This is a genomic window from Litoreibacter ascidiaceicola (assembly GCF_900129235.1).
GTDB lineage: Bacteria > Pseudomonadota > Alphaproteobacteria > Rhodobacterales > Rhodobacteraceae > Litoreibacter > Litoreibacter ascidiaceicola.
On the sequence record NZ_FQUV01000007.1, the window covers coordinates 168518 to 225348 of the forward strand.

Annotated in this window: 55 protein-coding genes and 1 riboswitch (2 of these 56 running past the window's edge); of the genes, 40 read left to right on the forward strand and 15 right to left on the reverse strand. The window is 60.0% G+C overall.

From position 1 onward, the window contains the following. Nucleotides 1–546: the 5' portion of a sulfotransferase family protein gene (locus BUB72_RS14900; protein WP_073145336.1), read on the reverse strand. Its footprint begins 273 nt before the window's first position; only the first 546 of its 819 coding nucleotides appear in the window; the start codon lies at nt 544–546; the stop codon falls past the left edge of the window. A 156-nt stretch (nt 547–702) separates the two neighbouring features. Between BUB72_RS14900 and BUB72_RS14905 the strand changes: the two genes are divergently transcribed. Both BUB72_RS14905 and BUB72_RS14910 read left to right on the forward strand, forming a co-directional pair. Continuing rightward, nucleotides 703–2280 (forward strand): DUF5928 domain-containing protein, encoded by a 1578-nt coding sequence (locus BUB72_RS14905; RefSeq protein WP_073145338.1) that lies wholly within the window; start codon nt 703–705, stop codon nt 2278–2280. 5 nt (nt 2281–2285) lie between these two features. Continuing rightward, complete coding sequence (locus BUB72_RS14910; protein WP_073145340.1) at nt 2286–2657, forward strand: histidine triad nucleotide-binding protein; 372 nt, start codon at nt 2286–2288, stop codon at nt 2655–2657. 24 nt (nt 2658–2681) lie between these two features. Here BUB72_RS14910 and BUB72_RS14915 read toward each other — a convergent pair whose 3' ends face one another. Then, nucleotides 2682–3623 (reverse strand): calcium-binding protein, encoded by a 942-nt coding sequence (locus BUB72_RS14915; protein WP_073145342.1) that lies wholly within the window; start codon nt 3621–3623, stop codon nt 2682–2684. Between the two features lie 327 nt (nt 3624–3950). Between BUB72_RS14915 and BUB72_RS14920 the strand changes: the two genes are divergently transcribed. Both BUB72_RS14920 and polA read left to right on the forward strand, forming a co-directional pair. Further along, nucleotides 3951–4130: a zinc-finger domain-containing protein gene (locus BUB72_RS14920; protein WP_073145345.1), complete on the forward strand. Its 180-nt coding sequence runs from the start codon at nt 3951–3953 to the stop codon at nt 4128–4130. Then, a complete protein-coding gene (gene polA, locus BUB72_RS14925) occupies nt 4130–6916 on the forward strand; it encodes a DNA polymerase I (RefSeq protein ID WP_073145346.1) in 2787 nt (928 codons plus the stop codon). Before BUB72_RS14920 ends, polA begins: the two co-directional genes overlap by 1 nt. A gap of 3 nt (nt 6917–6919) precedes the next feature. On the opposite strand, the gene BUB72_RS14930 is transcribed toward polA, so the two are convergent. Further along, nucleotides 6920–7507 (reverse strand): DUF1285 domain-containing protein, encoded by a 588-nt coding sequence (locus BUB72_RS14930; RefSeq protein ID WP_073145347.1) that lies wholly within the window; start codon nt 7505–7507, stop codon nt 6920–6922. A gap of 66 nt (nt 7508–7573) precedes the next feature. On the opposite strand from BUB72_RS14930, the gene BUB72_RS14935 reads away from it, so the two are divergent. Genes BUB72_RS14935 through BUB72_RS14950 form a run of 4 tightly spaced genes read left to right on the forward strand, consistent with a single transcriptional unit; the run spans nt 7574 to nt 14289 of the window. Beyond that, nucleotides 7574–8581: an AAA family ATPase gene (locus tag BUB72_RS14935; RefSeq protein ID WP_073145350.1), complete on the forward strand. Its 1008-nt coding sequence runs from the start codon at nt 7574–7576 to the stop codon at nt 8579–8581. Next, entirely contained in the window at nt 8578–9483 is a 906-nt protein-coding gene (locus BUB72_RS14940; protein WP_073145352.1) for a DUF58 domain-containing protein, read from the forward strand. Before BUB72_RS14935 ends, BUB72_RS14940 begins: the two co-directional genes overlap by 4 nt. Next, entirely contained in the window at nt 9480–12224 is a 2745-nt protein-coding gene (locus BUB72_RS14945; RefSeq protein WP_073145355.1) for a DUF4159 domain-containing protein, read from the forward strand. The genes BUB72_RS14940 and BUB72_RS14945 overlap by 4 nt, the downstream gene beginning before the upstream one ends. Before the next feature lies 1 nt (nt 12225). Continuing rightward, complete coding sequence (locus BUB72_RS14950; RefSeq protein WP_073145357.1) at nt 12226–14289, forward strand: hypothetical protein; 2064 nt, start codon at nt 12226–12228, stop codon at nt 14287–14289. Here the strand turns inward: BUB72_RS14950 and BUB72_RS14955 are convergent, their stop codons facing one another. Further along, nucleotides 14290–14649, reverse strand: coding sequence for a hypothetical protein (locus tag BUB72_RS14955; protein WP_073145359.1), 360 nt, complete (start codon nt 14647–14649; stop codon nt 14290–14292). Nucleotides 14650–14652: 3 nt separating this feature from the next. After that, nucleotides 14653–15375 carry a DUF599 domain-containing protein gene (locus tag BUB72_RS14960; RefSeq protein ID WP_073145361.1) on the reverse strand — a complete coding sequence of 241 codons (723 nt, stop codon included), beginning with the start codon at nt 15373–15375 and terminating at the stop codon, nt 14653–14655. Nucleotides 15376–15466: 91 nt separating this feature from the next. Between BUB72_RS14960 and BUB72_RS14965 the strand changes: the two genes are divergently transcribed. From BUB72_RS14965 to BUB72_RS14985, 5 genes are all read left to right on the forward strand, one after another. Continuing rightward, a complete protein-coding gene (locus tag BUB72_RS14965) occupies nt 15467–16900 on the forward strand; it encodes an FAD-linked oxidase C-terminal domain-containing protein (RefSeq protein ID WP_073145363.1) in 1434 nt (477 codons plus the stop codon). A 66-nt stretch (nt 16901–16966) separates the two neighbouring features. Beyond that, entirely contained in the window at nt 16967–18061 is a 1095-nt protein-coding gene (locus BUB72_RS14970; protein ID WP_073145499.1) for an FAD-binding protein, read from the forward strand. Nucleotides 18062–18064: 3 nt separating this feature from the next. After that, entirely contained in the window at nt 18065–19396 is a 1332-nt protein-coding gene (gene glcF / locus BUB72_RS14975; protein WP_073145365.1) for a glycolate oxidase subunit GlcF, read from the forward strand. Between the two features lie 266 nt (nt 19397–19662). After that, a complete protein-coding gene (locus BUB72_RS14980) occupies nt 19663–20469 on the forward strand; it encodes a trypsin-like serine peptidase (RefSeq protein ID WP_073145367.1) in 807 nt (268 codons plus the stop codon). Nucleotides 20470–20610: 141 nt separating this feature from the next. Then, the gene (locus tag BUB72_RS14985; protein WP_073145501.1) at nt 20611–21060 is read left to right on the forward strand and encodes an Hsp20 family protein; all 450 of its coding nucleotides are present in this window, start codon (nt 20611–20613) and stop codon (nt 21058–21060) included. Nucleotides 21061–21235: 175 nt separating this feature from the next. Here the strand turns inward: BUB72_RS14985 and BUB72_RS14990 are convergent, their stop codons facing one another. Beyond that, nucleotides 21236–22096 carry a hypothetical protein gene (locus BUB72_RS14990; protein WP_073145370.1) on the reverse strand — a complete coding sequence of 287 codons (861 nt, stop codon included), beginning with the start codon at nt 22094–22096 and terminating at the stop codon, nt 21236–21238. A 113-nt stretch (nt 22097–22209) separates the two neighbouring features. Here BUB72_RS14990 and miaB point away from each other — a divergent pair, with 113 nt between their 5' ends. From miaB to BUB72_RS15010, 4 genes are all read left to right on the forward strand, one after another. Next, the gene (gene miaB, locus BUB72_RS14995; protein WP_073145372.1) at nt 22210–23526 is read left to right on the forward strand and encodes a tRNA (N6-isopentenyl adenosine(37)-C2)-methylthiotransferase MiaB; all 1317 of its coding nucleotides are present in this window, start codon (nt 22210–22212) and stop codon (nt 23524–23526) included. A gap of 222 nt (nt 23527–23748) precedes the next feature. Beyond that, complete coding sequence (locus BUB72_RS15000; protein ID WP_425435175.1) at nt 23749–24387, forward strand: OmpA family protein; 639 nt, start codon at nt 23749–23751, stop codon at nt 24385–24387. A gap of 12 nt (nt 24388–24399) precedes the next feature. Then, on the forward strand, nt 24400–24726 hold the full coding sequence (locus BUB72_RS15005) for a hypothetical protein (RefSeq protein ID WP_073145374.1): 327 nt from the start codon (nt 24400–24402) through the stop codon (nt 24724–24726). 97 nt (nt 24727–24823) lie between these two features. Next, entirely contained in the window at nt 24824–25879 is a 1056-nt protein-coding gene (locus BUB72_RS15010) for a PhoH family protein (RefSeq protein ID WP_083588691.1), read from the forward strand. 104 nt (nt 25880–25983) lie between these two features. Here BUB72_RS15010 and BUB72_RS15015 read toward each other — a convergent pair whose 3' ends face one another. Further along, a complete protein-coding gene (locus tag BUB72_RS15015) occupies nt 25984–26910 on the reverse strand; it encodes a LysR family transcriptional regulator (RefSeq protein ID WP_073145378.1) in 927 nt (308 codons plus the stop codon). A gap of 103 nt (nt 26911–27013) precedes the next feature. Here BUB72_RS15015 and BUB72_RS15020 point away from each other — a divergent pair, with 103 nt between their 5' ends. The 11 genes from BUB72_RS15020 to rpiB all read left to right on the forward strand — a co-directional run bounded on the left by BUB72_RS15020 (nt 27014) and on the right by rpiB (nt 40819). Further along, entirely contained in the window at nt 27014–29449 is a 2436-nt protein-coding gene (locus BUB72_RS15020) for a GcvT family protein (protein ID WP_073145381.1), read from the forward strand. Between the two features lie 128 nt (nt 29450–29577). Further along, a complete protein-coding gene (xrtT, locus tag BUB72_RS15025; RefSeq protein WP_073145383.1) occupies nt 29578–30999 on the forward strand; it encodes an exosortase T in 1422 nt (473 codons plus the stop codon). 21 nt (nt 31000–31020) lie between these two features. Further along, entirely contained in the window at nt 31021–33042 is a 2022-nt protein-coding gene (locus tag BUB72_RS15030; RefSeq protein ID WP_073145385.1) for a VIT and vWA domain-containing protein, read from the forward strand. Nucleotides 33043–33090: 48 nt separating this feature from the next. After that, nucleotides 33091–33768: a response regulator transcription factor gene (locus tag BUB72_RS15035; RefSeq protein ID WP_073145506.1), complete on the forward strand. Its 678-nt coding sequence runs from the start codon at nt 33091–33093 to the stop codon at nt 33766–33768. Between the two features lie 35 nt (nt 33769–33803). After that, nucleotides 33804–35300: a histidine kinase dimerization/phospho-acceptor domain-containing protein gene (locus BUB72_RS15040; protein ID WP_175549177.1), complete on the forward strand. Its 1497-nt coding sequence runs from the start codon at nt 33804–33806 to the stop codon at nt 35298–35300. A gap of 30 nt (nt 35301–35330) precedes the next feature. Beyond that, on the forward strand, nt 35331–35828 hold the full coding sequence (gene ybeY, locus BUB72_RS15045; RefSeq protein WP_073145390.1) for an rRNA maturation RNase YbeY: 498 nt from the start codon (nt 35331–35333) through the stop codon (nt 35826–35828). A gap of 37 nt (nt 35829–35865) precedes the next feature. After that, the gene (locus tag BUB72_RS15050; protein ID WP_073145392.1) at nt 35866–36762 is read left to right on the forward strand and encodes a hemolysin family protein; all 897 of its coding nucleotides are present in this window, start codon (nt 35866–35868) and stop codon (nt 36760–36762) included. A 5-nt stretch (nt 36763–36767) separates the two neighbouring features. Continuing rightward, a complete protein-coding gene (gene lnt, locus BUB72_RS15055; RefSeq protein ID WP_073145395.1) occupies nt 36768–38279 on the forward strand; it encodes an apolipoprotein N-acyltransferase in 1512 nt (503 codons plus the stop codon). A 14-nt stretch (nt 38280–38293) separates the two neighbouring features. After that, a riboswitch (SAM-SAH riboswitch) is annotated at nt 38294–38342 on the forward strand. A 7-nt stretch (nt 38343–38349) separates the two neighbouring features. Continuing rightward, nucleotides 38350–39531 (forward strand): methionine adenosyltransferase, encoded by a 1182-nt coding sequence (metK, locus tag BUB72_RS15060; RefSeq protein WP_073145398.1) that lies wholly within the window; start codon nt 38350–38352, stop codon nt 39529–39531. A gap of 106 nt (nt 39532–39637) precedes the next feature. Further along, the gene (trmB, locus tag BUB72_RS15065; protein WP_073145400.1) at nt 39638–40348 is read left to right on the forward strand and encodes a tRNA (guanosine(46)-N7)-methyltransferase TrmB; all 711 of its coding nucleotides are present in this window, start codon (nt 39638–39640) and stop codon (nt 40346–40348) included. Nucleotides 40349–40369: 21 nt separating this feature from the next. After that, nucleotides 40370–40819, forward strand: a complete 450-nt coding sequence (gene rpiB / locus BUB72_RS15070; protein ID WP_073145402.1) for a ribose 5-phosphate isomerase B — start codon at nt 40370–40372, stop codon at nt 40817–40819. A 236-nt stretch (nt 40820–41055) separates the two neighbouring features. On the opposite strand, the gene BUB72_RS15075 is transcribed toward rpiB, so the two are convergent. Then, nucleotides 41056–41649, reverse strand: coding sequence for a pyridoxamine 5'-phosphate oxidase family protein (locus tag BUB72_RS15075; RefSeq protein ID WP_073145404.1), 594 nt, complete (start codon nt 41647–41649; stop codon nt 41056–41058). A gap of 214 nt (nt 41650–41863) precedes the next feature. Here BUB72_RS15075 and aroA point away from each other — a divergent pair, with 214 nt between their 5' ends. From aroA to BUB72_RS15100, 5 genes are read left to right on the forward strand one after another with little or no spacing between them, the layout of a single operon-like run. After that, nucleotides 41864–43210, forward strand: coding sequence for a 3-phosphoshikimate 1-carboxyvinyltransferase (aroA, locus tag BUB72_RS15080; protein ID WP_073145406.1), 1347 nt, complete (start codon nt 41864–41866; stop codon nt 43208–43210). A 5-nt stretch (nt 43211–43215) separates the two neighbouring features. After that, the gene (locus BUB72_RS15085; protein ID WP_073145408.1) at nt 43216–43797 is read left to right on the forward strand and encodes a hypothetical protein; all 582 of its coding nucleotides are present in this window, start codon (nt 43216–43218) and stop codon (nt 43795–43797) included. Beyond that, the gene (locus BUB72_RS15090) at nt 43781–44293 is read left to right on the forward strand and encodes a hypothetical protein (RefSeq protein WP_073145410.1); all 513 of its coding nucleotides are present in this window, start codon (nt 43781–43783) and stop codon (nt 44291–44293) included. The genes BUB72_RS15085 and BUB72_RS15090 overlap by 17 nt, the downstream gene beginning before the upstream one ends. Next, nucleotides 44280–44681 (forward strand): GFA family protein, encoded by a 402-nt coding sequence (locus BUB72_RS15095; RefSeq protein WP_073145411.1) that lies wholly within the window; start codon nt 44280–44282, stop codon nt 44679–44681. Before BUB72_RS15090 ends, BUB72_RS15095 begins: the two co-directional genes overlap by 14 nt. Beyond that, entirely contained in the window at nt 44678–45298 is a 621-nt protein-coding gene (locus BUB72_RS15100; protein WP_073145412.1) for a (d)CMP kinase, read from the forward strand. Before BUB72_RS15095 ends, BUB72_RS15100 begins: the two co-directional genes overlap by 4 nt. Nucleotides 45299–45537: 239 nt before the next feature. Here the strand turns inward: BUB72_RS15100 and BUB72_RS15105 are convergent, their stop codons facing one another. Beyond that, on the reverse strand, nt 45538–45945 hold the full coding sequence (locus BUB72_RS15105; protein ID WP_073145413.1) for a universal stress protein: 408 nt from the start codon (nt 45943–45945) through the stop codon (nt 45538–45540). A gap of 196 nt (nt 45946–46141) precedes the next feature. Continuing rightward, complete coding sequence (locus BUB72_RS15110; RefSeq protein ID WP_073145415.1) at nt 46142–46783, reverse strand: COG3904 family protein; 642 nt, start codon at nt 46781–46783, stop codon at nt 46142–46144. Nucleotides 46784–47114: 331 nt separating this feature from the next. Between BUB72_RS15110 and rpsA the strand changes: the two genes are divergently transcribed. From rpsA to trpB, 5 genes are all read left to right on the forward strand, one after another. Then, a complete protein-coding gene (rpsA, locus tag BUB72_RS15115) occupies nt 47115–48794 on the forward strand; it encodes a 30S ribosomal protein S1 (protein WP_073145417.1) in 1680 nt (559 codons plus the stop codon). Nucleotides 48795–49089: 295 nt separating this feature from the next. Further along, the gene (gene ihfB, locus BUB72_RS15120) at nt 49090–49377 is read left to right on the forward strand and encodes an integration host factor subunit beta (RefSeq protein ID WP_073145419.1); all 288 of its coding nucleotides are present in this window, start codon (nt 49090–49092) and stop codon (nt 49375–49377) included. A gap of 5 nt (nt 49378–49382) precedes the next feature. After that, nucleotides 49383–49742: a lipopolysaccharide assembly protein LapA domain-containing protein gene (locus tag BUB72_RS15125; protein ID WP_073145421.1), complete on the forward strand. Its 360-nt coding sequence runs from the start codon at nt 49383–49385 to the stop codon at nt 49740–49742. A gap of 9 nt (nt 49743–49751) precedes the next feature. Then, complete coding sequence (locus tag BUB72_RS15130; RefSeq protein ID WP_073145423.1) at nt 49752–50405, forward strand: phosphoribosylanthranilate isomerase; 654 nt, start codon at nt 49752–49754, stop codon at nt 50403–50405. A gap of 84 nt (nt 50406–50489) precedes the next feature. Next, nucleotides 50490–51722: a tryptophan synthase subunit beta gene (gene trpB, locus BUB72_RS15135; protein WP_073145425.1), complete on the forward strand. Its 1233-nt coding sequence runs from the start codon at nt 50490–50492 to the stop codon at nt 51720–51722. A gap of 75 nt (nt 51723–51797) precedes the next feature. Here the strand turns inward: trpB and BUB72_RS15140 are convergent, their stop codons facing one another. Genes BUB72_RS15140 through pth form a run of 4 tightly spaced genes read right to left on the reverse strand, consistent with a single transcriptional unit; the run spans nt 51798 to nt 55061 of the window. Further along, nucleotides 51798–52175: a DUF2237 family protein gene (locus tag BUB72_RS15140; protein WP_073145427.1), complete on the reverse strand. Its 378-nt coding sequence runs from the start codon at nt 52173–52175 to the stop codon at nt 51798–51800. A 3-nt stretch (nt 52176–52178) separates the two neighbouring features. Further along, nucleotides 52179–53201, reverse strand: a complete 1023-nt coding sequence (locus tag BUB72_RS15145) for a DUF2332 domain-containing protein (protein ID WP_073145429.1) — start codon at nt 53199–53201, stop codon at nt 52179–52181. Next, nucleotides 53198–54361 (reverse strand): serine hydrolase domain-containing protein, encoded by a 1164-nt coding sequence (locus BUB72_RS15150; protein WP_073145431.1) that lies wholly within the window; start codon nt 54359–54361, stop codon nt 53198–53200. Before BUB72_RS15150 ends, BUB72_RS15145 begins: the two co-directional genes overlap by 4 nt. 25 nt (nt 54362–54386) lie before the next feature. After that, entirely contained in the window at nt 54387–55061 is a 675-nt protein-coding gene (gene pth, locus BUB72_RS15155) for an aminoacyl-tRNA hydrolase (RefSeq protein ID WP_073145434.1), read from the reverse strand. Here pth and BUB72_RS18880 point away from each other — a divergent pair. Next, a complete protein-coding gene (locus BUB72_RS18880) occupies nt 55060–55200 on the forward strand; it encodes a hypothetical protein (RefSeq protein WP_175549179.1) in 141 nt (46 codons plus the stop codon). The two genes, pth and BUB72_RS18880, sit on opposite strands and share 2 nt — an antisense overlap. Nucleotides 55201–55304: 104 nt before the next feature. Here the strand turns inward: BUB72_RS18880 and BUB72_RS15160 are convergent, their stop codons facing one another. Continuing rightward, a complete protein-coding gene (locus tag BUB72_RS15160; RefSeq protein ID WP_073145435.1) occupies nt 55305–56162 on the reverse strand; it encodes an SDR family oxidoreductase in 858 nt (285 codons plus the stop codon). Nucleotides 56163–56298: 136 nt separating this feature from the next. On the opposite strand from BUB72_RS15160, the gene BUB72_RS15165 reads away from it, so the two are divergent. Continuing rightward, nucleotides 56299–56831, forward strand: partial view of a TetR/AcrR family transcriptional regulator gene (locus BUB72_RS15165; RefSeq protein WP_073145437.1) — the 5' portion only. The gene runs 46 nt beyond the window's last position; only the first 533 of its 579 coding nucleotides appear in the window; the start codon lies at nt 56299–56301; the stop codon falls past the right edge of the window.

Consider the following 56831-nt stretch of genomic DNA (forward strand, 5'->3'; position numbering starts at 1 on the left):
TTTCTCGGTAAAGAAGATGTTGTCGTAGCGCCCGCCATTCACAATGAAGGTCGAGATGTGGCCCGCTTGCGCGGACCAGTGGATGTCAGGGTCCATCGGGCGGCGCCAGCGGATGGTGTCGCGGGCAAACAGCAGGAAGCGGCGGAAGGACTGAATTTGGTCGAACTCGAAGCCGGTCTCCGGATTACCGACCTCGATGCCGTATTTTTGCACAAGTAACGGGACCAGATTGCCACGGTAGCGCTTGCCGTTGCGCTGAATGCCGCAGATTTTGTCGAAGAACGACGACAGGATACGTCCATACGGATTGCGGACGCAGGTGAACGAATAGCTTTTGTGGGATGTGACGTTCTTCTCGATCTTTGGCTGGCTCTTCTCGATGGCCCATTTGTGCATTTTTCCGGTGGCATCATGAATGTCGCCGTCGAAGAATTCGCCGTGGTCGGAATAATACATGATTTGGCCGATGGACGAGCAGGCGCATTTGGGCACCACGCGGTACACCATGCTTTCACTTTCCGTCATCCAGGTTCCTGGAAACCCCATACTGCTGTCCTCGTTCTTGAACTAAATGGCCCATTGTTTACGTTTTGGCCACAATTGACCCTACAAATACATTCTCGGACTGTTTAAGCAACAGTAGCTAAGGTTATGTAGGTAAACCTAAAAGAGTTTTAAGACAGGTCCGGGGTTAAATTCCAGATGGCAAAAATCGCCTTCATTCTGCTGTGTCATAAAGACCCCGGTGCGATTATCGACCAGGCGGAGCGTCTGACGGCGGCTGGCGACTGCATGGCCATCCATTTCGATGCCAGCGCGGACCCCGCTGCCTATAAGGAAATCCGTGAGGCGCTGGACGACAATCCCAATGTCGCATTCGCCAAGAAACGCATCAAATGTGGCTGGGGGGAGTGGTCGTTGGTGCAAGCTACCCTGCATGCGATGCGCGCCGCGGTCGACGAATTTCCACGGGCCACGCATTTCTACATGTTGTCGGGCGATTGCATGGCCATCAAATCCGCCACCTACGCGCATGAGGCGCTCGACTCAAACGATGTCGACTATATCGAAAGCTTCGACTTCTTCGCTTCCGACTGGATCAAGACTGGCATGAAGGCCGACCGGTTAATCTATCGGCATTGGTTCAACGAGCGCGCGAAGAAATGGCTGTTCTACACCTCTTACGAGCTGCAAAAGAAGCTTGGCCTGAAACGAGACATCCCAAGCGATCTGCAAATGATGATCGGGTCGCAATGGTGGTGTTTGCGGCGGCGCACGGTGGAATGGGTGCTCGATTTCACCCGCGACCGGCCCGATGTGATGCGCTTCTTCAAAACAACATGGATCCCGGACGAGACCTTCTTCCAGACCCTCGTGCGCCATCTGGTACCGTCCGACGAGATCAAGACCCGCACGCTGACCTTCCTGATGTTCACCGATTACGGGATGCCGGTGACGTTCTACAATGACCACTATGACTTGTTGCTTAGTCAGGACTTCCTGTTCGCGCGGAAGGTGTCCGCCGATGCGCTGGAGCTTAAGGAACGGTTGGGCGACCTATACGCCTCCGAGCGGATGGATTTCCAGACCTCGAACGAAGGTTTGACCCTGTTCAAATTCTTGACCGGGCGTGGCCGTATCGGCCGCCGCTTCGCCCCACGTTTCTGGGAGCGTGAAAGCTCGCTGGGTCGCGAGCGGGAGCTGATGGTCATCGCGTGCAAAAAGTGGCACGTCGCCAAGCGGCTTCTCAGCCGCATTCTGGAACATACTGACCTGAAAGGTGCGGAATACCTGTTTGACGAGGAAGGCTCGGTTCTGCCCGATCTGGGCGGCATCCAGACAACGCTCGACAAACGCACCCGCCACCGCCGCGCGCTGATGCGGCTGCTCTATGATCATTACGAGCAGAACCGCATGGTGATCTGTCTCGATCCGTCCAACCTCGACCTGCTCACTGATCTGTTCTCTGACAACTCCACCACGCGGTTGTTGGAGATCGAATGCCGCTTCGAGGATGAATACCTGCTCGGCCACGCCAAGCGCGTCGGGCTAGCGGGGGAAATGACCCCGCAGGACACCATCGACCGTTTGTTGCCGACCGTACGCCAGAACTTCCTGTTCGAAAGTGACCAGATCAAAGACGCGGACTTCCCCAACTACTTTAAGGTCTCTGAAAACGTGCCGCAGGAGGCCAATATCGCGCCCCTTATGGCCTTTCTCGACGTGACCGAGGATAAAGCCCGCGAGATACTGAACATCGACTACCTGTTTGAGGACTAACGCCCATGGCCTACACCTATGACGACCAGAACATCTTTGCCAAAATCTTGCGCGGCGAGATTCCCAACAACACGGTTTTCGAGAACGATCACGCCTTGGCGTTCCGCGACATCTCCCCTGCGGCGCCGACTCATGTGCTGGTAATCCCCAAAGGGCCTTACGTGTCCATGGACCACTTCACTCAAGAGGCCTCCGAGGCCGAGCTGGTCGGCTTCATGCGCGCCATCGGTGAGGTCTGCCGCCTTGAAGGTGTCAGTGAAGACGGCTTCCGCGCCATCGCCAACACAGGCGAGCACGGCGTGCAGGAAGTGCAACACCTGCATGTGCATATCATCGGTGGCAGGCCGCTGGGTCGGATGTTGTCGAAGGTTACCTAATTCTCAAACTGCGCGGGGCAGTGTTCATGCGGTGTTTTGCACCGAGGGGCCAAACTCAGTTGGAACCAGATCGATGTCGTCGGTGCTGAGCGAAACAGCCCCCAAAACTGACGCCACGATTTCACCGTCCACCGAGATATCCGCGCCCTCCGTAGTTCTGATAACAGCCACGTTAGGTTCCGCATCGGCGGCGTCATACCGCAATCGGATCGTGTCCTCGGTGCCGTCGTAATCCTCGATCACAGCGCCGGACCCAGCTTTCAACCAAGTCCCCAAGGTGAACAGATCAGCACCTTCACCACCATTGGCTACGTCACCGTTGCCAATCTGCAAAACGTCATCGCCGTCGCCGCCTCGAAGCTCGTCACCTTCATCAAAATCCTGCGCCCCGAAGCGTCCGTCAGTCACACCATCTTCAAGCCCGAGGAGTACGTCGTCGCCATCTCCGCCGTACAAAAGATCCGCACCCAAATCGCCATTTAGAAGGTCGTCACCCCGACCGCCGTCGAGCGTATCATCGCCCTGTCGGCCTGCTAGAGAATCGTTTCCATTCCCGCCGAACAGAAGGTCGTCACCGTCGCCTCCGAAAATACTATCATCTCCATCACGCCCTCGCAGGTTGTCGTCGCCATCGCCTCCGCTGAGGAAGTCGTTGCCGTCACCGCCGTTTGCAATGTCGTTGCCACTCCCACCGTATAGGTCGTCATCACCACGACCCCCGTTTAGCGCGTCGTTACCGGCTCCCCCAAAAACCAAGTCGTTGCCCGCACCGGCAAATACGGTATCGTCACCGGCGTAAGCCGCGATGAAGTCGTCGTTAGAAGTCCCGCGCAGCGTCTCCGCAGTATCGGTGCCCTCTATATCCGGGGTTTCTTCTGTGGCACCGCTCTCGTCACTGTCGCTGCCGAACACATCACCCAAAAGTCCGATGCCCAACAACGCGACCAAAGTTACCAATCCAAGCATATCAAGACCATCCCAACCCTAAAAATATTTGTGTACAAAATAGACGAGCGGATCGGGGCAGTGCCAGAGAAATTCTTTGTTTTTCATACTTTATGGTCAAGGCTTCCACTCTGGAATCGTCTTGACGTGGACAATTCTTCCAAGGGGTGGGGTCTGTATCTAATGTGGCAACAAGCGTGGTCCGAATCCGTGGTGCCTAATCATCACGGGGCGATCTTGATGTCGCTTAAAATCGCCGGACCGAAACCCTCACTCGCCCCTTGTCGGGACGGGTGAGGGCGTTATGATCGCAGCCTCTGATTTACTCTTGGAACGGGACGATACACCATGGCCACTGCTGCCCCTGAGATCGAAATTGTGGACACCATGCGCATCGCGTGTGATGGCGGCGAAGGGGCCTTGGGCCACCCGCGCGTCTGGCTGCAAATCCCTGCCGATACCGGCTTTGTGGAATGTCCCTATTGCGACAAGAAGATCGTCCACAAGGATTTTGAGGGCAAGGTCTAGTGGCGTTTGGCAAGGGCTGCCATCTGCACCTGATCGACGGTTCTGCCTTCATTTTTCGTGCTTACCACGCCCTGCCACCGCTCACGCGCAAATCCGACGGGTTGCCCATCGGGGCGGTTGCGGGCTTTTGCAACATGCTCCAGCGCTACGTGGAGGGCAATAACGGTTCCGACGCGCCGACCCATGTGGCGGTGATCTTCGACAAGGGGTCGCACACGTTCCGCAATGATATGTACGACCTCTACAAGGCCAACCGCGAGGCCATGCCCGAGGATTTGCGCCCGCAAATGCCGCTGACCCGCGAGGCGACCATTGCCTTCAACATTGCCTGCGAGGAAATGGAAGGCTTCGAGGCCGATGACATCATCGCGACGCTGGCCGTGCAGGCGCGCGACCTCGGTGGCCGCTGCACCATCATCTCCAGCGACAAGGACCTGATGCAGCTGGTCGGCGGCGGGGTCGAAATGCTCGACGCCATGAAGAACAAGGTGATCGACGTCGAAGGCGTCGAGGAGAAGTTTGGTGTCGGCCCGAACCGTGTGGTCGATGTGCAGGCACTTGCCGGCGACAGCGTCGACAACGTGCCGGGTGCGCCGGGCATTGGCGTCAAGACGGCGGCGCTGTTGATCAACGAATACGGCACGCTGGAAGAACTGCTCGACCGTGCCGAGGAAATCAAACAACCCAAGCGCCGCCAAACCCTGATCGATCACCGTGCACAGATCGAACTGTCCAAGCGCCTCGTGCAGCTGGACGAAAACACACCGCTGACATTCTCGATCGACGATCTGGAGGTCCGCGAGCCCGATCCTGACAGACTGCTGAGCTTCCTCGCTGAGATGGAATTCCGCACGCTGTCCAAGCGCATTGCTGAAAAACTCGGCGCGGAAGCCCCTGTCATCGAAGACGTCGCCCCGCCCGCCGCCGACGCGCCGGAAATGCCGGATCTGAAGGACGCGACCTACGAAACCGTGCGCGACGCGGCGGCCCTGCAGAAATGGATCGACCTGACTTACGAGCATGGTCATGTCGCCGTGGACACTGAGACCACGGGTTTGAACGAAATGATCGTCGATCTCGTCGGCATTTCGCTCTGCGTGAACGCGGGCCATGCCTGCTACATCCCGCTGGCCCACAAAGACGGCAGCGACGATCTGTTCGGCTCAGACGCACCTGCGGAAGGGCAGATGCCGCTGCAAGAGGCACTCGATCTGTTGAAGCCGATGCTGGAGGATGAAAGCATCCTCAAAATCGGCCAGAACATGAAATACGACGCCAAGATTTTCCACCGCTACGGCGTGGAGGTTGCACCGTTCGACGACACCATGCTGATCAGTTACGCCCAGCACGCAGGCTTGCACAATCACGGCATGGACGCGCTGTCGGAGCGCTATCTGGGCCACACGCCGATCCCGATCAAATCGCTGCTGGGCACTGGCAAAAGCCAGATCACATTTGACCGCGTACCGATTGACGAGGCGACGCCTTACGCAGCCGAAGACGCTGATATCACCTTGCGCCTGTGGCAGGTTTTGAAGCCGCAACTGCACGAGAAGGGCGTCACCACAGTTTACGAGACGCTGGAGCGCCCCTTGGTTCCCGTGCTGGCCCAGATGGAGCGGAACGGTGTCAAAGTCGACCGCGACACGCTCAGCCGCATGTCCAACGCCTTCGCCCAGAAAATGGCGGGGCTAGAGGCCGAGATTCACGAACTTGCGGGGCAAGATTTTAACGTAGGCTCGCCCAAGCAACTTGGGGAAATCCTGTTCGACAAACTGGAATTGCCGGGCGGCAAGAAGGGCAAGACGGGGGCCTATTCTACTGGCGTCGATATCTTGGAGGACCTCGCGACCGAGCACGAATTGCCGGGCAAGGTGCTGGACTGGCGGCAGCTCAGTAAACTGAAATCGACTTATACCGACGCGCTGCAAACCCATATCAACGCCGACACGGGGCGGGTGCATACCAGCTACTCCATCGTCGGGGCCAACACAGGCCGCCTGTCATCGTCAGAGCCGAACCTGCAAAATATTCCTGTCCGCTCCGAAGAAGGCCGCCGCATCCGCGAGGCCTTCGTGGCGGAGCAGGGTAACGTTCTCGTCTCGCTTGACTATTCCCAGATCGAACTGCGCATCCTCGCCCATGTCGCGGGCATCGACGCGCTGAAACAGGCCTTCAAAGATGGCCAAGACATCCACGCCATGACCGCCTCAGAGATGTTTGACGTGCCATTGGACGAGATGACCCCCGACGTGCGCCGCAAGGCCAAAGCGATCAATTTCGGGGTTATCTATGGCATCTCCGGCTTCGGGCTGGCCCGCAATCTGCGAATCCCGAGGGCCGAGGCGCAGGGCTTCATCGACCGCTATTTCGAGCGTTTCCCCGGCATCCGCACCTATATGGACGAGACCGTCCAATTCGCCAAAGACCATGGCTACGTGCAAACGCTGTTCGGGCGCAAAATCAACACGCCGGAGATCAATGCCAAGGGACCGGGCGCGGGCTTCTCCAAGCGCGCGGCAATCAACGCGCCGATACAAGGCACTGCGGCTGATGTGATCCGTCGTGCAATGATCCAGATGCCAGCAGCGATCAAGGATTTGCCCTGCAAAATGTTGCTGCAAGTGCATGACGAACTGATTTTCGAGGTGCCGGAAGACGCCGTCGACGAAACGATAAATGTCGTGCGCGGTATCATGGAAAACGCCTCCGATCCGGCGGTGAAGTTCGACGTGCCGCTGGTCGTTGACGCGGGGCAGGGCGCGAACTGGGCGGAGGCGCATTGAGGCTTAACTCTCTAACGCCTCTGACTTGATGATCGCGAAGAACTTCCCGTCCGACCACACGCCAAACCACCCCTCCCGATGAACGCCCAGATCAACCAGCCGGTAAAAGCTTTTCCGGTCAATCAGCGCTTCCAGATTGCGGCGCACCAACACATAGGGTGACGGCTCTCCATCGTCGTCATACGTCACGCGGATCGGATGATCCGGCCCCGCGACAAAAGTATCACCCACATGGGTCTCGAACCGCAGCTTCTGGTCCTTGCCCTCGCCAACTGCATCAAAATCAAGCGCCACGAACGGCGCATCATCCACCGTGATCCCGACCTTCTCGACAGGAGTCACAAGGAAATAGTCGTCACCGTCCTTGCGAATGATCGACGAGAACAGCTTTACCAATCCGGCCCGCCCGATAGGCGTCCCCAGATAGAACCAGGTCCCGTCCCGCGCGATGCGCATATCCAGATCGCCACAAAACGGTGGATTCCACTTGTCCACCGGCGGCATTCCGCCTTTTGCGCTTTCTTGCGCAGCGGCTGCGATGCTTTCCGCCGACGGCACCTCAAGCTTTTGTGCATCGGGCTCTTTTGCCATTCTCTTATTCCGCCATATCTGCCTTTATATACCCATTGAGTATAGCCGTCCCGAGGGAGTTGTCACATGGCCGACGCGCAAGATCTGGTAAAAGATATCGAAACCCTGGCGGAGAAGCTGAATACCGCCCGCAGCAGCATTGGCCAGCAGATCATCGGCCAGCAAGATGTGGTGGACCTGTCGCTGGTTGCTATGCTGTCCGGCGGCCATGCGCTTTTGATGGGCTTGCCGGGTCTTGGCAAAACACTGCTGGTGGACACGCTGTCCACCGTGATGGGCCTCAGTGCCAACCGTGTGCAGTTCACGCCCGACCTGATGCCCGCCGATATCATCGGCTCCGAGGTGCTGGAGACCGCCGACGACGGCACCCGCGCCTTCCGCTACATCGAAGGCCCGATTTTCGCGCAATTGCTGATGGCCGACGAGATCAACCGCGCCTCGCCCCGCACCCAGTCCGCGCTGTTGCAGGCGATGCAGGAACGCTCCGTCACCGTGGCAGGCACCGACCACGCATTGCCTGCGCCGTTCCATGTGCTGGCGACCCAGAACCCGCTGGAGCAGGAAGGCACCTATCCGTTGCCTGAAGCCCAGCTTGACCGTTTCCTATTGCAGATCAACGTGGACTATCCGGACCGTGATACCGAGCGCGATATCCTGCTGGCCACCACAGGCACCGTGTCCGCCAAATCGTCCGCGGTTTTTACCGGCGAGGAGCTAATCGCCGCCCAAACCCTCGTGCGCCGTATGCCCGTGGGTGACGCTGTGGTCGAACACATCCTCGACCTCGTCCGCGCCTGCCGTCCCGAGGAGGCCGAAGCCACTGACCTTGTCCGCGACACCGTTTCTTGGGGCCCCGGCCCGCGCGCCGCGCAAGCGCTTATGCTGACCGTCCGCGCCCGCGCTTTGCTGCAAGGCCGCCTTGCGCCATCGTCAGACGACGTGCTCGCGCTGGCCGATCCGGTTCTGTCGCACCGCATGGCTCTCAGCTTCGCCGCCCGCGCGGAGGGGCGGGTTTTGTCCGACGTCATCGCGGATGTCGCCGCCCAAACAGGCCAACGGAAAGCCGCCGCGTGAGCCAGCCTTCCCCCAACGATCCGGCGACCACACCCGCCAGCCTCCGGCACCGCGCCGAGGCGCACGCCAGCGCGTTTCCCGCGTTGTTGGCGCAGGCGGATCATTTGGCGTCGACGGTTCTGCTGGGGGAGCATGGTCGCAAACGTGCAGGCATGGGCGACGAGTTCTGGCAATACCGCCCCTCGCAACATGGCGACGGACTGCGCGATATCGACTGGCGGCGCTCCGGTCGCTCCGACGCGACCTTCGTGCGTCAAAAGGAGTGGCAGGCCGCGCAATCGGTGATGCTGTGGGTGGACGACGCCATGTCGATGTCGTTCACAGGCGGTAAGGATCGTCCCACCAAAGGCCACCGTGCTCGCGTCATCGCCATGGCGCTGTGCGTTCTGCTGAACAAGGGTGGCGAGCGTTTCGGTCTCGCCGATCGCGGCACCCCGCCGCGCAGAGGCGAGGCGCAACTGACCCGCGTCGCCCGCCATTTGATGAACGCTCAGGGCGATGCCGACTACGGCACGCCCAACGCCCGCATCCTACCCGCAGGCTCCCGCGCGGTGTTTGTCTCCGACTTCTTGGGCGATCCGTCCAAGGTCGCGCAAGCCCTGACCTCCGCCACTGACCGCGGCGTGCGCGGGGCGCTGCTGCAAGTGCTCGACCCCGACGAGGAAGCGTTCCCTTATGACGGCCGCACCGTGTTCGAAAGCATGTCCGGCGCGATCAAATTCGAGACGCTGAAAGCCAACTCCCTGCGCGACGCCTATCTTGACCGCCTCGCCGCGCGCAAAGCGCAGTTGCAGGATCTGGCCCGGAAAACCGGCTGGCGCTACATGTGCCATCACACAAATGATCCGGCGTCCAAAGCACTGCTGTGGCTTTACCAGTCGCTAGAGCGGGGGGCATCATGATCGCCAACCTCGCCTTCACCACGCCCCTTTTGCTGGCGGCCCTCGCGATCCTGCCGATCCTGTGGTGGTTGCTGCGCGCCGTGCCACCCGCGCCGATCAAGCGCCGCTTTCCGGGCATCGCGCTGCTGTTGGGTCTCAACGATGACGAGACTCAAACCGACACGACCCCGTGGTGGTTGCTGCTGCTGCGCATGCTCGCCGTCGCGGCGTTTATCATCGGCTTTGCAGGCCCTGTCCTGAACCCCGAAGAAGACCGCGCAGGTTCCGGCCCGCTGTTGATCGCGATGGACGGCTCTTGGGCCAGCGCCCGCGACTGGCCCGCCCGCATCGCGCGGGTCGAGGAACTGCTGGCAGAAGCCGCCCGCGAGGGTCGCCCCGCCGCCATCGCCGTGTTGTCCGATCCGCCCGCAGGCGATCTGGCCTTCCAATCCGCCGACACTGTCGCCGCAACGCTCGCAGGGGTCCAGCCCCGCGCATGGGAGCCGAACGCGGACAAGCTCGCCGACTGGCAAACCCGCCTTGGCGACACCGCGTTCGAGACGGTCTGGTTCTCGGATGGTTTGGATCGCGAAAGCCGCAGCGAGCTGCTCGAAACACTCAATGACAAAGGTGCGGTCACGGTTATCGAAACCCCGCGTCCAGTCTACGCCCTGACACCCGCGATCTTCAAAGAGGGGCGCATCTCGGTCACCGCTCTGCGCAGCCCGTCTGGCGCTGCCCGCGACATCACCATATCCGCCATTGGCCCCGATCCCAACGGGACGGAGCAGGAATTGGCCACCGCCATCGCCTCCTTCGCTATCGGCGCAGACCAAGCGGAAATCCTGCTCGACCTGCCCACCGAACTGCGCAATCGGGTCAACCGGTTTGAGGTGCAAGGCACCCGCTCCGCAGGCGCTGTGACGCTCACCGACGACGCCTTGAAACGCCGCGAAGTGGGGCTGCTCTCAGCCCACAACGACCAGGAGGCGCAGGACCTGCTGTCGCCGCTCTACTATCTTAACAAGGCGCTGGTGCCGACTGCCGATCTTATCGAGGGCGCGTTGCAGGACATGCTGCTTGCCAGCCCCGACGTGCTGGTGCTGGCCGATATCGCCACCGTCTCTGACGCCGAGCGTGACGACCTTCTGGACTGGATCGACGAGGGCGGCATGCTGGTCCGCTTCGCAGGACCCCGCACCGCCGCCGCGGACATCGAAAACAATGACCCTCTCATGCCCGTGCGCCTGCGTGCAGGGGGGCGCAGCGTCGGTGGGGCCATGTCATGGGGCGAGCCGAAAGCCCTGCGCGCTTTCACCCGCGACAGCCCGTTCTTTGGCCTGACGATCCCCGATGACGTTCAGGTCAGCTCGCAAGTGATGGCGCAGCCTGACCCCGATCTGGCAGAACGCACCATCGCGTCGCTGACCGACGGCACGCCGTTGGTCACCCGCAAGCCGTTGGGCGATGGGCAGATCATCCTGTTCCACGTCACTGCCAACGCCGAATGGTCCACCTTGCCGCTTTCCGGCCTGTTCGTGCAAATGCTGGAGCGTCTCGCAATCTCCACCCGTCCCGCCGAAATTGCCGCCGAAGATCTGGCTGGCACAACATGGGTCCCCGAAGAAACGCTGGATGCGTTCGGCGTGGTCCGCGACGCGGGAAATTTGGCAGGCGTGGCCGGAGAGGTCATCGCCGAAGACCCGATCGGCCCTGACTTGCCGCCGGGGCTTTATGCAGGCGAGGATCGCCGCATTGCGCTGAACGTGCTACCTGCCGAAGCCACGCTGGCCCCGTCCGCATGGTCCGCTGGAACAAAGGTCGAGGGCATCGTGGTCGCACAGGAAACCCCGCTGATGGGCGCACTTCTGTCGCTCGCCTTGGCCTTGCTGCTGGTCGATATCATCGCGTCGCTGGCGCTATCCGGCAAACTGCGCGGGGCCGCCACCACGGCGCTGGTCCTGATCGCAGTTTCAACACTGCCGCAGCAATCCCGCGCCCAAGACGATACCCGCGCGCTGAAAGCCACCTCCGAGGTTGTTCTGGCCTATGTCAAAACCGGCGACAGGGGGCTGGACCGCCTCTCGAACGAAGGTCTGAAAGGCCTGTCGGTTAGCCTCTTTCGCCGCACCTCGGTCGAGCCTGCGGACCCCATCGCCGTCGACCTGGAAACCGACGAACTTGCCTTCTTCCCAATCCTCTACTGGCCCATCACCGAAAGCCAGCCGACCCCGTCCGCCGACGCCTATGCAAAGCTGAATCGCTACCTGCGCACCGGCGGGATGATCCTGTTCGACACCCGCGACGGCAATATCGGCGGCTTCGGCACCTCAACACCACAGGGCCGAAAACTGCAAGCCTTGGCCGCGCCATTGGACATTCCAGCACTTGAGCCGATCCCGCAAGACCACGTCCTGACCCGCACCTTCTACCTGCTGCAAGACTTCCCCGGACGCTTCACCTCCCGCGACATCTGGGTCGAGGCCGCGCCCGCCGATGCGGAGGTCGTCGACGGTTTGCCGTTCCGCGATCTTAACGACGGCGTGACCCCTGTGCTGATCGGCGGCAACGACTGGGCCGCCGCATGGGCGCGCGATGCGAGTGGCAATCCGCGGTACCCTGTCGGTCGCGGCTTCGCGGGTGAGCGCCAGCGCGAGCTGGCCATCCGCTTTGGCGTCAACGTGGTGATGCATGTGCTGACCGGCAATTACAAATCCGATCAGGTCCATGTTCCGGCCCTGCTAGAGCGGTTGGGAAACTGAGATGGACGTGATTTTCTCCCCCCTTGTCCCATGGCCCGCGCTCTATGTCGCTGCGGCGATCACAATGCTTTTCACCATTCTCGCCATCTGGCGTGGCTTGGGCGGCTGGTGGTTGCGCGCCCCCGCCATGGCGGTGCTGCTGCTGGGTTTGGCAAACCCGTCCTTACAGGACGAGGAACGCGATCCGCTGTCCGACATCGTGGTGATGGTCGTCGATGAAAGTGCCTCGCAGCGCCTGTCCGATCGTGCAAGCCAGACCGCTCAAGCGGTGGAGGCGCTGACCACCGACCTCACCTCGCGCGGGATGGAGTTGCGCACGGTCACCGTGCCGGACGGGCAGGGCGACGCGGGCACAGAGCTGATGACCGCCCTCAACGACACCCTCTCCGAGGAGCCGAAATCGCGCATCGCGGGCACCATCCTTCTGACCGATGGTCAATTGCACGACGCCCAGCGTGCGCCCACTCTGGAGGCCCCGCTGCATACGCTGCTCACGGGCCGCGACACCGATTGGGACCGCCGCCTGATCGTCAAGAACGCCCCTGCCTTCGCCATTCTGGACGAGGAAATCACCCTCACCCTGCGCATCGAGGACCAAGGCGCGGTGCCACGCGACATCCCTGACCGCGCCAGCATTTCAATCGCAATCGACGGGGCCGAGGCGCAAACCTTCCAAGTTCCGACCGGCGAGGATCTGGAGCTTCCCCTTAAGCTGCCCCATGGCGGTATGAACGTGCTGCAGTTCAACGTCGCGGCTGACGAGACCGAGCTGACCGACCGCAACAACTCCGCGGTCGTGCAGATCAACGGCGTGCGCGACCGCCTGCGGGTTTTGCTGGTCTCCGGTGAGCCGCACGCAGGCGAGCGCACTTGGCGCAACCTGTTGAAATCCGACAGCGCCGTGGACCTCGTCCACTTCACCATCCTGCGCCCGCCCGAAAAGCAAGACGGCGTTCCAGTGTCGGAGTTGTCCCTGATCGCCTTCCCGACCCGCGAGTTGTTTCTAGAGAAGGTCGACGAGTTCGACCTGATCATCTTCGACCGCTACAAACGCCGCGGCATCCTGCCTGCACTCTATTTCGACAGCATCCGGCAATACGTGGAAAAAGGCGGCGCTGTGCTGGTCGCTGCTGGGCCGGATTTCGCGTCTGCCGACAGTATTTACCGCTCGCCCTTGGGCGACATCATGCCCGCAGAGCCAACCGCGCGGGTACTGGATCAGGGCTTCACGCCGCTGATTTCAGAACTGGGCGCACGGCACCCCGTCACTGAAGGGTTGGAGAAATTCGCACCCAACCCCACCGTCGACGGCATCCCCGGCTGGGGCCGCTGGATGCGCCAGATCGAGGTCACACCGCTTCAGGGCCAGACCGTTATGACCGGCATCGAGGATCGCCCGCTGCTGACGCTGGATCGTGTGGGCGAGGGGCGCATCGCGCTGATGGCCTCCGATCAAGCGTGGCTGTGGCATCGCGGGTTCGAGGGCGGCGGGCCGCAACTCGAACTGCTGCGCCGCCTTGCGCATTGGATGATGAAGGAACCCGACCTTGAGGAAGAGGCCCTGACCGCGATTGCCGAAGGCCAGACAATGACCCTCACGCGCCGTACTCTTTCGCTGGAAATCGGCGAGCTGGAAATCACCGCGCCCGATGGCTCGGTCACGACCCTACCGCTGGAGGAAACCTCTCCGGGCCGGTTTACTGCGACGTTTGAGGGGCCGGAACCCGGTCTCTATCGCCTGAAGGAAGGCGATCAGGAAAGCGTCATCGCCTTGGGGCCAGCCGCCCCGCGCGAATTCATCGAGACGATCGCCTCCGGTGACAAGTTGGAAGATTTGGTCGATGCGACCCGTGGTGGCATTTTGCGTCTGGAAGACGGAATACCCAATCTGCGCATGGTCGGCGAGGGGCGTAACGCGGCGGGCCGTGGCTGGATCGGACTGACCCCCCGCAATGCATATCTCACGACGAACGTGACGGTGACGCCCTTGGTCTCACCGTGGTTGTTCTTGTTGCTGGCAATGGTGCTGACCGTCGGCGCGTGGCTGCGCGAAGGTCGTCGTTAGCTATTTCAGCTTTACGGTATAGGCCTGATCGGACCAGCCATGCACGTTGTCGCGGGCGCGGATGATCACCTCGTTGACGCCGCTTGGCACGGTCACACCGGACAAGGACCGGGTGAACGGCTGCTCTGTCTCATGCGGGTGCGCCAGCTTGCGAAACCCCAACTCGGTGCCGTCGGGCGTGCTTACAGACCAACCGTCGGCATAGTGATCCCAGCCGGTGTCCGGATGGCTAACGGTGACGTCAAAGGTCCAGCCACCGCCGGCTTGACGTGCGGTGACACGTTCGACCTGCGCCTGATCCGCCAGAACAGGCGAGGCGAGAGCAAACGCCGCAAAAGCGGAAACGTAAAGAGGTCTCATGGTTCAGGTCTCCTTGGCGGCGGCTGGCATTGCTGGGCCACCTTCCAGAATCGTGCGCGGCAGCGACGAGAATTCGCGCTGCCAGATAATGAATGTGACTGCGACGGTCGCTATAATCAAGGGGATCGGCCCCAATAGCCATGCGAGTGTGCCCAGAGCGTAGTAAATAGCACGCAGCCCGCGGTTGAAGTTCCACGCGGCGCGGATGTTGATTTCGCCCGCTTGGGCGGCACGCGCGTAGGTTGAAGGCTCGGAGATGTCATTCGGCACCGCCGCCATGACCACCGCGCAATAGCCGAACAGCCTGTTTGCCCACACAAATTTCAGGAACCCGTGGGTCAGGAACAGCACCACGACCAGAAGCTTCATCTGCCACACGATGTTCGGCACCGCTGCAACGGTCAGGTCCGAGGCCACCATCTGGATTTTCTCGGTATTGCCGATCATTGCCAAGGCGCCCCCTATGGCAATCATGCAGCCCGAGGCAAAAAATGCGGTGCCTTGGCGCAAATTGGTCAGGATCGCAGCGTCGAAAATGCGCGGCTCGCGGGTCACCAATTGACGCATCCACTCACGTCGGTACTCGACCATAATAACCGTGACGGAGCGCTTAACGGCGCTCGGATTCTCAATCCGCCAGCTTACGGTGATCCAGCAGAACGCCAGCAGTGCCAACGCCGCAGCGTCCAGGATCGTCAACAAGAACAGGTGATCAAGTATAGTCATAAGACAATGCTACGCGTGATTCATGGGACTTGCTATACATCTAAATTGGTAATATGTTTTTACCAATTGCCGCAGTTCAGGAGAAAATCCGATGGAAATGCCTGCCCCGGACGTGAAGATCATGGCCAAGAAAGCCAAGTTGGTAGAGCGCCTGCAAACGGTGCTGTCCCTCGATGCGGTCATCCATGACGAATTCGAGACGCGCGCTTATGAATGCGACGCCCTGACGGCCTATAAATGTCCGCCTCTGTGCGCGGTGCTGCCATCGTCGACGGAAGAGGTCTCAGCCGTCTTGAAGATTTGCTTTGAGGAAGGTGTCCCTGTGGTGCCACGCGGCTCCGGCACGTCCTTGGCGGGGGGGGCGTTGCCCACCGCGGATTGCGTAATCCTCGGCGTCGCCAAGTTGAACGATGTCATCGAAACAAACTACAAGGACCGCTACATCAAGGTCCAGACCGGCCGCACAAATCTCAGCGTTACCGGTGCCGTCGAGGAAAACGATTTCTTCTACGCCCCCGACCCGTCCTCGCAACTGGCCTGCGCCATTGCGGGCAACATCGCGATGAATTCCGGTGGGGCGCATTGCCTGAAATACGGCGTAACCACCAACAACCTGCTGGGCGTGACCATGGTGCAGATGGACGGCACCGTGATCGAGATCGGCGGTGCGCATCTGGATTCGGGCGGCTACGATTTGCTGGGCCTGGTTTGTGGCTCCGAGGGTCAAATGGGCGTGGTGACCGAAGCCACCCTGCGCATCCTGCGCAAACCCGAAGGTGCGCGGCCTGTGCTGATGGGTTTTGACGATAACGAGGTGGCGGGGGCCTGTGTGGCCGACATCATCAAGGCGGGCGTGCTGCCCGTCGCCATCGAATTCATGGACCGCCCCGTCATTCGCGCCACCGAGGCGTTCGCCGGAGCAGGCTACCCGGATTGCGAGGCGCTATTGATCGTGGAGGTCGAAGGCTCCCCCGGAGAGATCGACGACCAATTGGGCAAAATCATGGAAATCGCCCGCAGGCACAATCCGGTGGAATTGCGCGAAAGCACCTCTGCCGAGGAAAGCGCCAAGATCTGGTTGGGCCGTAAATCTGCCTTCGGGGCGATGGGGCAGATCAACGACTACATGTGCCTTGATGGGACGATCCCTGTGTCCGAGCTTCCTTACGTTTTGAAACGCATCGGCGAGCTGTCCAAGCAATACGGGTTAGACGTCGGCAACGTGTTTCACGCAGGCGACGGCAATATGCACCCGCTGATCCTGTTCGACGCCAACAAAGAAGGCGATCTGGAGCTGTGCGAGGCGATGGGTGCCGACATCCTGCGCCTATGCGTGGAAGTCGGCGGTTGTCTGACCGGAGAGCATGGCGTGGGCATCGAAAAACGCGATCTGATGTTCGACCAGTTTGCGCCCGAAGACATGGAGGCGCAGATGAAGGTCAAGGACGTGTTCGACCCGAAATGGCTGCTCAACCCCGCCAAGGTTTTCCCGCTGAGCGTCACCGAGACCCGACGCGCAGGCTGAAACCGCCCCTCCGGGGGGAATATTTTTGCCAAGATGAAACGCTTTTGAAGAAGTTGATCCGACATGATGACACCTGACAGTGAAGCAGCGCTGGCCGAAGCGGTCGCAGGCGCAAAAGGCCCCTTGCGCATTCAAGGTGGTGGCACGCGGCCCATTGGGCAGGCGGAAGGCGAGGTGCTGTCCACGACCGGCTTGTCCGGTATCGAACTATACGAGCCGGGCGCTTTGACGTTGGTGGCGAAGGCGGGCACGCCTGTGGCGGTAATCGAGGCGGCGCTGGCCAAGGAAAACCAGCGGCTGCCGTTCGAGCCGATGGACCACCGCGCGCTGCTTGGCACCAAGGGCGAGCCGACCATTGGCGGGGTTGTGGCCACCAACGCCTCCGGCCCGCGCCGCATTCAAGCGGGGGCCTGCCGCGACAGCCTGATCGGCGTACGCTACGTGGATGGGCAGGGGGCCGTGATCAAGAATGGCGGGCGCGTGATGAAGAACGTCACCGGCTATGATTTGGTCAAGCTCATGGCAGGGTCCTATGGCACATTGGGCATCCTGTCCGAGGTGGGCTTCAAGGTGTTGCCGGGCATCGAGGCCACTGCGACACTGGTGCTGAACGGCTTGGATGTGACCCGCGCGGTGGAGGCGATGTCGAAGGCCTTGGGCTCCCCGTTCGAAATCTCGGCCGCCGCGCATTTCCCTGAAACAGGTCAGACAACACTCCGGTTGGAAGGTTTTGAGGCGTCTGTAACGTATCGTATGACGCAGCTCCGTGCCCTTCTGGACGGGTTCGGTGATATGGAAGAGCTGCATGGCGACGCGTCCCGCGACTTGTGGGCCGCCACCCGCGACGTGACGCATTTCGCAGGGGCCGAGGGCGACATCTGGCGAATCTCGGTGAAGCCAAGCGACGCGCCGGACGTGGTCAAGCACTTGCCTGACGGCGCAAAGCTGTCGCTCGATTGGGGCGGCGGGTTGATCTGGGCCATCGTATCCGAAGGCGCTGACTTGAGGGGCGGTTTGGGCGTAATGGCGGGCCATGCAACCTGTTTGCGTGGCGCCGCCCCGACGTTCCATCCGGAGCCGGCAGCCCTTGCCGCGATCTCCAACGGCTTGCGCGCGCAGTTTGATCCGCGCGGTATTCTGAACACCGGATTGATGGGGTAAACCATGCAAACGAACTTCACCCCAAAGCAGCTCGAAGACCCTGCCACCGCCCGCTCCGAGCAGGTGTTACGCACCTGTGTGCATTGCGGGTTTTGTACCGCCACATGCCCGACCTACCAGATCCTTGGCGACGAGTTGGACAGCCCCAGAGGCCGTATCTACCTGATCAAGGACATGCTGGAAAACGGCCGCAAACCCGACGCGAAAACGGTCAAACATATCGACCGCTGCCTGTCCTGCCTTGCCTGTATGACGACCTGCCCATCGGGCGTGCACTACATGCATCTGGTCGACCACGCCCGCGAGTATATCGAGGAGCATTACGACCGCCCCCTGACCGACCGCGCCTTGCGCTGGGTTCTGGCGCGTATCTTGCCTTACCCGAACCGCTTCCGTCTGGCCCTGCTGGGCGCCAAAATCGGCAGGCCCTTTGCCCGCTTCATGCCCGACGCGCGGCTCAGGGCGATGCTGGAAATGGCCCCAAAAACCATCCCGCCGGTGTCGCGCAATGATGACCCGCAGACCTTCGCACCCGAGACGCCCAAAAAGATGCGCGTCGCGTTGATGACCGGCTGCGCTCAAAAGGCGCTTAACACCGATATCAACGATGCCACCATCCGCCTGCTGACCCGTCTGGGCTGCGAAGTCGTCGTGGCCGAGGGGGCTGGCTGTTGTGGGGCACTGACCCACCACATGGGCAAAACCTCCGAAAGCCACGCCACCGCCGCCAAGAACATCCGTGCATGGGACGCGGAGATGAAAGGCAAGGGCCTCGACGCCATCGTCATCAACACGTCCGGCTGCGGCACGACGGTCAAAGACTACGGTCATATGTTCCGCGAGGAACCGCTGGCCGCCGAGGCCGAGGCGGTGTCGAAAATCGCCATGGACGTGTCAGAAGTTTTGATGAAGCTCGACCTGCCACAGGGCGCGGATCAAGAGCTGAAGGTCGCCTACCACGCCGCGTGTTCCTTGCAGCATGGCCAGCAGATCAAGACCTACCCCAAGGACTTGTTGAAACGTGCAGGCTTCACGGTGTTGGAGCCGAAGGACCCGCATCTGTGCTGCGGCTCGGCGGGGACATATAACCTGATGCAACCAGAGATTTCCAAACAACTGAAAGACCGCAAGGTGCAAACGCTGGAGGCCAGAAATCCCGACATCATCGCCGCAGGCAATATCGGCTGCATGATGCAAATCGGGTCTGGCACGCAGGTGCCGATCGTGCACACGGTGGAACTGTTGGATTGGGCCACGGGCGGCCCCAAGCCGCCTGCAATGTTGGCTGCAGAAAACGGCGGCACGCGTCCGATGGACATTCCTGTCCTGCGCTGACGGTGCAATTGCCTGTCTTTAGTTTCAAACCGGACCGTTGGCACTGTTCCCCTTTTATGGCCACCGAAGGGCCAGCGAGGCTCAGTCTGTCACTGCTGCATAATACCCGCTCTGCAGCGATTTCTCAGATCGTGGTCTGGACAAGTCCGCTGACCTTGGTGTCGTTGGCTGTGCTGGGCTGAGCGCTAAAAATTAACCCATGCCTGCCGCATTCTTGCCCCAACTGTTTTCTACTGAGGGTCAACACGGGCATATCGGGGCGATTAATGCGAATTCTGGCAACACTGATAACGGCACTGCTGCTGGCAACCTCTGCGCAGGCGGAAGGCGTGCTCAAGTCGCTCACATCGCTGGACGCGACCAGGGCATGGCAAGGCGTGGGCCGCATCAATCTGGGGAGCTCCGGATTTTGCACAGGCACTTTGATTGCCCCCGATCTGGTGCTGACAGCGGCGCATTGCTTCTTCGACAAGAGCGGCGCGCGCACCGACGATTCCGAAATCGAATTTCTAGCCGGGTGGCAGCACGGGCGCGCCTCTGCTTATCGCGGGGCGAAGCGGTCGGTGATCCATCCCGATTACGTCTACAAAGGTCGCGGCAATGTCGATAAAGTGTCGTCCGATCTGGCGGTGATCCAGCTGGACCAGCCGATCAAGAACCCGTCCATTCGTCCCTTCAACACGGCCGTTGAGGTGGGTCGCGGGCAGGAGGTGCAGGTCATTTCTTACGCCAAAAACCGCGAAGACTCCCCGTCCATTCAGGAAACCTGCAACGTGCTTGCTCGCGATCCGGGCGTGTATGTGACCTCCTGCGACGTGGATTTCGGCTCCTCGGGCGCGCCGATCTTTGCCATCCAGAACGGTGAGCCGGTGATCCTGTCCGTGGTCTCCGCCAAAGCCGAATGGCGCTCGCAGAAAGTGGCCCTTGGCGTGGGATTGGATCAACGCCTGTCCGTGCTTTTGAACGAGATCGAATACAATGACGGTGTGTTTCGCCGCGTTGATACCGGCGCCTCGCGCGTAGCACTGCAATCGGGTATCCAGCCGTCCGGCGCGTTGTTTATAAAACCGTAATCGCAGGGGCTTGAAACCCTGAACATCCTTTCCCAAATCAATATTACTGGATGCCCGAACGGGGTTCGGTAACTGCAAACCAGGCCTGTCCATTTGGAAGGCCCGACACTGTAAACATTGCTTTTGAAAAGGATGAAAACCATGCGAGCATACGATTTCGCCCCCCTTCACCGCGCCACTGTCGGATTTGACCGTGTCGCCGACCTGATGGACCGCGTGATGTCCACAGAGGTCACAAACTCCACATACCCGCCCTATAATATCGAGAAAACCGGCGACGACTCCTACCGCATCTCGGTGGCTGTCGCAGGCTTCTCCGAGGCTGACCTGACCGTCGAGCAGCGCGAAAACGCGCTCGTGGTGTCTGCCAGGAAAGCCGATGAGGGCGAGGAAAAGACCTACCTGCACCGTGGCATCGCCACCCGCGCCTTCGAGAAGCGCTTCCACCTCGCGGACCATGTCCGCGTGACATCGGCAAACCACGCCGACGGGATGCTGCATATCGATCTGGTGCGTGAAGTGCCTGAGGCGCTGAAGCCGCGCCAGATCCAGATCAGCAAAGCATCTGATCCCAAGGCGATCGAGGCCTAACCCTCTCGCCTAACGGAAACGGCCCTACGCTCCCCAGCTGGGGCCGTTTCTATTGATGAACAGTCGCTCTGGTTTGCAGCCTTAACCCCGCATTAAGGTTAACGCGCCCCGTTACCTGCCACGCCCATCGTTTCATCTTGGCAAAAATATTCGCCCCGCAGGGTCGGGCAGCATCTTAAAACCACTGCCCTGGCTCCATCAGTCCCAATTCCAGCAACTGGTTCGAATTCCACTTGAATTTCGCGGAATTCTTCCACCAGAAATGCGGGATCGCGTACATCGACCCGGGGTTGGAGACCAAAGCCTTGGCCGTGCGGAACGAACAGATCGTGGCCGAGATGTTGTGGTGCCACGGGCAGCAATACGTGTTGTATTCCTGAAGGTTGAACGTGTGGTCGCCATTCAGCTCCAGCCCCTTGACGGCGTGGAACAGCCCGACGCGGTCGATACGGCGGCGGGCCCATGGAATATGCTCCTCGAACCGCCAGCGCAGCCCTCCGAAGAAATCCAGTTGCCGGTCCAGCGCTTCCCCGTCTTCGGTAAAGCGCGCCAGCGCATAATAGCCCGACTTGTCCATATAGGCGTCATCCAAACACACCGCATTGGGGTGCTTGCCAAGGTCCTTGGAATACAAATCGACCACATAGGTCATGACCGTGTGGCGCCGCTCTTCGATGTTGAACGCGATCAGCTCGCGCACATTCCGCGTCTCGCAGAACGGGAAGAACAGATATTCCGCGTTAAAGCAGTAATGCATCCAGACACCGGGAAAGAGCTTGATGACCTCGTTGGTGATGGAGGCAAAGGCGTCCTGCTCATGCACATTCGCCTCGATCAAATGTAGACCGTCGCGGTCTTCGGGCAGCAAATGGCCGGAGGCAAAGGCAAGAACCTCGCGGAAGCCCATCTTTTGAACATGCGCAATGGTGCTTTCGACCTCGGTGCCATCCTCGATAAACACGAGCGCGAATGGTCCTTTGGCCGACAGATGCGTCGGGGCGACGTCCAGAAACGCACGTAGGGAGCTGTGCCGCATGCCTGTTATTCTTTCCTTTTTGCTCGCGGCTAAACTCTGTCATTGCGCCTTGAATTGCAAGATCGCACAGGCTGCGTTATGCCCCGCCTCAACCCTTACCCCGCAGGTGTCTCATGTCGAACGCTAAGAAGCTCTTTATCAAGACCTATGGCTGCCAGATGAATGTCTATGACAGCGAACGCATGGCGGAAGCCTTGGGAGCCGAAGGCTATGAGGCGACCGAGGTCATGGCCGACGCCGATATGATCCTGCTCAACACCTGCCATATTCGTGAAAAGGCGGCCGAGAAGCTGTATTCCGATCTGGGCCGGATGCGCCCGCTGAAGGAAGACAAGCCGGACCTGAAAATCGGCGTGGCCGGTTGCGTCGCGCAGGCCGAAGGTGCGGAAATCATGCGCCGTCAACCGATGGTCGATCTGGTCGTCGGGCCGCAAACCTACCACCGCTTGCCCGACCTTATGGAGAAGGTGAACAAGGGCGAACAAGCGCTCGACACCGACTTCCCCGAAGAAGACAAGTTCGAGCACCTGCCCAAACGCGAAAGCAAGGCCCGCCCGTCGGCGTTCCTGACGGTGCAGGAGGGCTGCGACAAGTTCTGCGCCTTCTGCGTGGTGCCCTATACCCGCGGCGCGGAAGTCTCTCGCCCGCCGGAGCGCCTCATCGCCGAGGCGCAAAATCTGGTGGAGCGCGGAGTGCGCGAAATCACGCTGCTTGGCCAGAACGTCAACGCCTATCATGGCGAGGGTGCGGACGGCACATGGGGGCTCGCCCGTCTGATTTGGGCCTTGAATGACATCGAAGGGCTGAAACGTATCCGCTTCACCACCTCGCATCCCAACGACATGGAAGACGCCTTGATCGAGGCGCATGGCACTTGCGACAAGCTGATGCCCTACTTGCACCTTCCTGTGCAGTCAGGGTCCGACAAAATCCTCAAGGCGATGAACCGCAAGCACACTGCCGCCAGCTACATCGAACTGATCGACCGCATCCGCGCCGCGCGCCCTGATCTGCTGTTGTCCGGTGATTTCATCGTCGGCTTCCCCGGCGAGACCGAGGAGGATTTCGAGGCCACGCTGGACCTGGTCCGCACGGTCAATTACGGGCAGGCCTACTCGTTCAAATACTCCGCCCGTCCGGGAACACCCGCCGCTGAAAAAGCACCGGTCTCCGATGACATCGCGTCGGAGCGTTTGCAGCGTCTTCAGGCCCTCTTGTCCGAGCAGCAATACGCCGCACAGCGCGGCATGGTTGGGCGCGAGGTCGGCGTATTGTTCGAGAAGAAAGGGCGCCTTGAAGGGCAACTGGTCGGCAAATCCGACTACCTGCACGCCGTTCACTGCGACGCGCCGGAGCACATGATAGGCACCGTTCAGCGCGTGCGCATCGAGGCCAGTGTCACCAACTCGTTGAAAGGCGTGTTGGCCTAAGGCAGGGTTCCCATCGACCAAACTTGCCCATACGGCAGTTTTTTACGGACAATTCTGTGAAAAAACCTACGACTGTTGCTGATTCGGCAACTATATGTGGTAAAAACCTCTTTAATTAACACACAAATTTGATAGTCTTGGGCAGATATAGGTGGATGCATTGGTAACCAATCAACTGGTCGGTGCAAGAAGTTCAAGATTTACACGCAAAAGGACGAGGCAGTGAAACTCAATCTTTCAAAAATCCTGCGAAGCGCGTTGGGGGGATGTGCCGTTTTGGTGTCCGCTTTGGCGTTTTCGACAGTAGGCGCTTCTGCGCAGCAGCAATATATTTATACCGAAGACGGGTTCAGCCAAGGCACGGTCGCCAACGGCAAGATTGTGCGTCGCACAACCATCCGCGCGGAACGCTACATCCCGACAATCTGGGTCGATCCGGACGGGTGCGAACACTGGGTTATGGATGACGGTTTCGAAGGGTTCATGACACCCCACGTCACCCGTCAGGGCATTCCGGTTTGCCGCCGTGGCAACACCTGTGCCGTGATGAACTCGGATCAGCTTTTTGCGACCAACCAAGCCACCATCAACGCAGCGAACAAGCGTCGCTTGCAGCAGTTCTTCCAGTCGGCAGGTGCTACGGCTTACATCATCGAAGGTCACACCGACAGCCGCGCCAGCGATGCATACAACCTGAACCTGTCTCAGCGCCGCGCGAATGCGGTTGCTCAGGTGGCCCGCTCTGTTGGGGCTCGTATCTCCGCGACACGCGGCTACGGTGAACGCGTTCCAAAAGCGTCCAACGGCACCTCACGCGGCATGGCGGCGAACCGTCGTGTTGAAATTCAGTGCATTCGCTAAGGGGACGATGACATGAAATTGACCAAACTTTTAGCAGTTGTCTCCCTCGGAGCCCTCGCCGCGTGTAGCGGTGGGTTCACTGGCGAAGGCAATGGCGGCGACAAAACCCGCGATTACTCCGGCTTGTTCGGCCGTGGCCAAAAAGACCTGAGCCAGTTGGAAGCCGGCATCTGGGTTGATCCGCGCGGCTGTGATCACTGGATCATTGATGACGGCATCGAGGGTTACCTCTCCGCCCGTCTGGACCGCAACGGCAAGCCTGTGTGCTCCGGTGCAGCCCCTCCCGGCTACGCGACTGGCAACTACCGCGGCTCCGACGACGTGCGCGACCCGATCTAGGTGCCCTGCATTTCTACAAATTTTGAAAAGGCTGCCCTCCGGGGCGGCCTTTTTCGTATCAGACATGTGAAACATGGCCCGCCCCCCTTGCACGCCCATGCCCGCTCATGCACCCTTCCCATGCAACCCAACTCAGGAGAGCTCTTTGACCACAAGTGAATTGACCGTGGGCGCCACGGACGCGGCCCCGTCCGAAACCCTTCTGGAGTTTCCCGACAATCGGCTGCTGATTGACTTATGTGGAGAGTTCGACCGCAACCTTGCCCAAATCGAACAAGTCCTAGGCGTGCAAATCGTGCGCCGTGGCAACCAGTTGGCCGTCATGGGCGAAGCGATGGAAAAAGCCGTCTCCGTTCTGGAGGCGCTCTATGTGCGGCTGGAAGGCGGGCGCTCGGTCGAGATGGCTGATATCGAGGCCGAAATCCGCATGGGCCGGTCTGCCGACAATACCGGTATCCGCGACGGCGACCAGATCGAGATGTTCAATGCGGGCGTCGAGATCAAAACCCGCAAGAAAACTGTCGAGCCGCGCACGCAGGCCCAGAAAGACTACGTCACCTCGCTGTTCAACAACGAGCTGGCCTTCGGCATCGGCCCCGCTGGTACCGGTAAAACCTATCTGGCCGTGGCCGTCGGCGTATCGCTGTTCATCACCGGCAAGGTCGACAAGATCATTCTGTCCCGCCCCGCCGTCGAAGCGGGGGAGCGTCTGGGCTTCCTGCCCGGTGACATGAAAGACAAGGTCGATCCTTACATGCAGCCTCTGTATGACGCGCTGAACGACTTTCTGCCCGGCAAACAAACGGCCAAGTTGATCGAGGAAAAGCGTATCGAGATCGCGCCGCTGGCCTTCATGCGGGGCCGCACGCTGTCCAACGCCTTCGTAGTGCTGGACGAGGCGCAGAACGCCACGACCATGCAGATGAAGATGTTCCTGACCCGTTTGGGCCAAGGCTCTCGCATGGTGATCACAGGGGACCGCTCACAGGTCGACTTGCCTCGCGGTGTCCAGTCCGGCCTGCGCGAGGCCGAGACACTGATCAAGGGCGTCAAAGGGGTGTCCTTCAGCTACTTCACCGCCAAAGACGTCGTTCGCCACCCGCTCGTTGCGCGGATCATCGAAGCCTACGAGGCAGCGGAGGCCAAAGGGTAGGCTGGGCTGCGGATGCTGGGAATGGCTGTTTTGCGCTCTTTCTAACGAACGCCGGCGGGCGATTTATTATTGGTGAATTTGGCCGTATTTAAACTTCAGCCGTTTCAGGCTTTGGGCAGGATCAAATCCGCGCCCGATGGTCCTTCGCAAAACGCTGCGCAGCTTTCGGCGAACATTTGAATCAGTCGTCGCTTTGGCCCCGATGCAAAGCCAAGTGAGAGGGTGACACCGCTTATGCTATCGGTGATTGGCAGGCAGCGAATGTTGCTGCCTGAATACGTCGGCACGTCCCGTGGTTTCATGTTCAAAAGGGAAATCCCAATTTTCGAGGCGACAAGTGAACGGACCATTTCCGTAGAATTGGCAGTTGCCACGATCTGAAGATCTGCGCCCCCTTGTTCAAGCAATTCCAAATAATACCCACGCGCGGCAGGCCGGTCCAAAAGGATCAGCGGTTCACTCACAATTTGGGAGACCGTCACAGCACCATAAGCCGCTAAGGCATGGTTAGCCGGACATAAGCAATAGGTTGGTGCATAGATAAGCGATCGGGTCTCGATCTGTGGGTTGGGCAGTTCTTCGACAAACAAGATCATATCGAATTGTCCGTCCAGCAACCCCTGTTGGATCGAGTCATTGTCACCTTCGGTGAATGTGAAAGCCACGCCGGGATAGGCTGCCAGCATTTGTGCGGCGAGCTCGGGCAAGAAGGCTGGAGCGATTGGAGCGTTGTATCCGATTGCCAAATTCCCCGAGAGGCTGGATTGCAAGTCGGAGACATCCGTCAGCAACATATCGTACCGGTCCAATAAATCATCAATGCGCCGCCCGATGTCGCGGCCCGCTGCGGTCGGAAATATCCCCTTGGCCCGTGCACGTGTCACGAGCGCAACGCCAAAGGCGGCTTCGGCCTTATCCAAAGCGGCTGCGATCGCAGATGGCGTCACATGGGCGGCCTCGGCCGCGTGGGTGATGCTGCCATATTTCAGTGCAGCTTGAACGTAGCGCATTGCGCGGACGGACAGTGTCATGACTTAACCTCAGATTTTTTGAGATATTGCATCACATAAAACTATTTTCCAAAGGATAACGCATTTGGCAAGGTGTCGCTGACCACAGATCGGGGATCGAGTCATGAAATCCAGAACCAAAGTTGTCGTCATCGGTGGTGGCATTGCCGGTTGTTCAACGTTGTATCACCTTACCCAAGAGGGGTGGTCAGATGTCGTCTTGGTCGAGCGCGATGAGCTGACGTCTGGCACCACGTGGCATTCGGCGGCGCAGGTCACAAATTTCGGCATGACCCAGACTATGGTTGGCCTCAAGTCCCACTCCATCGCGCTTTACAAGAAGTTGCGTGACGATCCCGAATACCCAGTGGGCTATCACCATGGCGATGGCGGTATTCGGCTCGCCAACACCGAAGAACAAATGCAAGGCTATCGCCACTTCGCCTCTATGGCGCGCGGTATGGGCGTGGAATACGAGGTCATCGATGCGCAAGAATGCGCGCGCCGCCACCCGTTGATTACAACAACGAACCTGCTGGGCGGGCTTTGGGACGGGCAGGACGGCGATATTGACCCCGCTCAGCTTTGCCAGGCGCTTGCCTTTCATGCCCGTAAGGCGGGCGCAGAGATCTACCGCAACACACCTGTCACCCGCCTGACACAACACAAGGATGACACGTGGACGGTTCACACCGATCACGGCGATATTGACTGCGACTCCATCGTGAACGCCGGTGGATACCGCGTGAACGAAATTGGCGCGATGATGGGCGTGCAGCATCCTGTTGCGTCTATGGAGCACCAGTATTTCATCACAGAAGACATCCCTGCCATCGCGGCGGCCGGACACCGGATGCCGCTGCTTCGCTGCCCGATCTCGGATTACTACTCGCGTCAGGAAAAGGGCGGTCTTCTGGTCGGGTTCTATGAGCAGGACTGCAAAACCTGGGGGATGGACGGGATCAGCCCGAGCTTTTCCAACGATCTTTGCCCCGATGATCTGGACCGAGTGATGGATGTACTTGAAGGGGCGTTTGAACGCATGCCCGCTTTGGCGGAGGTCGGCATCAAACGGATCGTAAATGGCCCCATCACGTATACCATCGACGGAGCGCCATTGGTTGGCCCTATTCCGGGCAAGCGTAACGCCTATTGCATTATCGGTCTGCGCGCGGGCTTGGGTGAAGGCGGCGGCCATGGTTGGTTGCTTGCGCAGCAGATTGTTCATGGAGAGGCCTGCTATGACACTTGGGTGACAGACCCCCGCCGGTTCACCGGACATGCGACAGTTGAACTGACTGCACGAAAGGCGATTGAGGATTATCAAAACGAGTTCCGTTTCCATTTCCCGCATGAGCATCGGCCCGCAGGGCGGAATGCCAAGACAACGCCGCTCACACCTATTTTAGCTGCGGAAGGGGCAGAGTTTACCGTCGTGAACGGGTGGGAGCGCGTCGACTACATCAAACCCGCACCAGATTTTCACCCCTCGCTCAGCTTCAATTTCGATGAAGCCTTTGATGTTGTTGCTGCCGAAGTGAACAACGTCGCCACAAATGTGGGGCTAACCGAGGTCAACGGCTTCAACCGGATCGAGATTACCGGCAAGGATCGTCACGCCTTCCTTGACCGCATGATCTGTGGGACCGTTTCGAGGCGCGATGGGCGCGTTGGGCTTGGATACCTGCTGAACGAACACGGGTGCATCAAGTGCGAAGCGACGGTTGCCAATCTGCCCGCCTCGGACCGGGGACCGGACCGAGTTTGGTATGGATCAGCAGCCGCGTCAGAATATCACGACATGGATTGGCTGACCGCGCATCTGAACCCGGATGAAGACGTGCAACTGCGCAGCCTGACCAATGATCACACGATCCTTGTTCTGGCAGGGCCGAAGGCGCGCGCTGTACTGTCCGAGTGCGCGCGCGGCGACTGGTCTGCCACGTCATTTCCGTGGCTTTCAGTCCGTGAATGCACAATCGGATTCGCACCTGTCATCGTTATGGGCGTCAGCTTTTCGGGCGAATTGGCGTATGAAATCCATGTGCCAAACGCCTCTCTCTACGCCGCTTATCTGGCGCTTAGGGCGGCTGGTGAAGCGCATGGCCTGAAACTCTTCGGAGCGCGTGCAGTTGATTCCATGCGTATGGAAAAAGGGTTCCTGCACTGGAAAGCGGATTTGATTACGGAATTTGACCCGTTTGAAACGGGCCTTTCGCGGTTCGTTAAGTTGGACAAAGAAGACTTCATTGGCAAGGACGCGCTATTGAAACGTCAGGCGGCTGGGCCACAGAGCCAGTTGGTCACGCTCAAAATTGAGACGGGCCATGCGCCCGCGCACCCGGGAGCGTCGTTGATGCAAGGCGACAAAGTGATCGGCACAATCACATCCGGGGATTACGGCCACCGCGTTGGTATGAACCTCGCCTATGCTTTCGTCACAGACGGTTTCAGCAAAACCGGTTCAACGATGCAGCTTGATTTGTGCGGCGAACGCGTTGCTGCGCAGGTCATCAATCCATCGCCCTATGATCCAGAATTCGCACGGATGCGGAGCTAATCGGAACATTTCAGGAGCTTTCCTAAAGCGTCGCTTCAAGCCCGCGGCTTGTGTCGACAATCCTCGATCTGCACCATTTCTGCACAACTCCACGCGCCCATCTGCACCACCAGCCGCGACAAAGCGGCATGGAACAAAAACGCGATACCTTGCTTTGGATTGGTCTGACTGTTGCGTCAGCGCTGCTCGCCATCGAGCCCGTTCGGTGGCTTTTTACCAGTTGGCGTGACCCGTCCTACCAGTCCTACGGCGCGGTCTATTGCATCGTGCTTGTGGGTCTGGTGGGGCTGTCCCTGAAAAGCTCCCCTCCCGGCGGGCCAGCCATCGCAGGGCGCGTTTTTGTTCTATTCCTTTTTGCCGCCCTCATCCGGCTGGCGGGCCAGATGCTGGCCATCAACATCCTGAGCGCGCTGGCCCTGTCACTGGACGTCTTTGCGCTGGCGACGGTGTTGCGTCTTGACCGCCGCAAGCTCGCGTTATCGCCGTTCTGGATGGCCACATTCTTCCTGTTCGCCTTGCCGCTTGGCCCGATCTTGCAGCGGGTTGCGGGGTTTCCGTTGCAGATGGTCTCGGCCGATCTGGCGTGCCAGATGATGTCGCCTTTCTTCGCGGACCTGATCTGCGAAGGCGTCCGCCTGCGCTTGAACGGCGTGGACGTCATGGTGGACCTGCCATGCTCCGGCGCGTCAGGTCTGCTGTTGATGGTCAGCCTCTGGGCCTTCCTCAACATCCTGTACCGCCCGCGCTTGCGGGTGGCCGTCTTGGGCGGGGTGGCCGTGATCGGGCTGAGCATTCTTGGCAACGCCTTGCGGATCAGTTTGCTGGCAGGCGGCTTGGGGCAGGGCATCGACACCATGGCGCCCACGCTCCACAACGCGATCGGGTTGGTCACGCTGATGGTCAGCGCTGCCCCTGTCTTGCTGGTTTACCGCCCCGCAGCCAAGCCTTTGAGCTTGCCGAGTTGGCAGATACCCGCACTTCCTAAATCGCTGCACATCCCAATGGTGGCGGTGGCATTGGTCGCCGCACTTGCCATCGTAAACGCCCCGAAACGCCCCTTGGACCTGTCCGCACCTGTGGTCGCTGCACGCCTGCCGATGCAGTTGCTGGGTGCCCGCGCGACACCCATCGCGCTCAGCGAGACCGAGCAGCGGTACTTCACCGCCTATGGCGGCACCGCGCAGAAGGTCCAATACGGGCCTATGGGGCTGAACATCGTGCGCACAACCTCGCCGCTGCGCCACCTGCATTCCCCTGAAACCTGCCTGCTCGGTATGGGCTACAGCGTGCAGTTTATGGGCACGCGCTACGATCCCCTCCCGACCTCTGTCTACGAGGCAACCGGTCCGGACGGGCGGGTCTGGACCGTCGCGGTCAGCTTCATTTCAGACGACGGCCAACAGACCCCAAGCGTCGGCGAAGCCGTCTGGAGCTGGCTCGGCGGCTCTTCGCGCAGCTGGCAATCCGTGCAGCGCGTCACCCCGAAATCCCTGCCCGAACAAGACCGTATCTCCTTTGAAAATGCCGCTTTGGCGGCGCTTGACCTGTAACCCGAACCGAGGACCAAACCCATGCGACTTTTCTTAATCCTGATCCCCATATTTTCCCTCAGTGCCGTCTTTTCGGCGTTTGCCTCAGACACCGACGATGTCGCGGGACGGGTCATCGCGAACGTGGCGGGGACGTCCTATGACCTGCCGATGCTCGATAGCAAAATCAGCGTCAACATCGAAGGCGACATGGCCACGGTCGAGGTCACACAAAGCTTCATCAACGAAGCGCATGTGCCGGTAGAAGCGGAATACCTTTTCCCGCTGAACCAGCTTGCCGCCGTTTACAGCATGGACATGCTCATCGGTGACGAGGTTATAAAGGCGAAGATCAGGGAAAAAGCCGTGGCCGAGGCCGAGTTCGAGAAGGCCGCCCAAGACGGCAAGGCCGCGGCACTTCTGACGCAGCATCGCCCCAACATGTTCACCCAACGCATTGCCAATCTGATGCCCGGCCTGCCGATCACCGTAACCCTGCGCTACGTGCAGATGGTGCCGAAAATCGACGGCCAGCACGAGTTGGTGATCCCGCTGATCGTCGGCCCCCGATATGAAAGTGCGGCCGTGCAATTGCCGGATGAGGACAGCGAAGACGTCCCGATGACCGCTAACTCATGGTCGATCAGTGACGTGCCGGCCTACCCGCAGGTCGTGGGGTTGGACTTGCCCGACACCTTCACGTCCGAACGGGTCGCCCTTGATCTGGCGCTGACAGGCGGGGTGTCGATCTCTGATTTCGGCAGTGATACCCACCAACTTGCGGTGCAGTCGACCGAGGAAGGTCTGAGCGCCAAATTCGCCAAGGGCAAGGTGCTCGACAACCGCGATCTGGTCATCCGCTTCACTTTGGGCGGCGAAACACTGGAGGCCGCCAGCCTGTCCCATACGGACGAACGCGGTGGGTTCGTGTCGCTGATGATCGAGCCGCCAGCCGTGCCGGATGACGCGACGATCACCCCGCGCGAGCTGGTTTTTGTGCTGGATACCTCCGGCTCCATGGGTGGCCAGCCAATGGAGGCCAGCAAGAGGTTCATGGACGCAGCCCTGCGCGGGATGCGCCCCACGGATTATTTCCGCATCATCCCCTTCGCCAATCACACGCAGAATTTCTCCAGCGTGTCCAAACAGGCGACGGCCCGCAACATTCGCAGCGCCCGCGCCTATGTCGACCAGCTAAGCACAGGCGGCGGCACCGAGATCGACAACGCGATCCGCACCGCTTTCAGCACTCCCCAGCCCGAGAACACCATGAAGATCGTGGTTTTCCTGAGCGACGGGTATATCGGCGGCGAGGCCCAGGTGCTGCGCACAATTCGCCAACAAATCGGCAAGTCCCGCATCTATGCGTTCGGGGTCGGCACCTCGGTGAACCGCTACTTGCTGGACGCCATGGCGGATGAGGGGCGCGGATATGCCCGCTATGTCGGCGTTGACGAGGATGCTTACGAGGTCGCGGAAATGCTGGCCGCCGACCTGAAATCCCCGCTGCTGACGGATATCTCAATCGACTGGGGCGATCTTGACGTGACCGATGTCACGCCCTCCCGCCTGCCGGACCTGTTCGCGGGCAACAGCCTGCGCATCTATGCCCGCCACTCCGGCACGGGTGCGGCGGAGGTCACGTTGAAAGGTCTGGTACAGGGTCGCCAAGCCGCGATGCCGGTCAAACTGACCCTGACGGATAACGCGGAAAATGCAGCTTTACCGCTGATATGGGCGCGCAACCGTATCGCGTCGCTCACCCGTCAAATCGCGGTGGGCGAACAGCCGGAGACCGCAGACAAGGAAATCACCAAACTAGGGCTGGAATTCTCGCTTCAAACCCAGAACACCTCCTTTGTCGCCGTGTCGGAGCAGACGGTGAATACCAGCGGACATCAGGCTACCTTGGCAAATGTGCCGCTTCCCATGGTGTCCGACGTCTCAAAAGAGGCCTATCCGCAGCCCTTCGCGGGATCGTCCTCGCCAGAGCCACAGGCCATCATCGGCTTCCTGCTGATCGCCGCGATGACCCTGCTCGGGTTCCGGCGGAGGGTCCGTTGAATGCACGCCTCGCTGGACAAACGCGGCGTGAGTTGCAACACAAATGGCATGACAGCCCGCATCCTCATCGTCGATGACGACCCTCACATCCGCGATGTCGTGCGCATCGCGGCGGAGGCGGCGGGATTTGCGACGCTGGAGGCGTCAAACGGCCAGCTTGCCCTGACCCATATCGGACGCGAAACCATCGACCTTGTGGTGCTGGATATCGGAATGCCGCAAATGGACGGGTTCGATTGCTGCAAGGAAATCCGCGCCAAGTCCAACGTGCCGGTCCTGTTCCTGACCGCGCAGGATGACGAGATTGACCGTGTTCTGGGGTTCCAGTTGGGGGCAGACGATTTCGTGTCCAAACCCTTCAGTCCGCGAGAACTGGTGCTGCGGATCAAGGCCATTCTGGCCCGCGGCAAATCGCAAGCCAAAGCCCTGCGACATGGCGTGCTGGAAATGGACGGCGCGGGCCACAACTGCCGCATCGACGGCGCGCAGATGGTCCTGACCGCGACCGAGTTCGCGCTGCTCTCAGCCCTGCTGGCGCATCCAGAACAGGTCCATGATCGTGGCCAGCTGATTGATCAGGTCTACGGGCCAAACAACACTTTGTCGGGGCGGACGGTGGACAGCCATGTCCGCAACATCCGCACCAAGGCGGCGGAACTGGGCTGCAACGATATCATCGTGACGGTCCACGGCGTCGGCGTGAAATTGGGCGCGTGCAGCCGGTGATCGGCTCGCGCAAAAAGTGGCGCCCGTCCATCGCAATGGTGATCGCTGTTGTTTGCGCGGCTTTGGTCTCGGTGCCGCTGCTGGCCTTGCTGGCGGTGCGATTGACATCGAACCAGTTCGTGCGCGAGACCGAGCAATCCCTGATCCAGCAAGGCGCGATCTATGCCGAGATCTACGCGGAAGCCTTTACCGCGCTGGACGGCCCGTTGATCGGGACCGCGCTGGATGACGATCAGAAAAAGCACTGGAACGCCAATCTGCACCCCGCCCGCGCGCAGTTGAATGTGCGCCGCGAAACCGTCGCCCCGCCGCGCCCTGACGGTGAACCAGTCACCGATGCGCTGGACCAGCGGCACGCGGATATCATCGGGCCATTGCTTGAAATCGCGCGGCGTTCCCAAAGGACCACCTTGGCTGGCGTCGTTTTCCTAGATCACACAGGACGGGAATTGAACGCAGACGGCGCGCCGTCGCTCGCCACCGTTACGGAAGTGCAAACCGCCCTGAACGGTGACATTGGTGCCAAGCTCAGGGCGCGCGATGACGACTACGAGCCGCACGCGTTTTCGTCGCTCAGCCGCGACACGGGGTTTCGTGTGTTCCTGACCTATCCGGTCATCGTGCAGGACCGCGTAATTGGGGTGGTCTACCTGTCGCGCACGCCGCTCAACCTTGGGAAATTCCTGTTTCAGGAGCGATACGCACTTCTGACAATGCTGGTGTCGACGGTGATCGGGGCCACCCTGATCGGCCTGCTGCTCCTACGCCTGATTTCCCGACCTGTTCATGCGTTGCGCGATGCGTCGCGAACCATTGCAGCGGATCAGCAACCCGCTGCGAATCCCGTGCTTCATTACGGCCTGCGTGAACTTGCCGATCTGGGCGACAGCGTCTCGACCATGGCGGAAACGCTGTCCCGACGGTCGCAAGAAATCTCGACCTATACTGACCATGTCACCCACGAGTTGAAGTCGCCGGTCACCGCAGTAATCGGCGCGGCGGAGCTGTTGCAGGACGAAGCGCTGAACCCAAAAGACCGCGCCAAGCTGCTAGGCAACATCGAAACGCAAGTGCGCCGGATGAACCGCCTTCTGAGCCGCTTGCGGGACATGACGCGGTTGCGCTCGACCCAAGGTGGCAAGCCGGGGCAGTTGGTGCAAATGCTGCCGCAGCTTGACGGCCCCGAGGTTGTCATGGACGCCGCACCCGAGACGACCCTGCCGCTTTCAGTCGAACACGGGCAGATGATCTTGCACCATATGGCGCAGAACTCCCTCGCCCACGGGGCGCAGGTGTTTCGTGTTGAATATGCAGACAACGTGCTGCGTGTGTCCGACGATGGCGATGGCATTACAGAAAACGACAGCAAGCGCGTGACCGAGCCGTTCTTCACCACCCGCCGCGACCAAGGTGGCACGGGCATGGGGCTGTCCATCGTCGTGGCCGTACTCGACAGCTACGGCGCGACGTTGGACTGCCTTCCAAGCGCGCAGGGCGCGGTTTTCGAGATACGTTTCCGTAACGCCGGTTGACGCCGTCCAAACCTGCTGGCAGGGGGAGCCATGGCACAAATTGAAATCCTGACCGAAGACGAACGCTGGACCGCCGCGGCCCTTCCCGCACTGGCGGAAAAGGCGTGCAGCGCGGCCTTGGACGAGCTGTCGCTGGACGCGGACTACGAGATCAGCTTGCTGGCCTGCAATGACGCCCGCGTGGCCGAGTTGAACACCGAATTTCGTGGCAAACCTATGCCGACCAATGTGCTGTCCTGGCCGTCCGAGGAGCGCGCGGCGCAAGTCCCCGGCATGATTCCGATGCTGCCCGATGGGGCGTCGCACGAACTGGAACTGGGCGATATCGCCATCGCATTCGAGACCTGCACCCGCGAGGCCGACGACGCTGGCAAGCCATTTGAGGACCATGTGACGCACCTTTTGGTGCACGGAACCCTTCATCTGTTGGGCTTTGATCACACAAATGATCCAGATGCCGCCTTGATGGAGGGTTTGGAGACCAGAATTCTTGCAAAGTTAGGCATTGAGGACCCATATAGGGTGTAAGGCCTGTATACGGGGCTGATTTATTGGAAAAGGACCGATGGGCGCAGAAATAGAAGGCTCGTCTACCGCAGCGCAAAGCGCGCAGGACATAGACACGAACCAGACCGAAGTTGCGATTGGCGACGAGACGGAACCTGGACTTTTCTCACGCGTAATCGCTGCGTTCCGTGCGCCCGATTCCGACGATGAAACCTCCGACAGAAATGGAAGTGGCAGGGCGATGCTCGGCCTTGGTAATTTGCGCGCAAAACGTGTGGAAGACGTTGTCATTCCGCGCGCCGAAATCGTGTCGGTGCCGAAATCCATCGGGCTGGATGATCTGGTGGGCGTATTCCGCGACAGCGGCTTGACCCGTCTGCCGGTGTTCGAGGACACGCTGGATTCCCCCATCGGCATGATCCACCTGAAAGATCTGGCCCTGCGCCACGGCTTCAATGGCAAAAGCCCCGATTTCGATCTGGAAGCCATGGTGCGTCCGGTGCTGTTTGTGCCGCCCTCGATGCCTATCGGGGTGCTGCTGGCCAAAATGCAGACCGAACGCAAACACATGGCGCTGGTAATTGACGAATATGGCGGCGTTGACGGCTTGGTGACCATCGAAGACCTGATCGAGCAGGTTTTGGGGGAGATCGAGGACGAGCACGACATCGACGAGGCCGATCTGTGGAAAATGGAGAAGCCGGGTATTTATCTGGCTCAGGCCCGCGCCCCGCTGGAAGAGTTCGAGGCCGAGATCGGCCAACGCCTGTCGGATGACGAGATGGACGAGGAAATCGACACGCTCGGTGGCTTGGTCTTCATGCTGTCGGGCCGTGTTCCGGCGCGTGGCGAGGTGGTCGAACACCCCTCCGGTGCCGAATTTGAAATTCTGGACGCCGACCCGCGCCGCATAAAGCGCATTCGGGTTTTGATGCCCGCAGGGCAAGCAAGCTGATCGCAATGATCCGCCGCGCCTTCCGGCCCGCCGCGCGGCCCAGTCGGGCGCAGTTCGCTGCTGCCCTCGGGTTTGGTGCGCTTGGCGCGTTGGGGCAGGCACCATGGTCGCTTTGGCCGTTGGCGTTGCTGGGCTTCGGCGGGCTGATCTGGCTTTACCGAGCCTCCGCCACAGCACCCAAAGCCGCATGGATCGGCTGGGCAGGCGGCGCAGGCTATTTCGCGGTGTCGCTGTTCTGGCTGGTGGAGCCGTTCATGGTCGATATCGCGCGTCATGGCTGGATGGCCCCGTTTGCGCTGTTCTTCATGGCCGGTGGGTTGGCGCTTCTCTGGGCCACGGCCTTCGGTGTGGCGCGCCGCATTGGCGGGCTGATCGCGCTTGTCGCGCTGTGGACCGCAATGGAAATGCTGCGCAGCGTTTTGTTCACCGGTTTCCCTTGGGCTACCGTTGGCCATATCTGGTCGGATCACCCGATTTTGCAGATCGCGGCTTTTGGCGGCACTCCGGGTCTAACGCTGCTCACTTTGGCCATTGCTGCCGGCCCCGCTGCGCGCAAACCCCTTGTAGGATTGGCAGTATCTAGCATTCTATTGCTGGCAGGGTGGGGCTATGGCATCCGGCAACTGGCCACCCATGCTGCGCAGAATGCCGACATAACGGTGCGTCTGGTCCAGCCAAATGCTGCGCAGCATTTGAAGTGGGATCCGGAGCATATCGGCACGTTTCTACAACGCGCGGTGAACCTGACTGCCGCCTCTGCGGATATTGCGCCGGACCTGATCGTCTGGCCCGAAACCTCGGTGCCTTACGCGTTAAACGATGCGCCAACCGTTTTGGAAGCCATTTCACGCGCGGCGGGCGGGCAGCCTGTGATCGTCGGCGGCAATGACAGGGTCGAGGAGGGATGGCGCAACACCCTCGTGCTGCTTGGCCCCGACGGCCGCAGGGAACAGACCTACCACAAATACCACCTCGTGCCGTTCGGCGAATACATTCCCTTCGGCGAGGCGCTGTCCAAAATGGGCATACGCGGTCTGGCGTCGCGCGACGGCGGGGGCTTCTCGAAAGGTCCGGGGCCAAAGCTGATTGATTTGCCGGGTATCGGCACCGCCTTGCCGCTGATTTGCTACGAATTGATCTTTCCGCGCAGCTTTATCGGCCTGCCGCGCCCCGACCTGCTACTGCAAATCACCAATGACGCGTGGTTCGGCAACATCTCCGGTCCCTACCAGCATCTGGCCCAAGCCCGTCTGCGCGCGGTCGAGCAGGGCCTGCCGCTGATCCGCGCCGCCAATACAGGCATTTCAGCCGTGATCGACCCATGGGGGCGGATCACCGCGCAAACCGACCTGAATGTCGCTGCGATTCTGGACGCGGGTTTGCCTGTAGCTGCGCCTGCCACGCTCTATAGTCGACTGTATGACTGGCCGATGCGGGGCTTCTTGGTGCTGTTGCTGATCTGGCGGATCGCCGCACGACGCCGTGTTTCCATTGACCATGCTTCGCCACAAGAGTAGGGCAGGTCAATCATTCACCGCCACAACGGCTTCCTGACGTGGCGGAGCATTAAAACCGGAGCACTTCCCCATGGCACGACAGAACTATCTCTTCACTTCGGAATCAGTTTCCGAAGGACATCCCGACAAGGTGTGCGACCGCATTTCCGACGCCGTTCTGGACGCTTTCCTTGCGGAAGAGCCCGAGGCCCGCGTCGCAGCCGAAACCTTCGCCACCACCAACCGCGTGGTGATCGGGGGCGAGGTCGGCCTGTCCGATAAGAACAAGCTGCACGAATACATGGGGCGCATCGAGGACATCACCCGCGATTGCATCCGCGACATCGGCTACGAGCAGGACAAGTTCCACTGGAAAACCGTCGAGGTCACCAACCTGCTGCACGAACAATCCGCCCATATTGCCCAAGGTGTCGACGCGGCGAGTGGCAAGGAAGAGGGTGCCGGCGACCAAGGCATCATGTTCGGCTACGCGTGTGACGAGACGCCAGAACTGATGCCCGCGCCGATCCACTACGCCCACGCCATTCTGCGTCGTTTGGCCGAGGTCCGCAAAGACGGCACCGAGCCGACGCTTGGCCCCGACGCCAAGTCGCAGCTGACCGTGCGTTATGTCGACGGCAGGCCTGTCGGGATTTCCTCGGTCGTGCTGTCCACGCAGCATCTGGATGAAAATATGACCTCCGCCGATGTACGCGCGGTGGTCGAGCCCTACATCACCGAAGTTCTGCCACGGGGCTGGCTGACGGGTGACACCGAATGGTGGGTCAACCCGACCGGCAAGTTCGTCATCGGCGGCCCTGACGGGGATGCGGGCCTGACCGGACGCAAGATCATCGTCGACACTTACGGTGGCGCGGCCCCGCATGGCGGCGGTGCGTTCTCCGGCAAGGACCCGACCAAGGTGGACCGCTCGGCGGCCTATGCCTCGCGCTATCTGGCGAAAAACGTGGTGGCCTCCGGCCTTGCGAAACGCTGCACGATCCAGCTGAGCTATGCCATCGGCGTGGCCAAGCCGCTGTCGATTTATTGCGACACACACGGCACTGGCGAAGCACAAGACGCCGCTATTGAAGCCGCTGTGGCGGGCCTGATGGACTTGACCCCACGCGGCATCCGCGAGCATCTGGGCATGAACCGCCCGATTTACGCCCGCACGGCAGCCTACGGACATTTTGGCCGCGCACCGGAGGCCGATGGCGGCTTCTCGTGGGAGCGCACCGATCTGGTCGAAAAGTTGAAAAAATCGGTCTGATCGCGATCCTGCATATCGAAAACAAGGGGCGTGCCAATGGCGCGCCCTTTGTCGTTTGCGGCATGCCCCGTTGCACCTGCCGCACGGCGCGGCTACACCGCCGCGCATGAGCATATCAGACACAGATTCCACGACACCCCGACGCAACTTCTATGGCCGCCTGAAGGGCAAGACCCTCAACGCGCGCCAGCGGCAGGATTTCGACGAGGTCCTGCCCGACTTTCTGCTGGACGGGGTCAGCCGCGAGGACAACCCCGAGCGTGTGATGCTGGATATCGACACAATTGTTCAAGGCAAGCCCTTGTGGCTGGAGGTCGGCTTCGGCTCGGGCGAGCATCTTGTCCATCAGGCCAAGTCAAATCCGGACGTGCAATTCATCGGCTGTGAAATCTACGTCAATGGTGTCGCCTCCCTGCTTGGTAAAATCCGCCGCGAGGGGGTGAGCAATATCGTCATCCATCCGGGCGATGCGCGGGATTTGTTGGACGTGTTGCCCGCGAACAGCTTGGACAAAATGTTCCTGCTCTATCCCGACCCGTGGCCCAAAGCCCGCCACCACCGCCGCCGCTTCGTGACGCCAGAGCATCTGGACCCGCTGGCCAAGAAACTGAAATCCGGCCACGAGTTCCGCGTCGCCACCGATATCGAGGACTATGTGCGCCAAACCTTGGAAGAGGTGCCGCCCGCAGGCTTCAAGCTGACCGAAAACCCCGCAGATTTGGGCACGCCTTGGGATGACTGGTTCTCGACCCGCTACGAGCAAAAGGCGCTCCGCGAGGGGCGTTCGCCGCATTACATGACCTTCATACGCGATTAACTTTCAACGGGATCACCTGCCATGACAGCCAAAACACGCATCGTTCTGTCCAGCGACCACGCCGACATCAAGTTGCGCCAAACCATCGCCGCGCATGTCGCGGGCCTTGGCTACGAGGTCGAAGACATCGGCCCGATGACGTCGGAAAGCACGCCCTATCCCCAACACGGCGAAGCCGCCGCGCGGCGTGTGGCGTCCGGCGAGTGCGATTTGGGCATCATCGTTTGCGGCACGGGGCAGGGCATTATGATGGCGGCCAACAAGGTCAAAGGCATCCGGTGTGGTGTGTGCTCCGACACGTTCTCCGCCCGCATGATCCGCCAGCACAACAACGCCAACATGCTGTCCTTGGGCGCAAGGGTGATTGGCGAAGGGCTGGCGCTGGATATCGTGGACGCCTTCTTGGGGGCCGAGTTCGAGGGGGGTCGCCATGCGACGCGGGTGGATATGATTACGGCGCTTGAGGGGTAAGCGTAGGAGCGCAAGCCGGGCGGTCGGCGGACCGGGGGTGGGCGATCTTTTATAGCAGTATGGCAGTTTATCTCGGCCAAGTTCATCTTCCCCCACAAGCCGGTGCGCCCGTAGCAAAATCGCCGACCCGTGGGACGGTTCGACGATCGCCCGGCGCCTACGGCTTGGTTCCGGGCGGGGAAAGTCGGCTTTGAGCCCAAAGTGACTTGTCAGCATCATACCAATAGGCGGTGCAACTATTGTCTGTGGGGATCGTTTTCAGGGAGCGCTTCGCACAAATCCTCGGCGTTTTTCCAATCCGGTTTGGCGCTGGACCCAGTCTCGTCGGGAATAAAAGGGGAAGCTGCGGCCTTCGCAAGGTCAGGGATATAACGAGGACAGTTTGGGAAGATTTCGTCAGCGTCTACCCTCACAATCATTTTGTAGCCTTCGGGGGTCGGACCATCCACCAGAGCGCAAGTACCGTTGACGCGTAAACGTTTCGGTTGTGCTCCAAATTCAATGAATAACAACCCAATACGAGGGGATTTCAGGGCATTGCCAAGACTGCGATACATGGAGTTTCCGTCAAAATCTGACCACTCCAACGTTGCCGGACCAGTCACCCGCACAAACCCCGGTGCGCCTCCCCGAAACGAGCAGTCGACACTTCGCCCATGTGCAGTTGCTAAGAAGAAGAACTCGGCGCATTCGATAAAACTGACATCTTGCTCTCGGAACTCAGAAAACCGGCGATGTTTCTCCAACGCGTCTGCCATTCGGCGACCATCAAACCTGTCTTGTAATTCGCGGTGCCCGTCATGATACATGCTGGTTGGTCGATTGTTCATTCCAAGCCCTCCGAGGTAGATTGAAGCCAGAGTATCACGAGGCAGCAATTTTGTGAACGGCAGCTAAGTCCGCATAGCTTCCCTTCGCCCCAGATGGGTGCAGGGAAGTTGGTCCAATTAGGCCATCCCCACCCCATGCACAAACGACGATGGACCCTTCGCCGACACTGGGCTATCACGTCAGGGCTTTTGACTGACCAGAAAGATCTGCCCTATGTCCGGCCACGGTGACCCTATCCCAATGACCTCCCGCGCTGGCGGCGCATTGTCCGGCGAGGCGCATGTGCCGGGGGATAAATCCATCTCCCACCGTTCGCTGATTTTGGGCGCTATGGCTGTGGGGGAGACCAAGGTCTCCGGCCTGCTGGAAGGCCAAGACGTGCTGGACACAGGCCGCGCGATGCAGGCCTTCGGGGCGGACGTGATCAACCACGGCGGCGGGAACTGGTCGGTGCATGGTGTCGGTGTTGGCGGCTTTGCCGAGCCTGAGCAAGTGATCGACTGCGGCAACTCCGGCACCGGTGTTCGGCTGATCATGGGGGCAATGGCGACCTCGCCCATCACCGCGACCTTCACCGGCGACGCGTCCTTGAACGGGCGACCCATGGGCCGCGTGACCGACCCGCTGGCGCTGTTTGGCACCGAAAGCTATGGGCGCAAGGGTGGACGGCTGCCAATGACCATCGTGGGCGCTGCGAACGCTGCCCCCGTGCGCTACACCGTGCCGATGCCTTCCGCGCAGGTGAAATCCGCGGTGCTGCTGGCGGGGCTGAATGCGGCTGGCGAGACCGTGGTGATCGAGAAAGAAGCGACCCGCGACCACTCGGAACGGATGTTGGCGGGTTTTGGTGCCAACCTGAGCGTCGACGACACCAAAGAGGGCCGCGTGATCACGTTGCTAGGCCAGCCCGAACTGAAGCCGCAAACCATCACCGTGCCACGCGACCCGTCTTCTGCCGCATTCCCTGTCTGTGCGGGGATCGTCGCCCAAGGCTCCGACGTGCTGGTGCCGGGGATCGGCCTCAACCCGACCCGCGCGGGGCTGTTCACCACCTTGCAAGAAATGGGCGCGGACCTGACATTCGAGAACATGCGCGAGGAAGGCGGGGAGCCTGTGGCGGACCTGCGCGCCAAGTTCTCCGACAACATGAAGGGGATCGAGGTGCCGCCAGAGCGTGCAGCGTCGATGATCGACGAATACCCCGTACTGTCGGTCGTCGCGGCTTTTGCCACGGGTAAGACCGTCATGCGCGGCGTCAAAGAATTGCGCGTCAAGGAAAGCGACCGTATCGACGCCATGGCACGCGGGCTGGAAGCCTGCGGGGTGACAGTCGAGGAAGACGAGGATACCTTCACCGTGCACGGTATGGGCGCAGGCGGCGTTCCGGGGGGTGGCACATGCGCGACCCATCTGGATCACCGCATTGCCATGTCCTTTATGGTGCTGGGGCTGGGCACGCAAAAGCCGGTCCATATTGACGACGGGGGGCCGATTGCGACGTCCTTCCCGATTTTTGAGGATTTGATGCGCGATTTGGGCGCGAATATTACAAGGGACTAGGGTTTATGCAGAAGTATTTTGCGAGTGTTGTTGTCGGTGGCGAAGGTGAATTGGACGCCAACTCGCGCATTTTTGTCGGGCATTCCGACAGCATGGCGCAGTTTCTGGCCACACTGATGATGGCCTTTGACCAAGACGGCACCAAGCTGCTTTTGCTGCGCCGCGCCGCGTTGCTGGATGATTTCGAGGAGGGCGACTTTGACGCCCCGATCAACCTTGGCCCCGTGAAAGCGATGGACATGCAACCCGGCCGCCTGATCGCGGGTGACCCCTATCCCGGCGCATTGCCACAGGCCTTGCCCGAAAGCGGCTGCAAAATGGCACTGGTGGAGCTGGCGGTGAAATCCGGCGGCGGCCAAGTGGCGCTGGTGGGCGTGAAGGCCGACAACGCCATTCAAGGCCTGCGCATCATGCTCAGCGACGCGGAGCAGGGCGGCGCGACGATCACTTCGGTCGAGGGGCTGATGGATTCCGAACTACATGCCGACGACGCCTATGACTTCGACGCCAAGCCAAGCGCGCTGGCGGCACGGGTCGCAAAGGGCGAGCATATCGCGATGAGCGAGCCGATTGCGTTCGGTTCCTAAATCCCTGCTTTGGGCGTGGGCGGTCGCGACCGCCGCGCTTTATGGCGTGTTGGCCTACGGGTCCTACGTCACCTTGCCCTTCCTTGCCCGAGGAACGCTCGGGTTCGACATGCGCCCGCTCGGAATGCCTGTCGACGAGGCCGAAAGCTACCTGACCGACATGTGGTGGCGCGCCGGGGTTTACTATACCGACGTTTTGCGCCCGCTGGACACCGCCTTCATCGCCGCCCTAAGCGTGCTGGCAATTGCCGTCGCGATGCGACTTGGAGGCCGTCTGGCGGTGCCGTCAATCGTGTTCGCGTTGGCCTATGCCGGGGCTGACCTTCTGGAGAACTACTATGTCGGGTTGGTGATGGCCCCCGGCAGCACATCCACCGGAGACTGGCCGATTGACTTGGGGCTTATCACCATTGCCACCCGAACGAAGTTTGCGACATTGATCTTGATGGCGTTATTCTTGCTCACCCAATGGAGGCGCTCTCATGCCCAAAGGTAGCTGTCTGTGCGGCCAGATCACGTACACCGTCAACGGCCCGCTTCGCCCTGTTATCGCGTGCCATTGCCGGCAATGCCGCAAGTCCAGCGGGCATCATGTGGCCGCAACCTCGGCGGCGCGGGGCGATGTGGAGGTCATGGGGGACGTCACGTGGTACACCTCCTCACCCACTGCGCGGCGGGGGTTTTGCGGCACCTGCGGCAGCCAGTTGTTCTGGGACGGGGCAGGACAGAACCTGTCGATTTCCGCAGGCAGCTTTGACGGTGACACGGGGCTAAGGCTTGCGGGCCACATCTTTTGCGCCGACAAAGGGGACTATTACGAAATCTCTGACGATTTGCCTTGTGCGGATGCGGAAGACCCCAAGTTGACGACACAGGTGCCATGAAATTCACAGTAGCAATCGACGGGCCAGCCGCAGCCGGAAAAGGGACATTGTCCAAGCGGGTGGCGGAAGAATTCGGCTTCGCGCATCTGGACACCGGACTGCTCTATCGCGCTACAGGAGCGCGGGTTCTTGCAGGGGCCGACTCGGTGGAGGCGGCGACAAGCCTCGAGCCCGAGGATATGGAGCGCGACGATTTGCGGACTACGGCTGTGGCACAAGCGGCTTCCAAGGTTGCAGCGATCCCGGAGGTCCGCGCAGCACTGGTGCAGTTCCAGCGCGACTTTGCCCGCCGCGAGGGCGGTGCCGTGCTGGACGGGCGCGACATCGGAACGGTGATTTGCCCCGATGCGGATGTGAAGCTGTTCGTCACGGCCTCCGATGCGGTCCGGGCGGAGCGGCGCTATCTGGAGCTGTCGGCCAACGGCCACGAGGTCACCCGCGAGGGTGTACTGCGAGACCTGACGGAGCGCGACGCCCGCGACCGTGACCGCGAAACGGCCCCGATGGCGGCGGCTGAGGACGCGGTGGTAATCGACACCTCGGACATGTTCATTCACGACGCGGTTGCGGCCGCAACCCGAGTGGTTCGGGCGCGGCTAAAGGCTGTCTCGGACTGAGAGTAGATAGGCGGCCGCCCATTTCGGGCTGCGGTCATCTTTGCTGCAGGCGTTACCCTGCATCCCTTCGGGGTCAAGTACCCCTATATGTGCCGGCGGTCGCGGGAAACTCCTTGCGCGGAGCCATGGACCACAGATCGAATGCGGGGCGTTGAGGTCGCACCCCGCGTTGGTTAACCGAGGACAGGGTATAGGGCCGATGCGTTAAGGTTTGGTGGTGGCAGCGTTCGGTGCCTTTGCTACCGGATCACATGAACGGCGCATTTTGCATGGCGGACGACTCTGGCGGCGGTGGAGCCCAAAAACAGGTCGCTGAACCCCGGTCTGTGCGATGCCAGCACGATGCAGTCGATGTCATTATCGTTGGCGTAGTCGACGATGGAGCGCCCCGCATGACCGGAAATCATCTTCGGCGTTGAACCTGACAGATCCTTGGCCGCCTGAGCCAGAGAGGCCTCGGCCTCGCGGCGTGTCGAGGCCAGCACGTCGCGCGGAATAGAGGTGGTGACGTAGTCCGGAATGTCCTCAATCACATGTGCCACCGTGAATTTTGCATTCTTATCCGCCAGCGCACGCGCGACGGCATAGGATGCCTGAGTGTCGTGGTCTTTATCGAAAACGACCGGTACGAGGATGTTCTTATACATGGTTCCATCTCCAACTGGGTTTCGTTTGAAGTGATACACCAAGCATACACGCACTGGCGTGGCTGGTCGTTGCGTTAGGTCAAGAGAGGTGATGTGCGCCGTTCGCTTGATTGGAGAGGCTAATCGTCTAGAATTTTCTGATTGCGGAGGGCGTTCAGGTGACCTGAACACCCGTTTTTCATGTCGCAGAGTCTTCCTAACCCCGTCGGTCGCAGCGCGCGTATCTGCTGTTCTCGCTTTCGGCACCGTGTTTCGGCCGGTTCGTAACCATCCGGAACTGCTTTATCTCGTTGATCGACATCCAATGCATTTCATCTGCATCTGCGACATCCAATGTGAACCAATAAAAATCAGATGGGATTCCGACTGCGCGATAGTAGTCCAGATAGCCATCATGGGCGCTTGAGCTGTCCGGGAAGTCGGCACCTTGTTTATTGCCTGCGGCCCAGCTGTGAACCCCGACGCACGCGCCTTTCTCGATGATACGTTGCTTACCAGCGAGGAACATGTCGGTTCCGCCTGATGAGATAAGTCCTTTGGCGGGTACGATAGTTGTCAGTCCGGCTTTGCGGATCAAAAGCGAGGCTTGCAGATTTGCGGCATCATCGGCCGAGCCGGGGACATTGTTGAGAACCAGAATTCTGATATCGGGGCGATCACCAATGGCCTTGGCCACGCGTCCGGGGGTTCTGCTATCAATAACTCCATTGGCGACAAAGTATTTGCCCTGCACTTTGATCGAAAACGGACGGTCCGCTGCAAGCGTTGCGGTTGCTTGGAGTAGGCCGACTAGGATGACGCAAGTAGCTAGGCCGCTGCCTATAATTTTTCTTAACATGATAATTACTTCCTTCTAAATCGCAGGACAGACAGTCCGCCCCTATGCTTACGTAGGGTAACCTGACGGTCAGTTATTCGCCTAATCATTCCCGGAGTAGGGATCATTCGGTTCTGAAGAGCCAAGATTGTATCGTGTGTTACTTGCTCTCCCGCTCAACCCACGCTATACGCGCGACTGTCTAAGGGGCGAGAACAGTCTCAGGGCGAGCAGGGTCGGTTTTCCGGCCCTTCTTGTTTTGAAAAAGCCCACGCGACCAACATGAAACCCAAAGACCGGCGGAGACAACCGCTCGGCCCGCATAAACATTAGATTAGGACACACACGCCTCATGGCTCAAAACGCATCTATGGAGGAATTCGAAGCCCTCTTGAACGAAAGCTTCGAAATGGACACGCCGGACGAAGGTTCGGTTGTCAAAGGCAAAGTACTGGCGATCGAAGCCGGCCAAGCCATCATCGATATCGGCTACAAAATGGAAGGCCGTATCGACCTTAAAGAATTCGCAGAACCAGGCGAATCCGCAAAAATCGAAGTGGGTGACGAAGTTGAGGTTTTCCTCGACCGCGTTGAGAACGCCCGCGGCGAAGCCTCCATCAGCCGCGACAAAGCGCGCCGCGAGGAAGCTTGGGACCGTCTGGAAAAAGCCTACGCAGACGAAGAGCGCGTCGAAGGCGCAATCTTTGGCCGCGTCAAAGGTGGCTTCACCGTGGATCTGGGCGGCGCAGTTGCGTTCCTTCCCGGCTCCCAAGTCGACGTGCGCCCTGTACGCGACGCAGGCCCACTGATGGGCATGAAGCAGCCGTTCCAAATCCTGAAAATGGACCGTCGCCGTGGCAACATCGTTGTGTCCCGTCGCGCCATTCTGGAAGAATCGCGTGCTGAACAGCGTGCAGAAGTCATCGGCAACCTCACCGAAGGTCAGGCTGTTGACGGCGTGGTCAAAAACATCACCGAGTACGGCGCATTCGTCGACCTTGGCGGCGTAGACGGCCTGCTGCACGTCACCGACATGGCATGGCGCCGCGTCAACGACCCGCGCGAGATCCTGACAATTGGCGAAACCGTCAAGGTTCAGGTCATCAAGATCAACAAAGAGACCCACCGTATCTCCCTCGGCATGAAACAGCTGCAGGACGATCCATGGGGTGAAGTTGCCGCGAAATACGCTCTGGACTCCGTGCATCAGGGCCGCGTCACCAACATCACCGATTACGGCGCATTTGTTGAGCTGGAACCCGGTGTTGAAGGTCTTGTCCACGTCTCCGAGATGTCTTGGACCAAGAAGAACGTGCACCCCGGCAAAATCGTGTCCACTTCGCAAGAAGTCGAAGTCATGGTTCTGGAAATCGACAGCGCCAAGCGCCGCGTTTCCCTGGGTCTCAAGCAGACACAGCGCAACCCATGGGAAGTGTTCGCAGAGAACAACCCTGTCGGCAAAGAGATCGAAGGCGAAGTCAAGAACATCACCGAGTTCGGTCTGTTCGTTGGTCTCGACAACGACATCGACGGCATGGTTCACCTGTCCGACATCACATGGGATGGCCGTGGCGAAGACGCACTGGGCGACTTCCGCAAAGGCGACATGGTCAAGGCCGTTGTCACCGAAGTGGACGTTGAGAAAGAGCGTATCTCGCTCTCGATCAAAGCTCTGGACGGCTCGTTCGACACTGCTGTGGACGGCGTCAAGCGCGGCTCCATCATCACCGTCGAAGTTACCTCGATCGAAGAGGGCGGCATCGAAGTTGAATATGAAGGCGCTAAATCCTTCATCCGTCGCTCCGACCTGTCGCGTGATCGTGCCGAGCAACGTCCCGAGCGCTTCGGCGTTGGCGACAAGCTGGACGTGCGTGTGACCAATGTGGACGCCAAGACCCGCCGTTTGGGTCTGTCCATCAAGGCACGCGAGATTGCGGAAGAGAAAGAAGCAGTCGAGCAGTATGGCTCCTCTGATAGCGGCGCGTCCTTGGGTGATATCCTTGGTGCGGCTCTGAAGTCCGACGACGAGTAAACGCTCTCGTTAAAGTTTGAGGACGGCCCTGCCAGTAATGGTGGGGCCGTTTTCATTTGAAGGGCGCGTCCCGAATCGACCTGAATTTGGTCCTTCGTGCCAAGCGGCTTGCGTCCATTTGTGTGACACAGAGACGCAATTTGTGACGCCAAGCGGTATTTTTCACGCTATTTTCTCGTGCATGACCGCGCTGCCCCTACGGTAAACGCTTCCCTCAGTTGGATTATTTGTCCTATAGTTCACCGAAGCACGGTGGCCACCCGTTGCACTAACAAAGTCCTGGGGAGGATATTTGATGATACGCTCTGAGCTGATCCAAAAGATCGCCGATGAAAACCCGCACCTGTACCAACGGGATGTAGAGCGCATCGTGAACACCATCTTCGAAGAAATCGTGGACGCTGTAGCCTCGGGCAACCGTGTGGAGTTGCGTGGCTTCGGCGCGTTCTCCGTAAAAAAGCGCGACGCGCGCACTGGCCGTAACCCGCGCACAGGCGAAAGTGTCCATGTCGAAGAGAAGCATGTGCCTTTCTTCAAGACCGGCAAGCTGCTACGAGACCGTCTCAACGGAAACGAAAGCTGAACTAAATGCGCTACATTCGCTATGTGTTTATGGCCGTCGTCGGCCTCTCCTTGATTCTGGTCGCCCTTGCCAACCGCGGTATGGTCACGATCAAGCTGCTGCCTGAAGAAATGGCGGCCTATCTGGGGCAGCCCCTGTCCTATGACTTGCCCCTGTTCGTCGTGATCTTTGGTGGCATCATCGTCGGTTTGCTGATCGGTTTCGTTTGGGAATGGTTCCGTGAGCACAAGCACCGCGCCGACGCCCGCCTGCAAAAGCGTGAGAAGGAAAAGCTGGAGCGCGAGGTCAAAGGCCTCAAGCGCAAGTCGAATGAAGGCAAGGACGAAGTTCTGGCCCTGCTCGACGACAGCGCTGCTGCGCGCTAGGTCAATCGCATGACAACCCGTGTCAAAATTTGCGGCTTGGGCCGCCCTGCTGATGTGGTCGCCTGCGTGGCGGCTGGTGCGGCCTATGTGGGGTTCGTCTTTTTCGAGAAATCCCCCAGACATCTAAGTTTGGAAGCTGCACACGCGCTTGCCATGGAGGTGCCGCTGGGCCTTGCCAAGGTGGCGCTGACGGTCAACGCGGACGATGCGGCGCTTGACGCTTTGATGGATCATGTGCCGCTGGATATGCTGCAACTTCATGGCTCCGAGAGCCCGGAGCGCGTGGCAGAGGTGCGCGACCGTTTTGGCCTGCCGGTGATGAAAGCCGTCGGCATCGCCGATGAAGGCGATCTGGCGGTGCTGGAGGATTACATGCGTGTGGCCGATCAGATTCTGGTCGATGCCAAGCCGCCGAAAGGTGCTGATTTGCCGGGGGGTAACGGCTTGGCCTTTGACTGGGGTCTGCTGGCGGGGCGTCGCTGGTCAGTTCCATGGATGCTTGCTGGCGGGTTAGCGCCAGACAATGTGGCGGAGGCGATCCGCCTGACAGGCGCCAAGCAAGTCGACGTGTCTTCTGGTGTGGAAAGTGCGCGCGGAATTAAAGACGGGGCGCTAATCAAACAGTTTGTGGCTGCAGCCCTCGACGATACACCCAAGCTGTAGTTTCCGCACCTCGCGTCGGCCTTGCGCTTTACCCCGACGGGTTCACGGGCTACATCAACAGAGTTGCAACGGGAGTGTTCCAAAATGCCTGATGATCTGCTGAACAGCTACAAAACCGGCCCTGACGAAAAGGGCCGCTTTGGCGATTTTGGCGGGCGCTTTGTGTCCGAAACTCTTATGCCGCTGATTCTAGAGCTGGAAGAGCAATACGAGCACGCCAAAACCGACAAGTCCTTCTGGGACGAGATGGATTTTCTGTGGAAGCATTACGTGGGCCGCCCTTCGCCAATGTATCACGCCGAGCGTCTGTCCGAGCATCTGGGTGGCGCGAAAGTCTACATGAAGCGTGACGAGCTGAACCACACCGGCGCGCATAAGATCAACAATGTGCTGGGCCAGATCATACTTGCCCGTCGCATGGGCAAAACGCGCATCATCGCGGAAACCGGTGCGGGCCAGCATGGCGTTGCTACCGCGACTGTTTGCGCCAAGTTCGGCCTGAAATGCGTCGTCTACATGGGCGCGCATGACGTGGAGCGTCAGGCACCCAACGTGTTCCGCATGCGCCTGCTGGGTGCCGAGGTGGTGTCTGTGACCTCCGGCCGTGGCACGCTGAAAGACGCGATGAACGACGCGATGCGCGACTGGGTGACCAACGTGCGCGATACGTTTTACTGCATCGGCACGGTCGCCGGCCCGCACCCGTACCCCGCTATGGTTCGCGATTTTCAGGCGATCATCGGCAACGAAGCCAAAGAGCAATTGATGGAGGCCGAAGGCCGTCTGCCCGATACGCTGGTCGCTGCCATCGGCGGCGGCTCTAACGCGATGGGTCTGTTCTTCCCGTTCCTTGATGACAAGGACGTCGAGATCATCGGCGTCGAAGCTGGCGGCAAGGGCGTAAACGCCAAGATGGAGCATTGCGCGTCTTTGACTGGGGGTCGCCCCGGCGTGCTGCATGGCAACCGCACCTACCTGCTGCAAGATGATGACGGGCAAATCCTTGAGGGTTTCTCGATTTCCGCCGGTCTGGACTATCCGGGCATCGGGCCGGAGCATTCGTGGTTGCATGAAATTGGCCGCGCGCAATATGTGGCAATCACCGATAAAGAGGCGCTGGAAGCTTTCCAGCTGTGCTGTTCTTTGGAAGGGATTATTCCTGCGTTGGAGCCATCCCACGCGCTGGCCCATGTGATGAAGATCGCGCCTGATCTGCCAAAGGATCATATCATCTGCATGAACATGTGCGGACGCGGCGACAAAGACATCTTCACCGTCGCCCGCGCACTGGGCTTCGAGATGGGCGAATTCGCCTGATCGCCTGACCAGACCTAAAGAAAAAGGCGCCCTTGGAGGCGCCTTTTTTCGTTTAAACTGCGCTCCGGCGGGGCGTTAATTGGCGTCCAGCGCGTTCTGAACCAGCACCTCCAGCGGCACGATATCAAGCGCCCGCTGATGGGTGGAGGCGAGGCGGATTTTCGGGGCCGCGCCCTCTTCATGGGCTTGCAGGAACCGCGCGGCACAAAGGCACCATTGGTCACCGGGGTTCAGTCCGGCAAAGCCGTATTCCGGTCGTGGTGTGGACAGGTCATTACCCAGATATTTGGAGAAGGCCAGAAACTCGGCGGTCATGATCGCGCAGACCGTGTGGCTGCCCTGATCCATCGGCCCTGTATCGCAGCACCCATTCCTGAAAAATCCCGTGACGGGGTCGTCAGAGCAGCTTTTCAGCTCGTCGCCCAACACATTGAGAGATGGCTCGCGTTTCATGTTTTAGCTCCAGTTAACCCAACGCCCGTGAAAATCCGCACGGCCCAGATCAAGACCTAGTGCACCGGGCCAAAGCCGCAAGGTGAGTTTTGCACCTTGGCCACCTGCGCCGTCATCGGTCTCCATGGAGAACCATGCCAAAGGGGCATCCGCCGTCGCGCGTTCAGCGGCTGACTGAATGGCGGCCTTGCAACGGGCCTGCACGGTATCGGGAAAATATTGCCACGCGATTGTGTGAAACAGGAAATGGGTGCTTCCGGGATAGGTGCGCGCAAGGCGCGCCTCCAGCCAATCGGCGGCGTCAGCACGGTCAACGGGCGCACGCGGCAAGTCCAGCGCAGCGTTGGTCAGGGCAAGCCGCTCTGGCTGGTCGGCCCAGAGATAGGCGCGGAGGCGGTCGGCATCTTGGGCGGTTGTTAACGGGTTCAGGTCGACCCCGCGACGCTCCACGACCAAAAGCGGTGTCTCGCAGGGCGGTGGGCCGACCCAGTCAGGTGAAAGCGTCAATGCGGGCGATTGCGCGCCATAGCTGTGCCCGTCCACGGCGACGGCGTAGCGGTCGAAGTTCAGGTTCAACCCTGCGCTTGCACCCAGCTCCGACACGGTCAGGGGCAGCCCGAAATGCGCGCAGGTTTGCAACGCTGCGGGCAGGATCGCTGCGCTGCGCCGCACCTCGTTGGTCTGTGGCGCGCTGTTGAGGAATGTGTCGATGAAGGACGCCTCAGCCATCAGGGTTTGCTCGAGCGCGGTCCACAGCGTGTCGTCATTCGCGACATGCGGCGGGTAGGCTTTTGCCAACGGGCTGTCCGGCGCGGCCAAGACCAACGCATGCAGCGCGCCAGCCAAGCGCAACGGCACCGAATGCCCCCTTGGGCTAAGGTCGCCTTCCCAATTGAACAGCCGTTCAGTGAGCGGGGTAGTCGGGCGCAGGCGGTCGGCCAACAGCGTCAGCATCCGCGCCATGAAAGGAGAGCCGAGCGCCTCGCAATGGCCCGCCTGATCGCGCAGCGCGTCGGGTAGGTTCACAGGGCCGCTGCAATGGCACGGAACATGGCGACGTTTTCCTCGCTCACACCGGCCTCGCGAAACCTGCGGTCGGCGGCATTGGTGGCGATGACTACACCCAATGGGCGGTTGATATAGATGTACTGGCCGTAGACGCCACGAGCCATGAACTCACCCTCGTCCGCGCCCTTGGGGACCCACCATTGAAATCCGTAGCCAATCGCATCCGGCGCGGTCGGGGCGGTGGCCTCCGTCGAGGCATCGACCCAATCGGCCGGCACAATCTGTTGACCGTTCAACCGGCCCCGTTGCAGGAACATTTGCCCCATGCGGGCATAGTCGCGGGTGGTCATGTTCAGTCCGCCCAGCACGAAGGCCACGCCAACGCCGTCGGTCAGGTAGTAGGGGGCCTGTTCCAGCCCCATCGGACCAATTATTTTCTCGGACATCAGGTCGGGGATGGAGCGGCCAGTGGCACCGCGAATAACCATCGACAGCACATGGGTGTCGATGGAGACGTATTGCCATGTTTGCCCGGGTTCGGCGAAGGTTTCGGTCAGGTCTGCGGCGAACCCGTCCATCGTGCCGCCAAGCGCCAGCACGCGGCCCATGCGGTTAATGTCGGAGGATTTGTCCAGATAGTCCTCGTTGAAGGTCACGCCGGACGACATGTTCAGCACGTTGCGGATCGTCGCCCGGTCATAGGCGGTGCCGATCAGGGCAGGGGCGTATTTGGTCACAGGGTCGTCGATGGAGGAGATGGAGCCGTCGTCCAGCAGCACGCCCATCAACGCAGACAGATAACTTTTGGCGACCGACCATGAGATCCGGCGGTCACCCGCCTCGGTGCCTTTGTAGTAGCTTTCATGCACGACCTGCCCGTTCTTGAGGGCCACAAGCGCTGTCACATCGCGGGCTTCAACCCAAGCCTGAGTTTGTGCGGGCAGCGTCGCGTCGGGGCCTTTAGGCAAAGGGCTTGGGGTGGCATCGGGCAAGGTAAGTTCGGTCGACAGGAACGCCTTGTCCATGTGAGAGAAGTTGCCGACGATCTTTTCCGGCGCGAACAGAGAGTTCACCGCCATCAAGCGCGTCAGCTCCTCGCGTTTCCAAATTCCTGCCAGAACCGCGACCACCACCAACAGCGCCACAAGGCGCAACGCCCATTTCAAAACTAATCGCATCTGGTTGTCTCCGGTTGTGCTCCGCTCAGTTGAAACGATCCATCAGCTTTTGCAATGGGTTGCGTGTGTCTTCAGGCTCGGGCGCTGGTTCGGCTTTGGGCGCGGGCTTCGGCTTGCTGGTCGAGGAACGGGCAGGGGCCACTCGCAAGGCCACGGCATTCAGGAACTTCGCGCTGTCGCCTTCCGCCAGATAGGGCGCGCCGTCCGAGACACCGCGCAGCACGTCGTCAAGCCAGTCTTGTTCCGCCTTGGCAAAGTCGTTCAGCACATAGGACGGCACCTTGTCCTTGTGGCCGGGATGGCCCACGCCAAGGCGCACGCGGTCGTAATGCGGCCCGATATGCTGGTGGATGGAACGCAACCCGTTATGCCCCGCATGTCCGCCACCGGATTTGCATTTGGTCTTGGCGGGGGCAAGGTCGATCTCGTCATGGAAGACGGTGATATCGGTGCTGTCGAGCTTGTAGAACCGCATCGCCTCGCCCACGGACTGGCCGGAGAGGTTCATGAAGGTCTCGGGCTTGAGCATCATCACCTTCTCGTGGCCAAGGCGGCCTTCGGTGATCTGGCCTTGGAACTTGGATTTCCACGGCGCAAACCCGTGGTCCTGCGCAATGCGGTCCACGGCCATGAAGCCGATATTGTGCCGGTTCTGGCTATATTTTGCGCCCGGATTGCCGAGACCTACGAAGAGTTTCATGACGGTGTTTTATCCGGTCCGTGTGCGGGGGGCCAGAGGGGTGGTGGATTTGGTGCGTCGCGTTTATTGGGGGCTGATTGGACGTCGCAATTTTCTCAGTGGTGGCGTTGAATGGGAAGCTGGAGTGCTGGACATTTGAGCGTCTGCTTTGCGGGACAAAGCGCACTTTCGCTGCGCTCTGTCCGAATGGCTGGTATCGTTGTTTGGCTTTGTTTTTGGGTTCGGATCCCGTGTAGCGTCACCTCAGCTAAGAAACTGCTCGATCACCGCTGCTTGTTGCTTTTCGCCTGTCGGATCAAGTTCGGTCTTAAAGCGGGTGAAATCTTCGCCCCATTTTGAAGTGCGCGCCCGGATCGGCGGGGTTTCAGCGTCCATGCACTTCATCACCACTGCTGCAACCTCATCTGCTGTCTGGTAAATGTCTTGCCCGCTCTGACGGTTCTCGGCACCGCCAATGTATTTTTGCAGGATCGGCAAATACTCATCTTCAAGCATGCCTCCGGTGTCTTGCACGTGTTTCAGTACGTTGTTGGCAAACTCAGATTGGATGCCACCGGGCTCTACCGTGGTGAAGTTGATCCCGAAATTTGGAGTAACGTAGCAGGCCAAAGCCTCGGAGTATCCCTCAACCGCGAATTTGGCGGCGCAATAGATTTCGTTGAACGGCTGCCCGACCAAACCACCGACGGAGGATATGGTGATGATATGGCCAGACCGAGCTTTACGCATATGAGGCATAACCGCCTTTGTGCAACGCACCACGCCCATAAAGTTCACGTCCATCACCCAGTCGATATCGTCTTCGCTGGCTTGCTCGGTCGTGCGTACAAAACCTGCGCCCGCATTGTTGATCAGCGTGTCGATCCGGCCCTCTTCGCTGATAATTGTGTCGACAGCGGCATTCACGGAGGTCGTGTCTTGGACGTCGAGCTGGAGAACCTCTAGCGAAACGCCAGCTTCGGTGGCAGCGGCTTCGAGGCTACCTTTCTTGTCGAGGTTGCGCATGGTCGCATAAACGCGGTGACCTGCGCGGGCGGCCTGAACCGCAAGGCTGATGCCAAGTCCGGTTGAGGTGCCGGTGATGAGGACGACTTTGGACATAGGGGCGCTTCCTTCGTTTGGCTGAGAGTCGATAAATGAGTAATTGCTCGCCGTGATATAATGAGCATATGCTCATTGTCAATCTCCATGGGATGCGGCTAAACTGGCTGGGAATCCATCGGCTAAGGAGAGCGACTTGGCGCGCACGAAATCCGGCGACAAACCAAAGGTCATACGCGCGGCCACAATTGGGGAGGTCGCCGAAGTTGGCTCAACTGCTGTCTCGGTCAATAAGATCGCAAAGCGGGCGAACCTGTCTGTCGGAACGCTTTACCGCTACCATGAAACGAAGGACGACTTGCTGTTCTGGGTTTTTAAACAGGTCAAAACAGATATCCACGATGCTATGATGGCAGCGGCGCGCGGTAAGGACGGGACTGCCGCGCGGTTAAGCGCGATGTGGTTTGCGCTTGTGGAGTATGGCTTCGCAGCACCCAAAGATTTCCTCTTTGCTGAAATGATTTCAGCCGAAATCCGCGAAGCCTTTCAGGGCGATTTGGTGCTGAAACAAATGGAAAGTGAAGTTCTTGCCGAGATCCAAGCAGGCATAGACAGCAAAGTGCTGGTCCATGCGCCCGTAAAAACCCTTGAGATCATTCTCGCATCTCCTGCCATCACACTCGCCCGCCGGGCCTCTATCGCGGGGGTGCAAATGGAAAAGCACGAATT

Bases quoted from the DNA above. Each gene is read 5' to 3' on its own strand.
- BUB72_RS14905 (WP_073145338.1), top strand. From the start codon at position 703: ATGGCAAAAATCGCCTTCATTCTGCTGTGTCATAAAGACCCCGGTGCG.
- BUB72_RS14910 (WP_073145340.1), top strand. From the start codon at position 2,286: ATGGCCTACACCTATGACGACCAGAACATCTTTGCCAAAATCTTGCGC.
- BUB72_RS14915 (WP_073145342.1), bottom strand. From the start codon at position 3,623: ATGCTTGGATTGGTAACTTTGGTCGCGTTGTTGGGCATCGGACTTTTG.
- BUB72_RS14920 (WP_073145345.1), top strand. From the start codon at position 3,951: ATGGCCACTGCTGCCCCTGAGATCGAAATTGTGGACACCATGCGCATC.
- BUB72_RS14930 (WP_073145347.1), bottom strand. From the start codon at position 7,507: ATGGCAAAAGAGCCCGATGCACAAAAGCTTGAGGTGCCGTCGGCGGAA.
- BUB72_RS14935 (WP_073145350.1), top strand. From the start codon at position 7,574: ATGGCCGACGCGCAAGATCTGGTAAAAGATATCGAAACCCTGGCGGAG.
- BUB72_RS14945 (WP_073145355.1), top strand. From the start codon at position 9,480: ATGATCGCCAACCTCGCCTTCACCACGCCCCTTTTGCTGGCGGCCCTC.
- BUB72_RS14950 (WP_073145357.1), top strand. From the start codon at position 12,226: ATGGACGTGATTTTCTCCCCCCTTGTCCCATGGCCCGCGCTCTATGTC.
- BUB72_RS14955 (WP_073145359.1), bottom strand. From the start codon at position 14,649: ATGAGACCTCTTTACGTTTCCGCTTTTGCGGCGTTTGCTCTCGCCTCG.
- BUB72_RS14960 (WP_073145361.1), bottom strand. From the start codon at position 15,375: ATGACTATACTTGATCACCTGTTCTTGTTGACGATCCTGGACGCTGCG.
- BUB72_RS14965 (WP_073145363.1), top strand. From the start codon at position 15,467: ATGGAAATGCCTGCCCCGGACGTGAAGATCATGGCCAAGAAAGCCAAG.
- BUB72_RS14970 (WP_073145499.1), top strand. From the start codon at position 16,967: ATGACACCTGACAGTGAAGCAGCGCTGGCCGAAGCGGTCGCAGGCGCA.
- glcF (WP_073145365.1), top strand. From the start codon at position 18,065: ATGCAAACGAACTTCACCCCAAAGCAGCTCGAAGACCCTGCCACCGCC.
- BUB72_RS14980 (WP_073145367.1), top strand. From the start codon at position 19,663: ATGCGAATTCTGGCAACACTGATAACGGCACTGCTGCTGGCAACCTCT.
- BUB72_RS14985 (WP_073145501.1), top strand. From the start codon at position 20,611: ATGCGAGCATACGATTTCGCCCCCCTTCACCGCGCCACTGTCGGATTT.
- BUB72_RS14990 (WP_073145370.1), bottom strand. From the start codon at position 22,096: ATGCGGCACAGCTCCCTACGTGCGTTTCTGGACGTCGCCCCGACGCAT.
- miaB (WP_073145372.1), top strand. From the start codon at position 22,210: ATGTCGAACGCTAAGAAGCTCTTTATCAAGACCTATGGCTGCCAGATG.
- BUB72_RS15005 (WP_073145374.1), top strand. From the start codon at position 24,400: ATGAAATTGACCAAACTTTTAGCAGTTGTCTCCCTCGGAGCCCTCGCC.
- BUB72_RS15010 (WP_083588691.1), top strand. From the start codon at position 24,824: ATGCCCGCTCATGCACCCTTCCCATGCAACCCAACTCAGGAGAGCTCT.
- BUB72_RS15015 (WP_073145378.1), bottom strand. From the start codon at position 26,910: ATGACACTGTCCGTCCGCGCAATGCGCTACGTTCAAGCTGCACTGAAA.
- BUB72_RS15020 (WP_073145381.1), top strand. From the start codon at position 27,014: ATGAAATCCAGAACCAAAGTTGTCGTCATCGGTGGTGGCATTGCCGGT.
- xrtT (WP_073145383.1), top strand. From the start codon at position 29,578: ATGGAACAAAAACGCGATACCTTGCTTTGGATTGGTCTGACTGTTGCG.
- BUB72_RS15030 (WP_073145385.1), top strand. From the start codon at position 31,021: ATGCGACTTTTCTTAATCCTGATCCCCATATTTTCCCTCAGTGCCGTC.
- BUB72_RS15035 (WP_073145506.1), top strand. From the start codon at position 33,091: ATGACAGCCCGCATCCTCATCGTCGATGACGACCCTCACATCCGCGAT.
- BUB72_RS15040 (WP_175549177.1), top strand. From the start codon at position 33,804: ATGGTGATCGCTGTTGTTTGCGCGGCTTTGGTCTCGGTGCCGCTGCTG.
- ybeY (WP_073145390.1), top strand. From the start codon at position 35,331: ATGGCACAAATTGAAATCCTGACCGAAGACGAACGCTGGACCGCCGCG.
- BUB72_RS15050 (WP_073145392.1), top strand. From the start codon at position 35,866: ATGGGCGCAGAAATAGAAGGCTCGTCTACCGCAGCGCAAAGCGCGCAG.
- lnt (WP_073145395.1), top strand. From the start codon at position 36,768: ATGATCCGCCGCGCCTTCCGGCCCGCCGCGCGGCCCAGTCGGGCGCAG.
- metK (WP_073145398.1), top strand. From the start codon at position 38,350: ATGGCACGACAGAACTATCTCTTCACTTCGGAATCAGTTTCCGAAGGA.
- trmB (WP_073145400.1), top strand. From the start codon at position 39,638: ATGAGCATATCAGACACAGATTCCACGACACCCCGACGCAACTTCTAT.
- rpiB (WP_073145402.1), top strand. From the start codon at position 40,370: ATGACAGCCAAAACACGCATCGTTCTGTCCAGCGACCACGCCGACATC.
- BUB72_RS15075 (WP_073145404.1), bottom strand. From the start codon at position 41,649: ATGAACAATCGACCAACCAGCATGTATCATGACGGGCACCGCGAATTA.
- aroA (WP_073145406.1), top strand. From the start codon at position 41,864: ATGTCCGGCCACGGTGACCCTATCCCAATGACCTCCCGCGCTGGCGGC.
- BUB72_RS15085 (WP_073145408.1), top strand. From the start codon at position 43,216: ATGCAGAAGTATTTTGCGAGTGTTGTTGTCGGTGGCGAAGGTGAATTG.
- BUB72_RS15095 (WP_073145411.1), top strand. From the start codon at position 44,280: ATGCCCAAAGGTAGCTGTCTGTGCGGCCAGATCACGTACACCGTCAAC.
- BUB72_RS15100 (WP_073145412.1), top strand. From the start codon at position 44,678: ATGAAATTCACAGTAGCAATCGACGGGCCAGCCGCAGCCGGAAAAGGG.
- BUB72_RS15105 (WP_073145413.1), bottom strand. From the start codon at position 45,945: ATGTATAAGAACATCCTCGTACCGGTCGTTTTCGATAAAGACCACGAC.
- BUB72_RS15110 (WP_073145415.1), bottom strand. From the start codon at position 46,783: ATGTTAAGAAAAATTATAGGCAGCGGCCTAGCTACTTGCGTCATCCTA.
- rpsA (WP_073145417.1), top strand. From the start codon at position 47,115: ATGGCTCAAAACGCATCTATGGAGGAATTCGAAGCCCTCTTGAACGAA.
- ihfB (WP_073145419.1), top strand. From the start codon at position 49,090: ATGATACGCTCTGAGCTGATCCAAAAGATCGCCGATGAAAACCCGCAC.
- BUB72_RS15125 (WP_073145421.1), top strand. From the start codon at position 49,383: ATGCGCTACATTCGCTATGTGTTTATGGCCGTCGTCGGCCTCTCCTTG.
- BUB72_RS15130 (WP_073145423.1), top strand. From the start codon at position 49,752: ATGACAACCCGTGTCAAAATTTGCGGCTTGGGCCGCCCTGCTGATGTG.
- trpB (WP_073145425.1), top strand. From the start codon at position 50,490: ATGCCTGATGATCTGCTGAACAGCTACAAAACCGGCCCTGACGAAAAG.
- BUB72_RS15140 (WP_073145427.1), bottom strand. From the start codon at position 52,175: ATGAAACGCGAGCCATCTCTCAATGTGTTGGGCGACGAGCTGAAAAGC.
- BUB72_RS15150 (WP_073145431.1), bottom strand. From the start codon at position 54,361: ATGCGATTAGTTTTGAAATGGGCGTTGCGCCTTGTGGCGCTGTTGGTG.
- BUB72_RS18880 (WP_175549179.1), top strand. From the start codon at position 55,060: ATGACGGTGTTTTATCCGGTCCGTGTGCGGGGGGCCAGAGGGGTGGTG.
- pth (WP_073145434.1), bottom strand. From the start codon at position 55,061: ATGAAACTCTTCGTAGGTCTCGGCAATCCGGGCGCAAAATATAGCCAG.
- BUB72_RS15160 (WP_073145435.1), bottom strand. From the start codon at position 56,162: ATGTCCAAAGTCGTCCTCATCACCGGCACCTCAACCGGACTTGGCATC.